Genomic DNA, 50,183 nt, shown 5'->3' on the forward strand with positions numbered 1-50,183 from the left:
GCCAGAACGCGTCCTTGCCCCTGGTCCGCGCCTGCTCGGACTGCACACCGACATTCTGGGCGAGCAGATAGGTCGCCGCCACCGCGACCGGCGACAACACCACCAGCACCACCGCGAGCGCGATCACCGCACCGCGCGTCCGCGCGCCTCACAGTCCGGTGAGCGCCCGGCGCAGCACCCCGAAAAGCTCGGTGGGGTTGCCGGATTCGACCGCCGCCTTGTCGATCAGATCGACGGCGGCGGCGGTGAACTCGTGACTCTGTTCCTGCACGTACTGCTCGGGAGTGTCGATGCCGACGGAGAACTGGGCGAGCATCCCGGTCATCGCCCGCAGGAAAGGGGCCATCAGCTCGGCGAGGCGGGCCGCCGAACCGCCGGTGCTGCGCACCATCTTGCCGCCCTGCTCGAACGCCGCGAACATCGCGTACATGCCGCCGAGGATCGAGACGTCGTACATGGCCGCCGCGCCGAGGTCGGTGCCGACGAACTCGGCCCCGCCGAACAGTTCGAGCACCTGCCGGTAGCGCTCGAACTCCGCCTGCGCACCGCTGTAGAGCACGAACGCGCCGGCCGTCCCGATCATCGCGGGAACGGCCATGATGCCGCCGTCGAGCAACGCGATGTCGTACTCCCGCGCCCAGCGACCGAGGCCGCGCGCCTGTTCCGGGGTGGTAGTGGTCAGATTCACCACGGTGCGGCCGCCGAGGCGGGCCGCCGCGGGCTCGAGGTGTTCGCGCACGGAGGCGTCGTCGAGCAGGCACAGGATCACCAGGTCGGCCGCGGTCAGTGCCTCCTCCGCGGTCGCGGCGGCCACGGCGCCCGCACCCACCAGCGCCTCGGCCTTGGCGGCGGTGCGGTTCCACACCGTCACCTGATGGCCGCCCGCGAGCAGCGCCTTGGCCAGCGCGGTGCCCATCGCGCCGAGACCGAGCACCGAAACCCGCTGTGCCGTCGCAGAGTTGGTCATGTTTCCCCTTGGTTCGAAGCTCTCGCCGCCGGTCGGCGACACACTCCTAGATTCGCCGGTAGCGCTACACTGCACAAGAACCGACAAAAAAGTCGGATACTCACCAAAAAGTAAGTAAGGCGAACATGAGGCAGCGAGAGCGTCCGTATTCCTGCGGTATCGATGCCGCGCTCGACGTGGTCGGCGGCAAGTGGAAGGCGCTGATCCTGTGGGCCCTGTCCACCGGCACCCAGCGCTTCGGCGACCTGAAACGGCTGGTGCCGGGGGTCACCGAGAAGATGCTGATCCAACAGCTGCGCGAGCTCGAGCACGACGGCATCATCCACCGCGAGGTCTATCCGCAGGTGCCACCGAAGGTGGAGTACTCACTCACCGAACTGGGCGTCTCGCTCAACGCCGCGCTGGCCACGCTCGGCCAGTGGGGCAACCAGCACATGGACCACATCTGCGCGGTCAAAGACGTTCCCGCGCCCGTCCATTGAGGGGCGCGGGAACGGGCGTCACGCCTGGATGCCCACCCAGGTATTGCCGGTGATGCGCTCGTAGGCCTCTTCGTACTTGCGGCGGGTCGCCTCGACCACGTCGGCGGGGATCTCCGGGCCGGGGTATTCCTTGTTCCAGCCGGTGGAGGTCGACCAGTCGCGCACGAACTGCTTGTCGAAGGAGCGCTGGGCGCGGCCCGGCTCCCACTCGTCGGCGGGCCAGAAGCGCGAGGAGTCGGAGGTGAGCACCTCGTCGCCGAGGGTGAGAACGTCACCGTCCCAGCCGAATTCGACCTTGGTGTCGGCGACGATCACACCCGCCTTCGCCGCGTGCTCGGCGCCGCGCGAGTAGATCTCGAGGGTGCGGTCGCGCAGCTGCTCGGCCACCTCGCGGCCTTCCTGGTTCACCACGTCGGCGAAGCTGATCGCCTCGTCGTGTCCCTCGGCCGCCTTGGTGGACGGGGTGAAGATCGGTTCGGGCAGCTTGTCGCCGTCGCGCAGGCCCGGCGGCAGCGCGATGCCGGAGACGGTGCCCGACTGCTGGTACTCCTTGAGCCCCGACCCGGTGAGGTAGCCGCGCGCGATGCACTCGACCTGCACCATCTTCAGCGGCTTGACCCGGATGCCACGGCCCGCGAACTCGGCGGGCACGTCGGTGGCCGAGACCACGTGGTTCGGGATGCCGGTGAAGTACTCGAACCACCAGTTCGACAGCTGGGTGAGCAGCGCGCCCTTCTCCGGGATCGGCGTCGGCAGCACCACGTCGTAGACCGAGACGCGGTCCGACGCGACGAGCAGCAGGGTGTCGCCGTCCTCGTAGAGGTCACGAACTTTCCCGGCGTGCACATGCTTCAACGTCGAGCCTCCGAATCCTGGGTGGGCACATTTCCTCGGTAGGCACTGTACCGGCCGGACCCGGTCTCGAATTCGACCTGGTCATCGCGACGCGAGGCCGGTCACATTCCGGTGCGGGTTCCGACGTGACGGCGCACGGCCGCGCCGGTCAGGCGCTCACGCGCTCGGCGTCGGCCACGCGGAAGGTGCGGCGGTAGGCCAGCGGCGCCACCCCGACCGCGACCTGGAAGTGCTGGCGCAGCGAGGTTCCGGTGGCGAAACCGACCCGGCTCGCGATCTGTTCGACCGACAGGTCGCTGGCCTCGAGCAGATGCCTGGCCCTGGCCACCCGCTGCTGGGTGAGCCAGCGGCCGGGGCTCATGCCCACCTCGTCACCGAATCGGCGCGCGAAGGTGCGCTGACTCATCCGCGCGTGCGCCGCCAGCTCGGCCATGGTCAGCGGCAGTTCGAGGTGTTCCAGCGCCCAGTGCCGGGTCGCGGCGGTGCTCGCGGCGGCGGGATCGGGGACGGGATGGTCGATGTACTGAGCCTGCCCACCTTCGCGCCACGGCGGCACCACACAGCGGCGCGCCACCTGGTTGGCCACGGCGCTGCCGTGATCGGCGCGCACGATGTGCAGGCACAGGTCGATCCCGGAGGCCGCGCCCGCGGAGGTCAGCACGTCGCCGTCGTCGACGAACAGCACGTCGGGGTCGAGGTGGACCCGCGGAAAGTGCCGCCGGAAGGTGTCGGCGAGTCGCCAGTGCGTGGTCGCCGGGCGCCCGTCGAGCAGTCCCGCCGCGGCGAGCACGAACGCGCCGGTGCAGATGGACACGATCCGGGTGCCGGGCCGGATCCACGCGAGCGCGGCCCGGGTCGTCTCGCCGAGCCCGGCCTTTGCCTCGGCGATGTCACTGGCGGGCAGCACCACGGTGTCGGCGGTCGCCAGCAGTTCCGGACCGTGCTCGACGGCGATCCGGAAGTCGGCGCAGGTCCGCACCGGCCCGCCGTCGACGGAGCAGGTCAGGACCTCATAGCGATCCTCGAGCATGCCGAAGATGCGCTGCGGAGTGCCCAGTTCGAACGGATATACGCCGTCGAGCGCGAGAACCACCACACGATGCATGGCACGATCCTATCGGATGATGACATTCATGCCATTTCCTTGGCGGCCGCGTCCCGGCACCGTGAACGGCATGACCGAAACCATGCGCGCCATCAGTCAGGACACCCTCGGCGGACCCGAGGTCCTGCGCGAAGTCGAACTCCCCCGCCCCGAACCCGGCCCGAGCCAGCTCCTGGTCCGGGTGCACGCGGCGGGCCTCAACCCGACCGACTGGAAGCACCGGGCCCTCCCCGGATTGTTCCTGCCCGCACCGCCTTTCGTGCTCGGCTGGGACGTGTCCGGCGTGGTCGAGGCCGTCGGATTCGGTGTCACCCTGTTCGCGCCCGGCGACGAGGTGTTCGGGATGCTGCCGTATCCGCACGGGCACGGCTCGCTGGCCGAGTACGTCACCGGGCCCGCGCGCGCGTTCGCCCACAAGCCCGCGAATGTCGACCACATCGTGGCCGGGGCGGCCCCGCTGGCCGCCCTCACCGCGTACCAGGCGTTGGTCGACACCGCCGATATCCAACCCGGACAGCGCGTGCTGATCCACGCGGCCGCCGGCGGGGTGGGGCACCTGGCGGTGCAGATCGCGAAGTCGCGGGGCGCGTACGTGATCGGCACGGCGAGCGCGCCCAAGCACGACCACTTGCGCGCGCTCGGCGCCGACGAGCTGATCGACTACCGGACGGTGGACTTCGCCGAGGCGGTGCGCGAGGTGGACGTGGTGCTCGACACCCTCGGCGCGGAGAACTGCCGCCGCTCCCTGCCGACGCTGCGTTCCGGCGGCCTGCTCGTGAGCATTCTGGCGCGCCAGGAGGCCGAGCTGATCGCCCTCGCCGCCGAGCGCGGCATCCGCTTCGCGTCGCTGCTCGTCGAGGCCGATCACGAAGGGATGCGAGCGGTGGCGGGCCTGCTCGAATCGGGCGCGCTCACCCCGACGATCGCCGGAGTGTTCCCCATAGCCGAGGCAGCCGAGGCGCACGCGCTCGGCGAGACGGATCGCACGCTCGGAAAACTGGTGGTCGCCGTGCACTGAGTAGGGCCGTCGTCATCCCGGCGGCTCGGAGCCACCGCGGTCACGGTGCCGCCGGGTCAGCGGCCACGGGTGCGCCGTGCGCGGCAGCGCCACCCTGCGATGCCGTCGCCCGGAATCGGGCGACCTGCGGGGCGCCGGAGTAGACGCTCACCGCGCCGGTGTCCGCCGCCGGCGGCACCCGGCGGAAACTCGTGAGCGGCCCGCGACGGCAGGTGGCATTGTGGACGCTGACGCGCGCGCCGGTGGAGCACCGGGGCGCCGAAGTGTGCCGTGTTCGTCGACGACGAAGGAGATCTATGTCCGCCCCGAATCTCACCCGCGACCAGGCGGTCGAACGCGCGGCCACGGTGGCCGTGCAGAACTACCGGATCGAACTCGACCTCACCGACCAGCCGCGCGGCGCCGGTTCGGAGGTGTCGGACACCTTCGGTTCCAAGACCACCGTCACCTTCACCGCCACCCCCGGCGCGAGCACGTTCATCGACCTGGTCGCATCGCGCGTCCGCTCGGCCGTGCTCAACGGCACCCCGCTGGATGTGAGCGGCTACGACGAGTCGACCGGCATCGCGCTGCCCGACCTCGCCGCCACCAACGAGCTCGTCGTCGAAGCCGATTGCGCGTACTCGCACACCGGCGAGGGCCTGCACCGCTTCGTCGACCCGGCCGACGACGAGGTGTACCTGTACTCGCAGTTCGAGACCGCCGACGCCAAGCGGATGTTCGCCTGCTTCGACCAGCCCGACCTCAAGGCCACCTTCGACGTCGTGGCGACCGCGCCCGGCGACTGGCAGGTCGTGTCCAACGGGGCCACCGCCGAGGAACACAAGGTCGGCGCCGTGGTCCGGCACACCTTCGCCACCACGCCGAAGATGAGCACCTACCTGGTCGCGATGATCGCCGGTCCGTACGCGAAATGGACCGACGTGTACCGGGATTCGCACGGCGAGATCCCGCTCGGCCTGTTCTGCCGCGCCTCGCTGGCCGAGCACATGGACGCCGAGCGGCTGTTCACCGAGACCAAGCAGGGATTCGGCTTCTACCACGACAACTTCGGCGTGCCCTACGCCTTCGGCAAGTACGACCAGCTGTTCGTGCCCGAATTCAACGCGGGCGCGATGGAGAACGCGGGCGCGGTCACCTTCCTCGAGGACTACGTGTTCCGGTCCAAGGTGACCCGCGCCTCCTATGAGCGCCGCGCCGAGACCGTGCTGCACGAGATGGCGCACATGTGGTTCGGCGACCTGGTCACCATGAAGTGGTGGGACGACCTGTGGCTCAACGAGTCGTTCGCCACCTTCGCGTCGGTGCTGTGCCAGGCCGAGGCCACCGAATACACCAGCGCCTGGACGACGTTCGCCAATGTCGAGAAGTCCTGGGCCTACCGCCAGGATCAGCTGCCCTCGACCCACCCCATCGCCGCCGACATCCCCGACCTGCACGCGGTGGAGGTGAACTTCGACGGCATCACCTACGCCAAGGGCGCCAGCGTGCTCAAGCAGCTCGTCGCCTATGTGGGGCTGCAGCCGTTCCTGGCCGGCCTGCGCGACTACTTCGCCGAACACGCTTACGGCAACGCCACTTTCGACGATCTGCTGGCCGCACTGGAGAAGGCGTCGGGTCGCGACCTCTCGGATTGGGGTGCGCAGTGGCTCAAGACCACCGGCCTCAACATCCTGCGCCCCGACTTCCTCGTCGCCCCCGACGGCACGTTCTCGAGTTTCGCCGTGGTGCAGGAGGGCGCCGCGCCGGGTGCCGGTGAGCACCGCGTGCACCGGATCGCGGTCGGCGTGTACGACGATGTCGACGGCAAGCTGGTGCGCGCCAAGCGCGTGGAGATCGACCTGGACGCGACCGGGCGCACCGAGGTGCCCGAACTGGTCGGGGTGCCGCGGGGCCAGCTGGTGCTGGTGAACGACGACGACCTCACCTACTGCTCGCTGCGTCTGGACCCCGATTCGCTCGAGGTCGCCGTCCAGCGCATCGGTGACATCGCCGACTCGCTGCCGCGCACCCTGGCCTGGTCGGCGGCCTGGGAGATGACCCGCCAGGCCGAGCTGAAGGCCCGCGATTTCGTCGCGCTGGTGCAGCGCGGCATCGGCACCGAGTCCGAGATCGGCGTGGTGCAGCGGCTGCTGATGCAGGCCGCCACCGCCATCTCGAGCTACGCCGATCCGGTGTGGGCCGAGCAGGAGGGGTGGCCCGGTTTCGCCGACCGGCTGCTGGAACTGGCCCGCGGCGCGGTGCCGGGCTCGGATCATCAGCTCGCCTTCGTCAACGCGCTCACCGGCGCCAAGCTCGAGCCACGCCACACCGGCGCGCTGGCCCAGCTGCTCGACGGCGATCCGGCCTCGGCCGGCCTGGCCGGGCTCACCGTGGACACGGATCTGCGCTGGCGCATCGTCACCGCGCTGGCGGCGGCCGGGCAGATCGATGCCGATGGCGTCGACTCTCCGACCATCGACGCCGAGCTTTCCGGTGACCCGACCGCGGCGGGCAAGCGGCAGGCGGCCGCCGCCTCGACCGCGCGCCCGATCGCCGAGGTGAAGGCGCAGGCCTGGCAGACCGTGATGGGCGACGACTCGGTCCCCAACATCACCGCCCGCGCCATCGTCGGCGGCTTCGCCCCGGTCGGTCAGGGCGAGCTGCTGGCGCCGTACGTCGACAGGTACTTCGCCGAGATCCCCGCCGTGTGGGAGCGCCGCTCGAGCGAGGTGGCCCAGACCGTGGTCGTCGGCCTGTACCCGCACTGGGCGATCAGCGAGGACGCCGTCGCCAAGGCCGACGAGTTCCTCGCCGGCGACCACCCGCCGGCCCTGTACCGCCTGGTCTCGGAGGGACGCGCCGGGATCGAACGCTCGCTGCGCGCACGGGAATTCGACGCCAAGTAGGCGCTCGCAAAACGATGGCCCCGATCTCCCCGGATCGGGGCCATCGGCCGTTTCGCCGATGTGCGGCCCAGCACTTTCGCCACGGCGACCTCGGAGGTCAGCCTCCCGCTGCTGGCGGGCCCGGTGACGCGATTGCTCGCCGAGCCGCTCATCGGCAGGGTCTTCGGGCAGATCCTCGACAAGTGCGCCGGGGACCTCGCCACGCGTTGATCCGACCGAACGGCGCCACGCGGCCATCGCGGCGCCGTTCGCTGCTGTGAGCGGATCCGCCCAGGGCAGCAAAGCGCGCGAAACACGGTGCGGGCGAGGCACCGTGGAGTCATGGCACACGACGACAAGACTCCGATGTTCAGCTGGCGGGCACGCGAGCAGCTGTTCGGCCGCCGGATCCTGGTCCTGGACGGCGCACTCGACGACGACAACGGCACCCTGCTCATCACCCAGATGCTCACCCTGGCCGCCCAGTCACCGGAGGCGGGGATCTCGCTGTGGATCCACTCCCCCGGCGGCTCGGTGCCCTCGATGCTCGCGATCCGCGACGTGATGCGGCTCGTCCCGTGCGAGGTGTCCACCCTCGCGCTCGGATTGGCGTGCAGCGCCGGGCAATTCCTGCTGTCCTCGGGCACGCCGGGCCGCCGCTACGCGATGCCGCACGCCCGCATCCTCATGCACCAGGGCTCGGCGGGGATCGGCGGCAGCGCCGTCGAGGTCGAGGTGCAGGCCGACGACCTGCGCTACACCGTCGACACCGTGCTCGGCCTGATCGCCGCCGACACCGGTCAGCCGTTCGAGCGCGTCTACGAGGACTCCCTGCACGATCGCTGGTTCACCGCGGCCCAGGCCAAGGAATACGGCTTCATCGACCACATCGTCGAGTCGTTCGACCAGGTGATCCCCAACCGCCACCGCATCGGCATCTCGGCGTGAAACCCGGTGCCGCACCCCTGATCCGGACGGAGCTCCGATGACCAGCTACACCATCCCGAACGTCGTGTCCCAGCATCGCGGCGGCGAACGCATCACCGACATCTACTCGCATCTGCTGAGCGAGCGCATCGTCTACCTGGGCACCCCCATCGACTCCGGGGTCGCCAACGCGCTCATCGCCCAGCTGCTGCACCTGGAATCGGACAGTCCCGGCCAGCCGATCAGCCTCTACATCAACTGCGAGGGCGGCGACCTGTCGGCCATGCTCGCCGTCTACGACACCATGAGCTTCATCAAGGCCCCGGTGCACACGACCTGCGTCGGGCAGGCGATCGCGGTCGGCGCGGTGCTGCTGGCCGGTGGCGCGGCGGGGCACCGATCGATGCTGCCGCACACCCGGATCGTGTTGCACCAGCCCGCGACTCGCGGCCAGGGCACCATTCCCGATCTGATCCTGCAGGCGGACGAGATCGTCCGGATGCGCGCGGCCATCGAGGCGATCCTGTCCAAGCACACCGGTCAGACGCCCGAGACGCTGCGCCGCGACACCGACCGCGACCGGGTTTTCACCGCCGAGACCGCGCTCGAATACGGTCTCGTCGACCAGGTGCTCCACGAGCGGGAGTGAGGATCAGCTCGAGCTCACTGCTTTTCGATGCGGTCGAGGTAGACGCGACGCACCGTGTCGTCGACCCGGGTGATCGCGGCGTCGTCGTGGGCGGCCTTGCGGACGACCTTCAGCAGCGACTCCGGCACCAGTCCCGCCGCGTTCGCCATGAGCCCGACGTACCCGGGGACCGCGGTCTCGGCCGCCCTGGTCTTCACGGTGCGCACCACCGCGTCGGCGATGTCCTCGGGATCGACGGCGGGCAGTATGCCGTAGTCGATGCCCGAGCTGAGTTCGGTACGCACCGCCGAGGGCAGCACCGCGCTCACGCTCACGCCGGTCTCGTCCAGCTCCAGGCGGGTCGCCGCGGTGAGCCCGACCACGGCGTACTTGCTGGCGTTGTACACGGCCAGGCCTTTGATCGGGAACTTGCCCGCCAGCGAGGCGACGTTCACGACGTGGCCGCGACCACGCTCGACCATGCCCGGCAGCGCCAGCCGCATCCCGTGGATCACGCCGTACACGTTGACATCCATGGTGAGCTGGTCGATCCGGTCCGACTGCGCGAGGAAGGCGCCGTTGGGCATCACGCCGGCGTTGTTCACCAGCACGTCGAGCGGGCGGCCGCGCCACCGCGCGGCGGCGTCGAGAAACGCCGCGTACGAGGACTTGTCGGTGACATCGAGGGCGTGCCCCATGGCCCGGTCGCCGAGGTCGGCGGCGGCCCGCACGGCCAGTGCCTCATCGAGGTCGCCGAGCGCGACGTGGGCCCCCTCGGCGACGAAGGCGCGCGCGGTGGCCAGCCCGATTCCGCGCGCGGCGCCGGTGATCGCGACCAGCGCGCCGTTCAGATCGATCCGTGGATAGCTCATGCGGTGACCGCCATCTCGTCGTCGTGGGTGATCGTGAAATCGGTGGGATCGAAGGCACTGACCCGGCGGGTCAGCTCGCCGGTCGACCACGGCCAGCTGAAACTGTTGCGGCCGTTGGCATCCAGGTAGTAGCTCTGGCAGCCGCCCGCGTTGTAGACGGTGCCTTGCAGCGCCTCCTGCACCTGCTCGACGTAGCGGGCCTGCACCTCGGGCCGCACCTCCAGGATCGCCCAGCCCTCGCGCCGGGCGCGGGCGATCGCCGAAACCAGGAAGTCGACCTGGGCCTCGAGAATCGCGAAGGCCGAGGAGTGCCCGGTGCCGAGGCTGGGACCGAGCACGGTGAACGCGTTCGGGAAACCGGTGGTGACGGTGCCGAGGTAGGCCTCGGGCGAGCCCTGCCAGTGTTCGGCCATGGTCCGGCCGTCGGCGCCGCGCACGATATCGGCCAGCGGCGTGTCCAGGATGTGGAACCCGGTGCCGAGGATGACGGCGTCGACCTCGGCGCCGGTCCCGTCGGCGCCGATCACCGTGCTGCCGCGGAATTCGGCGACGGCGGTGGCGTGCACGTCGACGTTGTCCTTCGTCAGCGACTGGAGATAGCTGTTGGAGAACAGGATCCGCTTGCAGCCGAGCAGATAGTCGGGGGTCAGTTTGGCGCGCAACGCCGGATCACGCACCACCGCGCGCAGATACGCCGAGCCGACGGTCTGTACGGTCTGCATCAGCGGGCGCGGGTTGCGGAAGGCCACGCCGAGGCCCTCCATCAGGGCGTACTCCACCGAGCGCAAGGCCTTGTGCGCGAACGGCAGCCGCCGCATCACCCGCTTCTCGATGCGGGGCACCGGGTGGTCGAGCTTCGGCAGCACCCACTGCGCGGTGCGCTGGAACAGATGCAGCGCGGCGACCTCGGGCTGGATGGCAGGCACGAACTGCACCGCCGACGCGCCGGTCCCGACCACGGCGACCCGCTTGCCCCGCAGGTCGTAGTCGTGGTTCCAGCGCGCCGAATGGAACACCTCGCCGGGGAATTCGGCCAGGCCGGGGATGTCGGGGAAGCGCGGCTCGTTCCACGGGCCCGCCGCGGAGACGACGAAACGGGCCGTCAGCTCACCGTCGCTGGTGTCGAGGTGCCAGCGACGGGCGGCGTCGTCCCAGCGCGCGCCAAGCACCTCGACGCCGAACCGGGTGCGGTCGGCGAGCCCGTGCTCGCGGGCCACGCCGTCGACGTAGGCCAGGATCTCGGGCTGGGTCGCGAACAGCCGCGACCACTCGCTGTTGGGCGCGAACGAGAACGAGTACAGCCCCGACGGCACATCGCAGGCGCAGCCGGGATAGGTGTTGGCGCGCCAGGTGCCGCCGAAGGTCTCGGCCTTCTCCACGATCACGACGTCCTCGACGCCTGCCTCGGCGAGCTTGATCGCGGCGCAGATGCCCGAGATCCCCGCCCCGATCACGACCACTTCGTGGTGGCTGCTCATGCGTTCTCTCCTTCGCGAACGGACGCGCGGATCGCCTCGGCGACCCGGGCGGGGACGGCCCGGCGAGCCGCGGCCAAGCTGGCGGGGCGCCGGGTGGAGTCCATGAAATTGGGGCCCATCGCCGCGAGTTCGGCGGGGCCGGGTTCGATCCGGATCACGCGCGTGCCGGCCGCACGCAGCGCGGCCACCTCGGCGTCCAGACCCCTGGTCATCTGGGCACGCAGCAGCCGCTCGATGCGGCTCAGCCCGGTGGCGGGGGCGCCGCCCGCCGAGGTCATCGGGGCGACGACCACTACTTCGTCCAGTTCGAGCGGCACCAGCAGATCGGCGGACACCGACGAGACGGCGCCGCCGTCGACGAATTCGCGACCGTCGATCGGGACCGGCGGGAACCAGCCGGGAATCGCCCACGACGCCGCGATCGCCGACCCGAGGTCGACGTGCGGCGCCCGCGCCGAACCGAACGCGACCCGCTCGCCGGACCGCGCGTCGGCGGCCACCAGCCAGGTGGCCGGATGCTCGACCCAGCCACCACGCGGTGTCAGCGCGCGGCCGAAGGCACGCAGCCAGTTCGCGTCGCCGCGGCCCCTGGGCAGCACACCCGACAGCGCGGTGTAGACCGAGCCGCGCCGCACCCCGGCGCCGACCAGCCCGAGCCCGGGCAGACCGAGCCGCGGCACGGGCGGGATCGCACCGGGGTCGACCGACAGGTGCGCGGTGAGGACGGGATCGGCGGCCGGCGCGCCGTCGAGCGCGGCGAGCAGATCGCCGGGTGTGCGGCCCGCGCCGAGCGCGGCCACGATCTCGGCGCCCGCGGACGTCCCGATCAGCACCTCGGCCGAGCGGGCATCCCAGTGCAGCGCCTGCTCGACCGCGTCCAGGGCCACCGCCGTCCAGGCGAAGCCGAGGAGGCCACCGCATCCGATGGCGAGGCCACGTCGTGTAGTCATGATTCGGATACTAACGGTATTCGAATTCCAGCGGTACCCCGAATTTGCTAGACTTCCGCAGTGGCCCGGATGACACGTAAGGAGTCGCACGCACTCACCCGCGAGCGTTTGGTCGAGACCGCCAAGCGGCTCTTCCTCGCCGATGGCTACAACGTCACCTCGCTCGAGAAGGTGGCCACCGAGGCGGGCTTCTCCAAGGGCGCCGTCTACTCGAACTTCGCCACCAAACACGAGCTCGGCCTGGCCGTGATAGATGTCGTGCACGGCGAGCGGGCGGAATCGCTGGCCCAGGCGATCATGGCGAAGGACACGATGCCCGCGCGGATCGACGGTTTCGCCCGGTGGGCCGACGAGAACATCGGCGACGTGGGCTGGACCGCGCTCGAGGTCGAGTTCGCGACGAGCACCCGGCACCTGCCCGAGGTGCGCGCCGAACTGGCGACACGACGGCGGACCCTCACCGCCATGCTCGGTTCGCTGATCCAGCTGCAGGCCGACGAGATGGGCTTCGAGCTCCCGATTCCCGCCGAAGAAGCCGCGCTGCAACTGCTTTCACTCGGCATCGGTCTCGGTGTGCAGCGCGCGATCGACCCGGAGATGCCGGTGAGCGCGCTGGTCGACCTGCTGCGCGGACTCGTCGACGCGGTCCGCACCGGCTGAGCCGCGAGCGCTCAGGCGGCGAGCAGGACCGCGTTCGGGGCGGTGAAGTTCTGGACCTGAGCGGGCCGCACCTGCGGGCTCAGGCGCCGATCGCCGCCGAGGACCACAGCGCGGGCGGCGACCGGTCGCATCGACTCCGCGACCTGCGCGACCAACTCGCTCAGCGAGGTGCCGAGGGCACCGGCCAGGGCCGCGATCATCTCGCTCGACGGTTCCTTGCGGCCGCGCTCGACTTCGGACAGATACTGCGGGGAGATCCCCGCCCGCCCGGCGGTGTCGACCAGGGTCGAGCGCCGCTCCAGACGCAGGGCGCGCAGCCGCTCGCCGAGCGCCTCCCGCCAGAGTGGTTCGGGGCGCGACCGCCCGTCGCCGCGTCCGCCCGGAATCACCCGCAACCCGTTGTGCTCGCCCATACTGCGAGGGTAGGGACTCGCGTGCCGACACACCCGGTTCTTCTGCTGTCGGCGTAATCGCCTCAGCGGGCGATACCGAACCGGCTGTCGACCCAGCCGAGGGTGTCGGCGAAGGAGGCGGCGATGATCTCGCTGTGGTCGGTACCGTCGTATTTGCGGTAGTCCACCGTCTGGCCGCGCATCTGCTGTTCGGCGACCATCGCGTCGGTCGACTTCAGCGGCACCGTCACATCGTCGCGGCCCTGCAGGACCAGCACCGGCGCGGAGAACCGCACGCCGCTCGGGTCGTTGTCGTCGAGTACCCGCAGCAGGCCGGACAGGTCACCGTCCTTGGTGAACACCTCGCGCGTCGACAGCCCGCCCCACCTGCTCTGATCACGCAGCCCCGCGACGCATTCGGTGTCCGCGCTCGGCAGCAGCGCGACCGCGCGATCGGTGAGGAAACGGCGCGGATCGATGTCGGTGACGGTCTGCGCGCCGCGCACAAGCAGCGGCACGAACAGCGCGATGTCACCGGCGCCGAGCTTGCCGAGCGGGTTGGACACCGTCCACTTCGCCATCCGCACCTGTTCGGCGATGTGCGAGACCGGGGCCAGCGCGACCGCGCCGAGCAGCGGCGAATCCGGCGCCCAGGCTGTCGCCGCTCCGGCGGCGAACAGCGCCGCGTGGCCGCCCTGCGAGTGCCCCATCGCCACCCAGCGCGCACCGACGGACCTGTCGACTTCCCGTGCGGCCGTGGCCAGGTCGGCCATGGCCCGTTGCTCGGTCTCGCCGATCAGGTAGCCGTGGTTCCCCGGGGTGCCCAGACCCTGGTAGTCGGTCCTGGCCACCGCGTAGCCCTTGGCGACCCAGCGCGCCTGCTCGTCGATGCTCGGCGAGGACCCACTGGAGCGCGAGGGCGCGCACACGTCGGCGACCCCGCTGGTGCCCGGCGCCCAGGTGATCAGCGGCCAGCCACCGGCGGGCGGTGTGCCCTCCGGCACCGCGAGCGTCCCCGAGACCGCGACGGGCTTGCCCTGCGCGTCGACCGAGCGGTACAGCGTCAGGTGATTGCGCGCGCCGGGGATGGCCCGCGCGCCGGCCAGCGGCTGGCTGCGGATCACCGAACCATGCTGTCCCGGAATCGATTCCGCGGGCGGATCGTAGAAATCGGCCTGTGGCGTGCCGACCGCGACGCCGGCCGCGTCGGCCAGATCCTCGGCGCAGGCCGAACTGCTGAGCGCCAGGCACGCCACCGCGGCCGCCGTGATCACCCGGGCGATTCCTGTCCGCATGTTCCCCCCGTTACGCCGATAGACCGCCGATCAGGGTACTCGATGCCGTGACGGCCGGGCGTCGCGCGGACACCCGGCCGTCCCCGGTCAGCGCAGCACCCGGCCGAGGAATTCGCGGATGAGCGCGGCGATCTCCGGTCCGTGCGTCTCCAGGGCGAAGTGACCCGCGTCGAGCAGGTGCAGTTCCGCGTCGGGCAGATCACGCAGGTACGCGCGAGCACCGTCGGCGCCGAAGATCTCGTCGTGCTCGCCCCAGGTGATCAGCGTCGGCGGGCGGTGCTCGGCGAAGTACTTCTGGAACGCGGGATAGCCGTCGAGGTTGTTCTTGTAGTCGGCGAACAGCTGGAGCTGGATCTCCTTGTTGCCCGGACGGTCCAGGTACGCCTGATCCAGCGTCCAGGTGTCGGGGCTGATCAGCGCGCGCCGCTCGGCCGGAACACCGTGCGTGTACTGCCATGTCGTCGCGTCGAGGGTGAGCAGTTCGCGCACCGCAGGCTCGTGTGTGGCCCGATCGTTCGCGTGCGCGAACAGCACCTCCCAGAACGGGGTGAAGCCCTCCATATAGGCATTGCCGCTCTGGGTGACCAGAGCGGTGACCCGCTCGGGGTGGGCCGAGGCGATGCGCAGTCCGATGGGGGCGCCGTAGTCCTGGATGTAGAGCGCGAACCGGTCGACGCCGAGGTGGTCGAGCAGGGCGAGGGTGAGCTCGGTGAGATTGTCGAAGGTGTAGTCGAATTCGTCGACCGACGGCATCGCCGACTGGCCGAAGCCGAGGTGGTCGGGTGCGATCACGTGGTAATCGGCGGCGAGCTCGGGGATCAGCGCGCGGAACATGGCCGAGCTGGTCGGGAACCCGTGCAGCAGCACGATCGTCGGCGCGTTCGGGTCGCCTGCCTCCCGGTAGAACAGGGACTGCCCCTGGATCCGGACGGTGTTGTGGCGGACCTGGTTCATGATGGATCTCTCTTTCCGGTTGGGTGGTGCGTCAGACGGTGACCGGTTCGCGGTCGCGAACCGGGGAGACGAGGGCGGCGGCGATCACGGTGAACAGCAGCGCGAGCGCGAAGTAGCCGCGGTAGCCATCGGTGAGGGCGTGGACCAGGGTGGCCACGCCGAGTCCGGCGGCGGCGGAGAGCTGGTGGATCACCCAGGCCGGCGCCAGGGTGCGGCCCATGCGCGCGGGGTCCAGACCTCGCGACAGGATCGCCATGGTGAGCGGGATGACGGGGAACGAGGCGATGCCGAACAGCACGGCGACGAGCACCAACACCTCGGGTCCCGGCACGAACACCGCGGGCGCCAGCGCGACCAACCGCACCGCGTAGAGCACCCGCAGCAGGGACTCCGGCCGGTGGCTGCGCAGCAGGCGCACCATGGCCGCGGAGGTCAGACCGGCCGACAGCGCGGCCAGCGCGACGAGCCTGCCCGCGCCCGCCACCGACCACCCCTGTTCGACAGCGTGTTTCGGCAACATCAGCACCACGACGTAGAGGGTCGCGGCGTGGAAGCCGAACGACACCAGCACCTTCCACCGATCCGCCAGCGACTCCCCTACCCCCGCAGGGGAATTCGCTCGCTGATCGGTGGGCAGCAGCCGCCACAGCACCGCCGTCGCGGTCAGCCCGATCGCGCCGAGCAGGGCGAAGGTGCCGCGCACCCCGATCGGCTCGAACAGCGCTGTCGCCGCCCAGGGTGTGATCAGCTGCCCCAGGTTGATACCGATCGCGGCCCTCGCCATGGCAGGCCCGGCCTGCGCGCCGTGCGCCCGGCCGAGCAGGGTGGTGACGGTCAGTGTCGACGAGGCGGCGAAGCCGAGTCCGCCGAGCACCATGTAGGCGGCGACGAACTGCCAGGTCTGGGTGACCGTGGCCAGCGCCAGATAGCTGCCCGAGATCAGCGAGAGCCCGCCCACCAGCACGAGTTTGGGCCCGAACAGGTCGAGCAGCCTGCCGATGCCGTGCTGGGCGAGGCCCGTCACGGCGGTGCCGAGCGCGGCGGCCACCGCCAGCGCGGTCGTCGAGACACCGTAGGCCGCGGCGGTGGGCGCGAAGAACACGCCCATGGTGAAGTTCAAGCCGAAGGAGACGGTCATCGCCGCCAAGCCGGCCCAGGCAAGATGCTCGCGTCGCATCCCGTCACATCCTAACTATCTAAATAACTTTCAATGGTTAAAGGTGGGCATGTCTCGGCCACAGTTGAACCGAGTCAGCGGTCAGGGCCGGGCGATGTCCGTTCGCAGCCGCGCGTTCTCGGCTTCCAGCTCCGCGATCCGCGCACGCAGCACGTCAAGCGCTGCCGCGACGGCGGCCCGTGGATACAACGCGGGAATGTGCTGGCGGCAGTTCCAGTCGAAGGCCTCGACCTCGATCACCACCGCCCGCTCGACCTGCGCGCGATATCCGTCGACCGCCAGCGACGCGACCAGTTCCGGATCGTCGGCGGCCTCCACCACGCGCGCCCGCCCGAAGATCTTCATCCGCGCCTGGGCCGCATAGTCCATGAGGAACAGCGAGACACGGTTGTCGTGATCGAGATTGCCGCGGCTGATGTACTGCTTGTTGCCACGAAAGTCGGCGAAGGCGAGGGTACGCGGGTCGAGCACCCGCAGGAAACCCGGTGCGCCACCGCGATGCTGGATGTAGGGCCACCCGGTCTCGCCGACCGTCGCGAGGTAGAAGCTGTCCCGCGCGCCGACGAACGCCGCCTCGTCGGGCCCGAGCCGATCAGCCTCGGCGGGAACCTGAGCCATCCGCTCATAGCTGCGCAGACTGCCGTGCGCGCGCTGATGTTCGCGCACCAGCGGCGTGAACGCGACCTGCGCGTAGCGCCCGGTCATGCCGCACCGCCGGCGACGGGGAACGTCCTCATGTAACTGTTCATACCAGCTTTAAAGGTTAGAAGCGAGCGGATGATTCCCGATTTCCGAAATTCGTGCCGGGAAAGACGAACGGCGCGTTAACCTTAGAGGTGAACGCGCCGTTCGGCGAGAGAACGAACTTAGCGGCCGATCGAGGCCGCCATGACGCGGACGGCCGAGATCAAGCCGTCGATCAGGTTGCCCTGCCGGAACGAGGCCAGCGCGGCGGTGACGCCCAGCTGGCAGATCCGGTCGTTGGCGCGCTCGGCGACATTCGCGCCCGACCGCACCTCGATCGCGCCCTGGTTCGGAGAGACGGCGATGAGCACCGAGTCGGCGGCCTCCGGCGTGTTCGGCAGCAGCGCGTCGGCGCCGGTCGCCGGGTCGGCCCCGAGATCGCCGAGGTAGATGTTGAAGCGAACCTTGGTCGCACGGGTCGCGTCGGTGAGCGCGTTGTCGAGGGCGACGCGCTCCCGATCGGTGAAGGGCACCTCGTCGAAGACGGCGCCCGGCTCGTGCACACCCGAGACGCGTCCGCTGCTGGTCAGCGCGAATCCGTGCGGCAGGTCGGCCTCGACCACCGCGGGCCACTTAGAACTTGCCACTTGCCCGGCCTCCGATCAGCTCCGCGTTGGCGGCTTCGAGAGCCGCATGACTGCCATGCGACTCGGCGGTGTGGTGACCCGCGGAGGTCACCTCATCGGTAGCGCTCCACAGCACCGGCCGGTGGGTCCACTTCTGCCCGAGCGCGAAGTGGGCCGGCTTATCACCGGGAAATGGCTTACCGAGATAGGACAAACCCGCGATCGCGAAGTAGATCGCGGCCGGGATGCCGACGAAGATCAGCACTGTCTCGAGAATGCTCACGGTCCAACGGTAGACGATGCTGTGTAGTAGTTCATCCTCCGGTCACATCGAAGGCCCGCGTGTCCGCCCCGGTTCAGACCAGCCAGGCCGCCGCGTTCGCGGGCAACCGGTCGTCGGAGACGGGCGCGCTGGCCAGCAGCACCTCCCCCGGCGGCAACTGGATCGGCCCGTCGGAGGCATTGAGCACGCACACCAGCCCGCCCGGCCTGCGGAAGGCCAGGCACCCGTCGGGGCTGCCGTACCACTCGATTCGCGCACCGGCGAATTCCGGCCGGGTCCCCCGCAGGTCGATCGCCAGCCGGTACAGCGACAGCGTCGAATGCAGGGTCTCGAGCTGGGCTTCCACCGTGCGGTCGGCCCACTCGGCGGGGATCGGCAGCCACGAGCTCGCGCCGTCGGTGAACCCGAACGGCGCCTGCGTGCCCTCCCACGGCAGCGGCACCCGGCACCCGTCACGGCCGCGTTCGGTGTGCCCCGAGCGCTCCCACACCGGGTCGCGCAGGGCGTCCTCGGGCAGGTCGTCGACATTGGGCAGGCCGAGCTCGGCACCGTTGTAGAGGAAGACCGCGCCGGGCAGGGCCAGCTCGACCATCATCATCGCCCGCGCCCGCTCCATTCCCGTTCGGCCGCCGCCGTAGCGGGTGACCTCCCGTTCGATGTCGTGGTTCGACAGCGTCCAGGTCGGTGGCGCGCCGACGCCGCTGACGGCCTCGAGCGAATGTGTGATCGCCGCGCGGACACCGTCGGCGGTGAAGGGCGTCTCGGCCAGGCGGAAGTTGAACGCCAGGTGCAGCTCGTCGGGGCGCACGTATTCGCCGAAGCGGACGTTGTCGTCGACCCACACCTCACCGATCGACACCGCGTGCGGGTAGTCGTCGAGGACGGTGCGGATGCGGCGGTGGATGGCGTGCACGCCGGGATTGTTGAAGCGCGGATCGTCGTCGTCGTGCACCAGCATCTTGGTCTCGACCTTCGCCATGTCCGGCAGGCCCTCGGGCTTGGCCATGCCGTGCGCGACGTCGATCCGGAAGCCGTCGACGCCACGATCCAGCCAGAAGCGCAGCGTCTTCTCGAAATCGGCGGCGACCTCGGGATTGTCCCAGTTCAGGTCGGGCTGCTCGGGCGCGAAGATGTGCAGGTACCACTGGCCGGGCTCGCCGTCGGGCTCGGTCACCCTGGTCCAGGCCGGGCCGCCGAAGATGCTCGGCCAGTTGTTGGGCGGCTCGGCGCCGTCGGCGCCCTTGCCGTCGCGGAAGATGTAGCGCTGCCGCTCGGGGCTGCCCGGCGCGGCCTCCAGCGCCGCGGTGAACCACGGGTGCTCGACGCTGGTGTGGTTGGGCACCAGATCCATCGTCACCTTGATCTCGCGGTCGTGCGCCTCGGCGATCAGTTCGTCCAGCGCGGCCAGGCCACCGAACAGCGGGTCGATGTCACGCGGATCGGAGACGTCGTAGCCGCCGTCGGCCTGTGGCGAGCGCATCACCGGACAGATCCACAGCGCGTCGACGCCGAGTAACTCCAGGTATCCCATCTTCTCGCGTACCCCACCCAGATCGCCGATTCCGTCACCGTCGGAATCCGCGAACGAGCGTGGATAGACCTGATAGAACACGGCGGTTGTCCACCACGGAGCGGTGCTTGCTTCCCCCGGCACCGGCGAGGCAGGTGTCTGTGTCACACCCGCAATATTGCCAAAGATTGCCCGGGATATTCCTCCGGCGCGGGACTTTCTCGGAATCCGGCAAATTGTCAGCGTTTCGCCACACCGGACCGAAACGTCGCGGTAACTCCGATGACGGCCACGGCAGGGCCCCCACCTGCGGGTCAGCAGCGAACGCGGGGCACCCGCCCCCTCAGTCGGGTGTGTTCAGCAGGGAGGCCGCGAACGTGCGGTGCACTGCTGCGGATCAGCCGGGCGTGTTCTGGAGGGAGGCCGCGGCCATCTGGAAGTAGTCGAGCAGGGCCTTGCGGTGTTCGTCGTCGAGGACCGATGGTTCGATCTCGCCGATCGCGATCGTCATGCACCGCAACCACGCGTCACGCTCGAGCGGCCCGATGGCGAACGGGTGGTGGCGCATGCGCAGCCGAGGGTGCCCGCGCTCGTCGGAGTAGGTGCGTGGACCACCCCAGTACTGTTCGAGGAACATCCGCATCCGGCGCTCGGCCGGGCCGAGGTCTTCCTCCGGATACAGTGGACGCAGGATCTCGTCGGCCGCCACCTCGCGGTAGAACACCGAGACGAGACGACGGAACGTCTCGGCTCCGCCCACCGCTTCGTAGAACGAGGTCGCTGTCTGCTCACCGGAAGTCACAGGCTCCATTGTGCCTCGATGACGAGCGGGGTCGCCCTTCAGCCACAGTTCACCCGATAGTTTGAAAAATAGCCGTGCAATGCGGGACGAACCATGGTCAACTGGGGGGCAGTATCGGCCCCAGATACCACATGATCCTGCCAATCATGAAATTGAGGTCAAGATGAAGCAGCGACCCAGCGCCCGGTCACACGAGGCGCGAGCGCATCGACAACTCCAGCCCGCCGACGTCCACAATCGTGGCTCGGGGGCCATTCCGCTGCACATCGTGTCCGACCATCAGCCGCATCACCCCGCGCCTCTGCACCTCGCCGGAGACCGCGACGCCGCCGCTTGGCGCAAACGCCGGGTTCTCCTCCTCAACGCCACCTACGAACCGCTCACCGCGCTGTCCGCGCGCCGCGCAGTCGTCCTGCTGATCTGCGCCAAGGCCGACGCGGTTCACGACAATCCCGAAGGCCCGGTCCTGCATTCCGCGGGCGCCGAAGTGGCCATTCCCTCCGTCATCCGGCTGCGCACCTACGTCCGCGTGCCCTATCGCGCCCGGGTACCGATGACCCGCGCCGCGCTGATGCACCGCGATCGCTACCGCTGCGGCTACTGCGGCGGCAAAGCCGAGACCATCGACCACGTCATCCCCCGCAGTCGCGGCGGCGAGCACTCGTGGGAGAACTGCGTCGCCAGCTGCGCGCCGTGCAACCATCGCAAGGCCGACAAGATGCTCACCGAGCTGGGCTGGACCCTGCGCCATCCGCTGGTGTCGCCGAAGGGCCCGCACTGGCGGCTGCTGTCGACCTCGGCCGATCTGGATCCGGTCTGGTTGCAGTATCTCGGCGAGGGAGCCGCCTGAGTCAGGGGCTCTCGATCACCATCGAGGCCCAGGTCCCCGGTTCGAGCGCTTCGAAGATGTGCGGCAGATCGCCGAGGTAGCGCACGTAGTCGCCGGGGCCCACCTCGATGGGCTCGTCGGCGGGTCCCACCAGCGCGCGCCCCGCCGCGAGCACGACGTGTTCGACGACGCCGATCTGGTGCGGGTCCGAGCGGCGGGTGTGGCCCGGTTCGGCGGCGACCCGGTAGACGTCGCAGCGGGTGTGTGATTGACCCGCTGCGAGCAACGTCACGCGGTAGTCCGCGTCGGGGGACGGCACCGGCGCGCCCTCGTCGGCGCGGATCACCTGAACATTGGGCCGCGGCGGATCGAGCAGCCGCGAGAACGGCATCTCGAGCGCGACGCACAGGGCCCACAGGGTTTCCAGGCTGGGGTTCCCCGTGCCCGATTCCAGTTGGGACAGTGTCGATTTCGCGACTCCGGCCCGGTTCGCGACCTCGGTCAGCGACAAGCCTGCGCGGGCGCGCTCACGCCGCAACGACGCCGCGATCACCGCTTGGGGTGGTCCGGCGACCGGGTCCTGCCGGTCCATCTACGCCTCCTGGGGAGCTGGCGATGTCGGGTTGACTTTACCCAGCACAGCCGTTCACCATGTAAAACATGCGTTCGATGTACCGAACACTCGACCGGGGCACGCTGGCTGCCGTGGCCGCGGCCTGCCTGGCCGTCGGCCTCTTCGGCGTGTCCTATGGCGCCTCCACGATCGCCGCCGGATTTCCCGTCTGGATGCCGATCGTGATGGCGGTGACGGTGCTCGCGGGCGGCTCGGAGCTGTTGTTCTTCGGCATCGTCGCGGCTGGTGGGAGTCCGCTGGCGGCGGTGGTCGCCGGACTGCTGCTCAACGCCAGGCATCTGCCGTACGGCCTGTCGGCGCCGGAGGTGTTCGGCCGGGGCTGGCGCCGTGTGCTCGGCGTCCACGTTCTCAACGACGAATCGGTCGCCTTCGCGGCGGCGCCCGGCGATCAGGAACGCAAACGTGCCGCGTACTGGGCGTGCGGAATCGGTGTCGCCCTGTGCTGGCCGCTCGGGGCGACCCTCGGCGCGGCCCTCGGTTCGCTCGTTCCCGACACCTCGGCGCTCGGCCTGGACGCGGTGTTCCCGGTGATCCTGCTCGCCCTGATCCTGCCCGCCCTGCGCGATCGCGCCACCCTGCGCCCGGTCCTGGTCGGCGCCGCGCTCGCCGTGGTGGTCGCGCCGGTCGTCCCCGCAGGCCTGCCCGTGCTGATTGCGCTACTCGCCCTGGTGTTCGCGCTGCGCGCACCGGAGGCGCCCGCGGACGCCGACACGGTGGTGACGAGTTGACGGCCACTTCGCCGACCGGCGGCCGGCGAGCCGGACACCTGCCGCGCGCGTCCCGCGGCGAGCCACTGACCGGGCGCCCGGCGATCATCCGCTCACCGAGTCGACAGGACACTCCGCGCGCCCGCATCCGTCGACGACGGCTACGGCTGTCTCCGACCGGCGATGTCGTCGCGCACGGGGCTGCGGCGATCGGCGGGATGTCGTGAACGCGCCGTATCTGCTGCCCGCGATGCTCGCTCTGGCCGTGGGCACCTATGCCCTGCGCTGGACCGGCCCCGCGCTGCGGCATCGACTCCGGCTGTCGGCCAGGACCATCCATCTACTCGACACGGGCGCGCTGATCTTGCTGGCCGCGCTGGTGGCGACCGCTACTCTGCCCACCGGTTCCGGCGAACTCGGCGTCGCCCTGCCCGTGGGCGTTGGCGTGGGCGGCGTGCTGGCCTGGCGGCGCGTGCCGCTGCTCGTCACGGTGATCGCTGCCGCCGCGACCACGGCCGCGCTCCGACTCGCCGGGGTGCACTGACCCGAGCGTCGGAGACGACGCACTGGGCGAACACCGGCTCGCCTACCGCAACGATGCGGACCGGAGACACGCCGCGGACGGCCTGGACCGTCCGGTCACGGCGACCGGACAGTCCTGGGCCGCCCGCACCGGCGCGACGAGTGCGCGGCTCAGAGAAGGGCGCTCAGCGAGACCGGTAGGTCAGGCAGCGCGCGGAATGTTCGGCCGAGCCCGCGCCGACGCGGATCTCGGTGGCCGCGCACTCGAGGTCCCGGTTGTGCACACAGTCGGCACGCTGGCAGGCGCCGACCATGCTGGTGACGGTGTCGAGCCCGCCTTTCACCGACAGGGGAACGAACGTCTCGCAATCGGCGCTGCCGTTGTGCCCGGCGACGTTGATCGCGAAGGCGTGGCAGCCGTCGTGGTTGTAGGAACAGTCGCCGACCGTGCACTCCGTGACGTGCGGCATTTCGATCGAAGTCATATCCAGCCCTCTCACCGTAGAGATGGTCACGCTGTGTCGGATATCACTCTAGGCTCCCGCGATCGCGAATCAAGGCAGGTCAGGCTAGCCTTACTGGCCCCTTCTGCCGTGCGGATACCGCCGTCCGCTGGGGGCTTCAGCTGGGCGACAACGGGATTCCACCGCCGAGCCGGCGCGCGACCGAGCCGTAGCGAGCATCCAGCCGCAACCACGTGCGTGTCGCGCGCACCCGCACGAGCTCCGAGGGCTGGATGCGGCGCGACTCGGTCTTCTCCCCCGCGTGCGGAATGAAGTCCATCGCGGTGAGCGCGAAGACCACGCGCATCGGCACGTCGACCGTGAGATCGTCCGCGCCGGTGACCGTGAGCACCGACTGATCGAGCAGAGACGCGGGCGGGCCGTGGGCGCCGCCGTGTTCACGCGCCAGATCAGCGCCGCGCTCGGCCAATTCGACCAGGGCGCGGGCGGGTACATCGTCGACGTGGGTGAAACCCTCGGTGGGTGGCAGGGCACCGCGCCAGGCTGAGTCCATCGAGTAGCCGAGATCGATCGGATGGCCGGTACGTAGGCCGGCCAGCACCGAGTCGGCGCCGACGGTGACATCGTCGACGCCGAGTTCGGCGGTCACCGTCCGCACCGCGAGCGTCTCGAAACCCGTTGCCACCCATGCCGAGACCAGGCTCGAGCCGCGCCGCCGCAAGCGCACCACGGCGGCGGGGTCGAGCCGGATCGCCCGGGTGAGGAAGGTGGCGAGGTTCTCGCGTTCGGCCGGATCGGGGGCGTGCAGCACCCGCTGTTCGGAGCTCACGTCGTCAGATCCGCCACAGGGCCAGGTAGTCGCGTTCTTCGTCGGTGAGCCTGCGCAGCCGCTGGGTCTCGATGTCGAACGCGGCCAGCTGCGTGGTCGCCGTCACCGCGGGCGGCGAATCCGGTGCCGTGCCATTGGCCCGCACCTCGTAGCCGATGGTGAAATCGACCGCCCGCAGCTGCTTGATCCACATCGTGATGTCGAGCGGAGTGTCCTCGTGCCGGAGCTGACCGCGATACTTGACGTGCAGGTCGACCAGCACACAACCCTGCCGACCCATCGACGCCGTCGGCTTGTCCCCGTCGAACAACCACGGGATCCTCGCCTCTTCGAGCAGGGTCACCATCCGCGCGTGGTTGACGTGCTGATACACGTCCATGTCCGACCAGCGGATCTCGACCTTGGCATGAAAAGGCGAACTCGTCACCGTGGTACCTCCGATTGGGCGCCCACCCCGCTCACCATGCTCCGCACCTGTCGCGCGGCGACCGACAGTGTGGCGAGGTCGTGGGTCCCGGACTCGAACAGTTCCGACAGTGCCGCGCGCGCACGGCCCAGCCGGGACTGGTTTTTCGACTCCCAGTATGCAATTTTCTCGTCGGCCGTCTCCTCCGGGTCACCCGCGGACAGCACGTCCAGGGTGAGCGAGCGCAGCGAGCCGTACATGTCGTCGCGCAGCGCGAGCCGGGCCAGCGCGTGCCAGCGGTCGCCGCGTTCGAGATGGCTCACCGCCTCGAGCAGCCAGTCGATCTTCAGGTGCTCGTTGAGCGCGTAGTACAGCGCGCCCACCTCGGCGCCGTCGCGGTCGGCGATGTCGGCGATGTCGACCACGTCGAGCAGCGGGTAGAGGCCGAGCAGACCGAATACCTCCGTGGCCAGATCGGTCGGCGCGCCGCGCGCGATCAGTTCGGCCGCGCCCTGGGTGAGCGAGGTGACATGGTGCCCGCGCAGCCAGCCCGGCACCTGGGGCGCCAGCTCCTGCACCCGGCTGTGGTACCGGTTGATCTCCGCGCCGACGGCGATCGGCTGCGGGCGGTTGCTCAGCAACCAGCGCGAAGCGCGGTCCAGCGTGCGCTTGGATTCCAGTTCCAGCAGATCGCACACCCCGGCGGGGGCGTCGGCCGTGCGGATACGCGCCCACACGTCGTGCAGTTCGAAGATCTCGGTGGCCGCGGCGAAGGCGCGCACGGTGTCGGAGGTACTGGCCCCGACCTCCTCGTTGAGCCGGTGCGCGTAGGTGATGCCGCCGTAGTCGACGACCTCGTTGACCAGCATCGTGGTCACGATCTCCCGGCGCAGCCGGTGTTTCTTGATCTCGGCGGCGAAGCGCTCCCGCAGCGGTGTCGGGAAGTACTGGGGCAGCCGTCGGGCGAAGTACACGCTGTCGGGCAGATCGGTGTCGAGCAGATCGGCCTTGAGCCCGAGCTTCACGTGCGCGAGCAGATTGGCCAGTTCGGGTGAGGTGAGGCCACGCCCGTCCTCGGCGCGCCGCTTCAGTTCGGCATCGGTCGGCAGCGCCTCGAGCTCGCGGTCGAGGCCTCGGCGCTGCTCGAGATCGTCGATCACGCGGGCGTGCACGCTCACCATCTGCGGCGCGTCGGTGCGGGCGATACCGATCAGCACGTTCTGATCGACGTTGTCCTGCAACACCATCCGCGCGACCTCGTCGGTCATCGAGGCCAGCAGCGGATTGCGGTCGGCGGGCGCCAGCGCGCCGGCGCTCACCACACCGTCGAGCAGCACCTTGATGTTCACCTCGTGGTCGGAGCAGTCGACGCCCGCCGAGTTGTCCAGCGCGTCGGTGTTCATCTTGCCGCCCGACCGGCAGAACTCGATGCGGCCCAGCGCGGTGGCGCCGAGGTTGCCGCCCTCACCGATCACCTTGACCCGCAACTGGTTTCCGTCGACGCGCACCGCGTCGTTGGACTTGTCGCCGACCTCGGCATTGGATTCGGTGCTCGCCTTCACATACGTGCCGATACCGCCGTTCCACAGCAGCTGCACCGGGGCGAGCAGGATCGCGCGCACCAGTTCCGGCGGCGAGAGCGCCTGTACCGAGTCGGGCAGGCCGAGCGCGGCCCTGGCCTGTGCGGAGATCGGTACCGACTTCACGGTTCGCTCGAAAACGCCGCCGCCCGCGCTGATCAGGCTGCGGTCGTAGTCGGCCCACGAGGAACGCGGCAGCGCGAACAGCCGGGCACGCTCGGCGTAGGAGGTGGCGGCGTCGGGGTTCGGGTCGAGGAAGATGTGCCGGTGGTCGAACGCGGCGACCAGGCGGATGTGCTCGGAGAGCAGCATGCCGTTGCCGAACACGTCACCGCTCATGTCGCCGACACCCACGACGGTGAAGTCCTGGCTCTGGGTGTCGATGCCCATCTCGCGGAAGTGGCGCTTGACCGCTTCCCACGCGCCCCTGGCGGTGATGCCCATCGCCTTGTGGTCGTAACCGGCCGAGCCGCCGGAGGCGAACGCGTCGCCGAGCCAGAAGCCGTAGCGGGTGGCCACGTCGTTGGCGATGTCGGAGAAGCTGGCGGTGCCCTTGTCGGCGGCGACCACGAGGTAGGTGTCGTCACCGTCGCGGCGCACCACCCTGGCGGGCGGCAGCACGGCGCCCGTGGCCAGGTCGACGTTGTCGGTGACGTCGAGCAACCCGGAGATGAAGGTGCGGTAGCAGGCGATGCCCTCGGCCACACTCGCCTGCCGGTCGACGGCGGGATCACCGGTGGCGGCCGACGGACGCTTCACCACGAAGCCGCCCTTCGCGCCGACCGGAACGATCACGGCGTTCTTCACCGCCTGCGCCTTCACCAGGCCCAGGATCTCGGTACGGAAATCCTCGAGCCGATCCGACCAGCGCAGGCCGCCACGGGCGACCGAGCCGAACCGCAGGTGCACGCCCTCCACCCGCGGGGAGTAGACGAAGATCTCGAATTGCGGTCGCGGCTTGGGCAATTCGGCGATCTCGCGCGGCTCCACCTTGAACGAGAGGTAGTCGCGCGAGCGCTCCTCGGCGTCGAGGACGTAGTAGTTGGTGCGCAGCGTCGCCTTGATCAGGCCGAGGATGGCGCGCAGGATGCGGTCGGCGTCCATGCTGACCACGTCGTCGATGCCGGCACGCACCATCGACTCGATCGCGTCGGCGGTCTCGGCGGAGACCGTATCCGGATCGAAACGCGCGGCGAACAGGTCGACGAACGCGCGCGAGACCTCCGGATGCGCCAGCAGGACGCGGGCGATGTTCACCTGGCTGTACGGGAAACCCGCCTGCTGCAGGTATTTCGCGTAGGCGCGCAGGATCGAGACCGAGCGCCACGGCAGCCCGGCCCGCAGCACCAGCTCGTTGAGCCCGTCGGCCTCGGCGCGGTCGTACCAGACCGCCTCGAACGCGTCGGTGAACCGGGAATGGAGTTCGTCCTCGTGGCTGGCCTGTTCGAGCAGCTCGGCGTCGAGGTCGCCGCCCAGGGCGTTGCGCAGCAGCTCGGGCCTGGCTTGCAGGCCGAAATCGTAGATCCAGCGCTCGGGGCCGCCGTCGAGTTCCAGCTGGTAGGGCCGCTCGTCGACGACCTCGACACCGAGGCTCTGCAGCACCGGCAGCACCTGACTCAGCGAGACACCGGAACCCCCGATGTAGAGGCTGAACCGCCACGAGCCCGGCGCGGCCTCCGGCCTGCGGTACAGGTGCTGGCCGATACCGCCCTCGGTGAGCCGTTCGAGCCTGCCGATATCGGCCAACGCGCGGGCCGGGCCGAAGTCTTCCTTGTAGCTTTCCGGGAAGGCCTCCGAATACCGTTTCACCACAGCCGGATCCACCACGGCGGAACTCGCGATCTGCTCGCCGATGCGGTCGTCCCAGGTGTGGCTGGCGGCATTCAGCAGCGCCTGCAGGCGCAGCCGGTTGTCCTCGGAGGTGTCGGGCGCCGCGCCCTCCCCCGGCAGCATCACCGTGAAATACACACTGGCGAGCTCGCTTTCGCTCACCCGCGCCGAGTAGTCGATGTCGACGCCGCCGAGCTCGCTGACCAGGATCTCCTGCATGTGCAGGCGCACCGCGGTGGTGTAGCGATCGCGCGGCAGGTACACCATGCAGGCGACGAAGCGGCCGTAGGTGTCGCTGCGCAGGAACAGCCGCACCTGCCTGCGCAGGCCGACGCCGAGGACCGCCACGGCGGTGCGGCGCATCGTCTCGGTGTCGGCGGAGAAGAGTTCGGTGCGCGGGAACGACTCGATCACCTCGAGCATCGCCTGCCCGGAGAAGGAGTCCTTGTCGAACCCGGCGGCCTCGATCGCGTGGCGCACCCTGGTGTTGATGACCGGGATGTCGAGCACGTTCTCGTGCACGGCGCTGACGGTGAAGGTGCCGATGAACAGGTGCACACCCGCCACGGCACCGGCATCGTCGAGATCGGCGACACCGACGAAGTACGGATACACCGAACGGTGCACGGTCGCGCGCACCAGCCCCTGGGTGAGCATCAGCAGCGGCCGGTCGCCACCGTTGATCGGCACCTGGAAGTCGGTGCCGATGTCGGCGCGCAGCACGCCGAGGCTCGCGCCGGGCACCTGGGTCGACACGGTATGGCCGTGGTCGGTCTCGCGCCGGTAGCGGGCGTACCCGAGCACTGTGAAGTTGCCACCGCCCAGCCAGCGCAGCAGCTGGGCGCACTCGGCCAGGTCGGTGGCGGGGAACGGGGCCGAGCCGGAGCCGGCGGCGCGGTCGAGCTGGTCGGCCAGCGAACTCTGCACCGCGGTCATCGCCTCGGTGTCGTCGATCACCTGGCGAACGTCGGCGATCACCTCCGGCAGGGTGCGCTCGATGTCGTCGAGCTGGGCCCGGCTCGTCGACGGATGCAGTTGCAGATGCATCCACGACTCGGGTTCGCCCGGTGCGGCGTTGCCGTCGACCTCGTGCGGCGCGGCGCTCACCAGCACGCCGTCGGCGTCGCGGGTGACCTCGAAGATCGGGTGGATCACCTCGGAGACGTTCACCTGCATGCGGCCCAGGGCCGCCGTGATCGACTCGACCAGCAGCCGCATGTCGTCGGTGACCACCTGGACCGCGGCGCCCATCCCCGATCCGTCGTCGGGATGGTAGACCCGCACCAGCGCGGTGTGCGCCGGGCGGCGAGCGGCCAATTCCATGTGGCGGCGGAAGATCTGGTTGATGCCGGTGACGGGGAAGTCCGCGTCACCGGCGTCCACGTGTCGGAAGTACGCCCCTTCGAGTGTCGCGAGATCACCGCGCAAGCTTTGCGGCATTCCCGCGGCCCACGCCGCGCTCGACATTTCCGACGAGACCGTCATCGTTTTCGCCCACTCCCATGGATTCGGTTCGCTTCGATTCCGCAACTCTGGTGACGCATTTTCGAGACTAGCCGGGGGTAGATGGACACGCGGAGGGATTTCCGCCTTGCCGCGCCGGTAACTTCACCGGCGTTCCGCGCACGACGAGAACGGCCCGGCGGGGCCGATCGTTGATCGATCAACTCCGCCGGGCCGTGGCGCTTTTCGCGAGGTCAGTCGCGGGTCAGCTTGCGGTGGGTCACCCGATGCGGGCGAGCCGCCTCCGCGCCGAGGCGGTCGATCTTGTTCGCCTCGTAGGCCTCGAAGTTGCCCTCGAACCAGAACCACTTGGCCTCGTTGTCGCTGTCGCCCTCCCACGCGAGGATGTGGGTGCAGGTGCGGTCGAGGAACCAGCGGTCGTGGGAGATCACGACGGCGCAGCCGGGGAACTGCTCGAGCGCGTTCTCCAGCGAGCTCAGGGTCTCGACGTCGAGGTCGTTGGTCGGCTCGTCGAGCAGGATCAGGTTGCCGCCCTGCTTGAGGGTGAGCGCCAGGTTCAGCCGGTTGCGCTCACCACCGGAGAGCACGCCCGCCGGCTTCTGCTGGTCCGGGCCCTTGAAGCCGAACGCGCTGACGTAGGCGCGCGAGGGCATCTCCTGGTTGCCGACCTCGATGAAGTCGAGCCCGTCGGAGACGACCTGCCAGACGTTCTTGTTCGGATCGATGCCCGCGCGGTTCTGGTCGACGTAGCTGAGCTTGACGGTCTCGCCGACCTTCACCTCGCCGCTGTCGGGTGCTTCCAGTCCGACGATGGTCTTGAACAGCGTGGTCTTACCGACACCGTTGGGGCCGATGACGCCGACGATGCCGTTGCGCGGCAGCGTGAACGACAGATCCTTGATCAGCTGACGGTCGCCGAAGCCCTTGTCCAGGTTCGACACGTTGACCACGATGTCGCCCAGGCGCGGACCCGCGGGGATCTGGATCTCCTCGAAGTCCAACTTGCGGTGCTTCTCGGCCTCCGCGGCCATCTCCTCGTAGCGACCGAGGCGGGCCTTGTTCTTGGCCTGGCGGGCCTTGGCGCCCGAGCGCACCCAGGCCAGCTCCTCCTTGAGGCGCTTCTGCAGCTTCTGGTCCTTCTTGCCCTGGACCTCGAGTCGCTGGGCCTTCTTCTCCAGGTAGGTGGAGTAGTTGCCCTCGTACGGGTAGGCGCGACCGCGGTCGAGCTCGAGAATCCACTCGGCGACGTTGTCGAGGAAGTACCGGTCGTGGGTGACGGCCAGCACGGCGCCCGGGTAGGAGGCCAGGTGCTGTTCGAGCCACAGCACGCTCTCGGCGTCGAGGTGGTTGGTCGGCTCGTCGAGCAGCAGCAGGTCGGGCTTGCTCAGCAGCAGCTTGCACAGCGCGACGCGGCGACGCTCACCACCGGACAGGTTGGTGACCGGCTCGTCCGGCGGCGGGCAGCGCAGCGCGTCCATGGCCTGCTCCAGCTGGGAGTCGACGTCCCAGGCGTCGGCGTGGTCGAGGAACTCCTGCAGCTTGCCCATCTCGTCCATGAGCTCGTCGGAGTACTCGGTGGCCATGAGTTCGGCGATCTCGTTGAAGCGGTCCAGCTTCACCTTGACCTCGCCGAGGCCCTCCTCCACGTTGCCGCGGACGGTCTTCTCCTCGTTCAGCGGCGGCTCCTGCTGCAGGATGCCGACGGTGGCGCCGGGCGCGAGGAAGGCCTCGCCGTTGTTCGGCCGGTCCAGTCCCGCCATGATCTTCAGCACGCTGGATTTACCGGCGCCGTTCGGGCCGACAACACCGATCTTGGCGCCGGGCAGGAAGTTCAGCGTCACGTCGTCGAGGATGACCTTGTCGCCGTGCGCCTTGCGAACCTTGATCATCTGATAAATGAACTCAGCCATATGAGAAAGCCTATCGGTGCGGGGTAACTGGGTGCGATGCGGAGCGGGCCGGTGCCGCGGACCGACCCTCAGGCGTCGACCTGCGCGGGCGTGCCCGGGTTCGGCACCGCAACCGGCGATCGCGCCGGGAGGGAATCCGCCGCGGTCGTAGAGGCTACGGCAGTGGCTTCGGTCGGCGCATATCCGGCCGGGTCCTCGGCGCTCGGTGCTGCAGCGCCACGGCGGTCGGAAATATTCCGCACCACGTGCGGCGCCGGCCGCACCGCGTCGGAGCGCCGCACCACCGACGCGGTGCAGCGGGCCAGATCGGGCCCGACGGCCGCCGCGCGCATCTCCAGGTCGCGCCGTTCGGTGCCGTCCTTGCCCCGGTACTCGTGCGAGCGCAGCTGCCCGTAGGCGATCACCGGATCGCCACGGTGCAGCGACCGGTCGACGCCGGTCACCAGACGGCGCCAGCAGGAGACCGTGAGATACAGCGTCCCGTTGTCGATCCACTCACCCGCGTTCGCGTCGAACCGGCGGGAATTGCTCGCCATCCGGAAGGTCAGCACCTGCTCGCCGTTGGCGAGATCGCGCCGGACCGGATGGGTGACCACTGTGCCGATCACCGTCGCGTTTGCCTCGTACATCGAACCCGCCCCCGCTCGCTCGTCGTTGTTCTGACCGTCCAAGAATGGCCCGGCAACGCGCCGGACGGGCGGCCGTGACCGCGACTGGGGACAACTCAGCGGGTTGTGGATATCACTCGTGTCAGACGACGGGGAGTTCGGTGTTCGCCCCACATAGCACGACGACCGGCCGGACGCCCTGATCCGGGCGGTAGACGCCGCTCTGCACGGCGGCCAGGGCGGCAGCGCCCTCGAGCTCGACGACCACGCGGAATTCCCGCCACAGGTATTCGCGGGCGGCGGCCACCGCGTCGTCGGCGACCGCGAGCACCGGCATCCGATGCCTGCGGGCGATGTCGAGCGCGATGTCACCGACCCGGGTCTCGCACTGTGGCTCACTCACTCCCGAACCCTCGTGCACGTCGACGGGCTTGCCCGCAGCCAGCGCGGCCGACAACGCGGGCAGGTGTTCTGATTCGACGCCGACGATCTGCCTGCGCCTGCCGAGCGCGGCGCCGAGCCCGGCGATCAGGCCACCGCCGCCGACGGCGGCCAGCACCGGCGGCCTCCCGCGCACCTGTTCTTCCAGTTCCAGGCCGATCACGCCGGCTCCGGCCACGACGTCGGGCATGTCGTAGGCGTGCAGGTGGGCGGCACCACGCTCGGCCGCCAAGGTGACCGCCCGCACCTGGGCCTGCGCGTAATTCGTGCCGTGCCACAGAACCTCGGCACCGTGCGCCCACATCGCCGCGACCTTGGTGTGCGGCGCCGATTCCGGCACCACCACCGTGCAGGTCTTGCCCAGCTGAGCCGCGGCCAGGGCGACCGCGATGCCCGCGTTCCCGGCCGAGGCCACCACGACATGTTCGGCGCCGTCGCCCGCGGCCAGCAGCGCGTTGAGGGCGCCGCGCACCTTGAAGGTGCCGCCGTGCTGCAGGAACTCGAGCTTCAGCGTGACCGGCACCGGGCCGTCGGGTCCGTCCACGCTGGTGTGGAAGACCGGGGTCTTGCGGACCCGGCCGGTCAGTCTGCGTCGCGCCGCCCGTACCTCGGTCCGCAGCACGCGCTGTGGTCTGCCGTCGGGTGAGGATTCGAGCTCCGGCTCACCGCATCGGCTCACCGGCGCACCTCGCCGTCACGCCGCGCGAGTTCGGCGTACATCGCGTTGTAGGCGGTCAGCTCGGCGTCGTTGTCGCGATCGGCGGCCCGATCGGTGCGCTTGGCCAGGCGCTGATCACTGCGCGACCACTGGATCAGCAGGGCCAGCATCACCACGACCAGCGGCACCTCGCCACTGGCCCAGGCGAAGCTGCCGCCATTGCGCTGATCGGCCAGCAGGTCGATGTTCCAACCCAGGTCGAGAGTGCGGTAGAACCAGCCGCCGAGCACGGTGTTCATGCTCATCAGGGCGATGCCGAAGAAGGCGTGGAACGGCAGGGTGCCGAACACCATCGCGAGCTTGGTCAGCGGCGCCACCTCGCGCGGCTTCGGGTCGATGCCGATCACCACCCAGTAGAACAGGTAGCCGCTGATCAGGAAGTGCGCGTTCATCATCAGGTGCGCGGCGTGCGAGTCGACGGTGGCGTCGAAGATCCCGCCCAGGTACAGCGCGTAGAACCCGGCGACGAAGATCACCGAGGCGACCACCGGCTGGGTCAGGAACCGCGAGACCGGGTTGTGCACCGCGGCCAGGATCCACTCACGCGGACCGGGCACCCCGTCGCGTCCAGCGGGCGGCAACGCGCGCAGCGCGAGGGTCACCGCGCCGCCGAGGGCGAGCAGGATCGGCGCCAGCATCGACAGCGCCATGTGCGCGCCCATGTGCACGCTGAACATGGCGGGCGCGTACCGCCCCACCCCGGAGGACGTGGCGAGCAGCAGCACCAGGCAACCGCTGCACCAGGCGATGGTGCGCCCGACCGGCCAGGCGTCGCCGCGCTTGCGCAGCCGCCACACGCCGAGCAGGTAGAGCGCGGCCAGGACGAGCGCGAGGGTGCCGAAGATCAGATCGAAGCGCCAGTCGAACAGCAGCCTGCCCACCGACGGCGGCCCGGCGAGGGTGTAGCCGAGCTCCACTTCGACGGGCGTCGGAATGGCGACGGGCGGGGGCGGCGGGGTGCGGCCGAGGCCGACGGCAAGGCCGATGGTCGCCGCGAAGATCAGCATCTCGACCCCGGCGAACCGGATCAACGCCGTGCGGTCGCGCGGGTCGGCCGCGAGGGCGGGCAGGGCCGCCCTGCGCTGCAGGTAGCCGAGCACGCCGAGCACCGCCAGCGCGGCCGCCTTGGCCAGCACCAGCTTGCCGTAGGTGGTGCTGAACAGGTCCGAGGCGGGCACCCGGACCCAGGCGTTGACCACGCCGCTGAGCCCGATCACCACGAAGGAGATGGTCGCCGCGAGCGAGAAGCGCCGCGCGGCGATGTCGACACCGGGACCGCCGCGCAGCGCGTAGGCCAGCACCGCGATGAGACCGCCGACCCAGACCGCGGCCGAAACCATGTGCAGAATCAGCGAATTGGTCGCCACGTCGTGGGAACCGCCGGAGGACGAATGGCCCGTCAATGCCAGCGGCATCATGGTGATCAGCGAGCCCGCCAGCAACAGCGGCGTCCAGCTCCAACGCAGCGCCAACCGGCACAGCACCACCAGGATCAGCGCGAACACGGTGGTGGTTCGCCAGGCGCCCGCCACCTCGACCTGCGCGATGACCGGCCACAGCACCTCGGGCCGCCAGATGTCCCCGACCGGCTGACCGGTCGTGTCCGAGACCGTCAGCGGTACCAGCAGCGCCGCGCTGACCGCCCAGATCAATGCCGCGTGCCCGGCCCTGCGCACCGCGCGATACCCGCCGGCCTCGAGCAGCCCGCTGTCGCGCGGCGGCAGCAGGAACGCGGCGAACAGCAGCGAGCCGACCGTCACCGCGGCGGCCAGATCGGCCACCGCGCGCAACGCGGGCAATCCATATGTTGTGATCGGCCCGGGATCGGGTATACCCAGCAGACTCAGAGCTTGCGCCGCCGACAACCCGACCACGATCGCCGCCACGAAGGCGGCCATCGCACCCGCGACAACACTCAGCACCCCGAAGGACGCGGCGTTCCCTGCCGGCGCCGCCCGACCCGGATCCGCCGGTGGCGCGCCGTCCTCGGCGGTGCCAGCGGAGGGGTCTTGCGATAACGACATGCCAACGAGGGTAGTTCGGCCTGCTCGGAGCCGCCCCGATGGGGCATCTCTCCCCACCCCACCCGCGACCTGGTCGGTCGCTATACTTTTCGCGCTGGACACCGGGGCCGAGTTCGGCCAAGGTGGATGCGGACTGCCTCCGTAGCTCAGTTGGATAGAGCAAGGGCCTTCTAATCCCTAGGTCGCAGGTTCGATTCCTGCCGGGGGCGCGATACGGCCCTGACCAGCAGCAATGCTCGGTCAGGGCCGTCGCCGGCGCGGAGCACGATGCTCCACCGGATAGGAACTCTCGAAGTGGACCGGGTCGGCGGCGAGGCGAGGGCGCGGGCCGGCTGCCGTAGGCTTCCCCGATGGATGTGCAGATGCGACACCTGCGGTATTTCGTCGTCGTGGCTGAGGAATCGAATTTCGCCCCGGCGGCGCAGGGCATCCATATCGCACAGCAGGCGCGCAGCGCCCAGGTCGAACAGCTCGAACGGGAGCTGGGTGTCACGTTGCTGGAACGGAGTACCCGGGCGGTGTCCCTCACACCGGCCGGGGTGGAGTATCTGGAGGATGCCCGAGCGATACTGGCGCATGTGGAGCGTGCGAGTACCGATGTGACGAAGGTGCTCGGCGCATGAGGACTCCCCTGCTGCATCAAGCCTTCCCCGAATTGCGTTCCACTCTGCCGCATCTGGCTCTCGGCACCGCGCCGACACCCGTCCGACCACTGCCCGGCCTCACCGACGGCGAGGCATCGGTGTGGCTCAAGGACGACGGCGAATTCGGTGACGGCGGATGGGGCGGCAACAAGGTACGCAAACTCGAATGGCTGCTCGCCGATGCGAAACGCCGTGAACGTCGGACGATTCTGACCGTGGGCGGTCTCGGCACCAACTGGGGGCTGGCTACGGCGCTGTACGGGCGTGAACTCGGACTCTCGACCGTACTGGCGCTGGTCGACCAACCCGTGGACGAGCATGTACGAGCACAGCTGCGGCGACTGCGGCGCTCCGGCGCACGTCTGCACTTCACCCGGACCAAGGCCCGGACCATCGCGGCCGCACCGCTGCTACTCGGCCGATACTCGCGGGGAGGAAGACCGCCCTATCTGCTCCCGGCCGGAGGTTCGTCGCCGGTCGGCACGCTCGGCTACGTCGAGGCGGCCTTCGAGATCGGCGCGCAGGTGCGGGCCGGGGAACTACCCGAGCCCTCGCACATCGTGGTCGCGATGGGCTCGGGCGGGACTGCCGCTGGACTGCTGCTGGGCTTCGAACTCCTCGGCCTGACAACGCGGGTCGTCGGTGTCGTCGTCAATGACACGCTGCGATTGGACGCCGTCACCATCACCCGGCTCGCCGCTCGAACCCGCAAGCTGCTCGCTCGCCGGGGAGCGATATTGCCCGCGCCCCAACAGAATCCGGGCCGGCTGCGGATCGTGAACGACTGGCTCGGGCGGTCGTACGGGCACACGACTCCCGAGGGCGAGCGGGCGCTGAGACTGGCCGAGACGAACGAGAACCTGGATCTGGAACCGGTCTACACCGCGAAAGCGCTGGCGGCACTGCTCGCGATGAACCACCGCGGCGAGTTCGGCCCCGGCCCCGTCCTCTACCTCAACACCAACGGACCGCGATGACCACACCGATCACCGAACTGTCGGCGGCGCCGGCCCGTGGCAGTCGCATCCCGGCGCCCCGATGTCAGCGGCAGGCGCCGAGCCACCACCAGCCGCCGGACAGTGGGAATCGCGGGCAGATCGGATCACCGAAACCGTCGTAGGGACCGGAGCCGGGCGGGCCGGTGAAGTGGCCGTATCCCGCCGCACCGTCCGGGATTCCGACGTAGTCGGGAACGAACAGAACGGGCCGCTCCCCGGTGCCTATGTCGGCCACCTTGCAATTCGCCGACACCCAGCACAGATGTCCCGGTAGCGATCTCCCGTAATAGCCGTCGGCCGTGCCCGGTGCCTCCATGTCCGCCACCGTCGCGAAGAGCGGGCGCTCGAGCTGAAACCGGAGCCACACGCCGACTTCGGGACGGACAACGAACAGCACCGGCGCACCGATCCCGATCACCGCGAGCACGACCGTGGTCACCAGCGTGCACCTGGTGGCGTGGCGGCTCGCGTGCCGCACCGCGAGCCCTGACCCGGCGACCACCCCGATGAAGGCCAGTGCCAGAAGCGGCAACGCCGCCAGCCACAGGTAGGTCAGGATCAGCCCGCGATGTAGCGCCGTCACCACGGAGAACACCGCCGCGGCGGCGGCCACCAGGAGCGGGATCGCCGAACGCCTTTTCGCCACCACCGCAACCTAATCCACGGTGATGGGAAGTTCGCGCGGAGAATGTGGAGAACGTGTGCGCATGCCCGTCCACGGCAGGACCTGCCTCGACCGGCCCTGCTCGCCGGACCGGGCATCAGGTGGCCGGGGCCGGTGACGATCCAGCAGGTCGGCAGGTCACCACCAGCCCAGGATCGGTTGCAGTGCCCGGCCGAGCGGACCGGACAGCGATCGGGAGTAGCTCGCGGTGAGGTGGTGTTCGTCGTGGTAGATCAGGATGTTGCCCTCGGCCACCGAGCAGAGGGTCGGTTCGCAGACCGCGTCGCTCAGGTCGATCGGGAAGACGCTGGGGAACGCCGAACTCGGGGCGAGGGCCGGGTTGACCGGGGCGAACGCGTCCTCGCGGCGCATGCCGCAGCTGACGCGGTCGCCGCCGGCCGCCAGGCAGTCGGTGGCCTTGTAGCGCACGGTTCCGCGGCGTAGCCATGGCGTATCGCGGATCGCGACCACGTTGAGTCCGCGATCCGACAGGGCCGACCACACGGCGAGGTAGTCGTCGGGGGTCTCGTCGCCGCCCTCCTCGCGGGGCCGGGTGCCGGTGGTGAACACCCAGTCGGGCCGGTCTACGCCGAGGCGGTCGATCACCTCGGCCGACCAGTCCCGGCAGTCCGGGTTCGGCTCGCCCTTGTACAGCGCGTCGGCGGCCATCGTGAGCGGACAGCCCATCTTCAGATACACCTGAACACGGAACGCGTGCTCGTCGGCGAGGACCTGCAGTGCCGGGAGCCAGTGCTCGGCGTGGGAACTGCCGACGAGTGCGAGGGTGCGGTCGGCGTCGGGGTCACCGTAGACGCAGGTGACGACCTCGCGGGTGTCCCAGTCCGCGATGCAGCCGTCCCGGGTGGGCGGCGGCACGTCGGCGGCGGCCTCGAACACCGTGGGCCGCAACGGTTCCGCCGACGTGGGCGCTCCCGAAGCCAGAGCCTCGGCGCCGGGATACCGCTCCGGGTTCTGCGCCTCGGCCGCCGCCGCCGGACTCACGCGCAACGCGCTCTGCCAACCGACGGTGGTCGCCGTCGTCGCCGCGAGCAGCACCCCGACGACGACCCAAAGGGCACGGGTTTCCCCGCCCCGTCGCAACGGGAGTTCGATCCACCGGTGGGTCAGCCAGGCCAGCACCAGCGAGACGCCGATCACCGCGCTGCCTTCGGCCGGATTCGCTTGCGGGCTACCGCTTTCGGCGAGGAAGAAGATCAGGATCGGCCAGTGCCAGAGGTAGAGGGGATAGGCCAGGTCGCCCAGCCTGCGCATGACGGGATGCGCCAGGAACCGGTTCGGCCACGGCCGGTCGCCGGGCGGCAGGTGGGCGGCCGACAGGATCACCGCCGCGGTGGCCGCGACCGGCAGCAGCGCGGCGGGCCCGGGAAATCGATTGGCGCCGTCGAGGATCAGCCACCCGCAGAGGACCACGCCCGCGAGCCCGGCCGCGGCCAGCACGCCGCGGAGCCGGCGCGCGGGCACGACATACGGTGCGACGACGGCGAGTCCGGCCCCGGCCAGCATTTCCCAGCCGCGGGCCAGCGTGTCGTAGTAGTTCCAGCCCTGGTGCGTGGCGGTGCCGGAGGCCGCGTAGCCGAACGAGGCGAGGCCGGCCGCGACCACGACCACACCGAGCACGAGGCGGGTGCGGCCGGGCTTGGCGCCCAGCCCGGCCATCACCGCGACGGCGAGCAGGACCGCGACGTAGAACTGGGCCTGCACCGACATCGACCACAGGTGCTGGAGCGGGCTGACCGACGGGTCGGCGGCGAGATAGTCCGACCACGTCAGGGCCAGCTGCCAATTCTGGACATAGAACATCGACGCCAGAACCTGTGCGGCCGTGGACGACCACTGCGTATACGGCTGCCACGCGATGGTGGCCGCGACGACCGCCGCGAGCACCACCGCCATCGCCGGTACCAGCCGCCGGGTGGTACGCCGCACCACTGTCCATGCCCACGGCGAGTCCGTGCGCTCGGCCCGGCGCAGGACCAGGCCGGTGAAGAAGAAGCCCGAGAGCACCAGGAAGACATCCACGCCGCCCGAGACCCGGCCGAACCACACGTGGAAGACGACGACCAGCGCGATCGCCAGCCCGCGCAGGCCGTCCAGGTCGTCGCGGTACGCCGCGCGGGTCGCGGGCCGATCCTCGGCACGGGTGCGGGCCGACCCGACATTCGTGCCGGTCATCGCCGACGGCTCCGCCTCGGCGAGATCGGTTCGGGCAGCGGCGAATCCGGGTTTCGGCGACGGGGAGGTGACCAGGACATGGCTAGTCTCCTACCACGCCCCGAACCGCCGGGTCCATTTGTGACCGCCCGACCGGTGCGGACCGATCGGGCGGCCGTGGAAATCAGAAGACGAAGCCGCGCAAGGCGAGAAAGCGCAGCCCACCCACCGCGGCCATGATGGCGAGCACGGCGCCCGCCTGCGCGACGTCGGTGAGACCGGGCGCCCAGAAATTCAGGCAGGCCAGCGCGGCCGTGGTGACGAGTACACCGAGCAATGCCAGCCCGCCGCCCTCCCACTGCGCGGTGAACCAGCCGACCCGGCCCGCCGCGCGGAAGGTGAGGCGCCGGTGCAGTTCGTTCGCGAGCACCGTGCTGACGATCGATCCGGCGCCATTGGCCACCAGCGTGCCTGCCCCGTTCATCGCCAGGAACAGCACGACATAGGCGATATTGCTGAGACCGCCGACCAGCGCGAAACGGACCAGCTGCGCGATGACATGACCACCGTTCAGATACCGCGCCGCGCGCGCGAACCGGCCGTCGGCGGCGGCGATGCGCGGCAACCACAACTCGGTCAGGTCGACACCGGGGAGGACGCCCGGGCGGGTCAGTTGCAGCGTGGTCATGGTGTTTCCGATCGAACGAGAGGTCGCCGTCGCCGGTTCGACAACACGACTGACTATACGTAGATGTATACGTACACGCAAGATCGCACCGCATCCGTCGGGACATCGGTGGTCGCCGATTTCGGCGGACAGGTTCCGCGTGCCGGACCATGCCCCCCCCGAAACAGGGCACGCGAAACCGGCACGCCGCTGTTTGGCGCAGGTGCCGCCGGGCATTGCGCCAGCGAGAACCGTTCGACGCAGGCGGCGAGCCACCCTCCGGGCGCCGCGCACCGCGCCGACCGCGTGGCGTTTTCGGTACGACCCCGCCCGAAAGGAGTTCCACACCGTGAACCCGTCACCCCTCGCGCGTCGGCTGGGCACCGTCCCGAGCACCGGCGGCTCATCGGGACTCGGCGCTGTCACCATGGGCGAGGGAATCGCCGGGGAGCGCGCCGACCTCGCCGGCGCAGCGGCGTCCGCGGGCGAGGTCGGGATGACGCCATGACCATGACGATTCTGGTTTGGCACGCGCACGGCCCCTGGATGACCTCGTTCGTCCAGGGACCACACCGCTACCTGATCCCCCACGACCCGCGCTGGGGCACCTGGGCACTGGGCCGATGCGGTCGACCGTGGCCGGATCGTGCCGAGGAGATCGCGCCCGAGGCCCTGGCCGGTGAACACGTCGACGTCGTGGTCGTCCAGCGGCCGCGCGAACTCGAGCTGGCGCGACGCTGGCTGGGTCGCACGCCCGGGGTGGATGTTCCGCTGATCTACGTCGAGCACAACACGCCCGCCGGGCATGCCGCGACCACCCGGCATCCGATGGCCGATCGCGACGACCTCACCCTGGTGCACGTCACCGAGTTCAACCGGCTGATGTGGGACAACGGGCGCGCCAGGGTCCGGGTCCTGCCACACGGCGTCCTCGACCCGGGCGACCGCTACACCGGCGAGCTCGAACGGGCGGCGACGATCGTCAACGAACCGGTGCGCCGCTGGCGGGTCACCGGCACCGATCTGCTGGCCGGACTGTCGGAGGTGGCGCCGATCGACGTGTACGGCATGGAGACCGAGCACGTCCACACCGCCGTCGGCCGTCCGCGGGAACGGGTGTGCGGCCACGGCGACCTCCGCCAGGACAGGCTGCACGCCGAGGTGGCCCGCCGTCGGGTGTTCGTGCACACGCCGCGCTGGACCTCGCTCGGCCTGTCCGTGCTCGAGGCCATGCATCTCGGGATGCCGGTCGTGGCGGTCGGCACCACCGAGGCGGCCGCGGCGATCCCGCCCGACGCCGGGGTGGTGTCCACCGATGTGGCGGTACTGGCCGAAGCGGTCGCGCGATATCTGCGCGAGCCGGACCTGGCCCGGCTCACCGGCAAGGCCGCACGGCAGTGGGCGCAGGCCGATTTCGGTATCGAGCGGTTCGTCGGGCGGTGGAACGACCTGCTCGCCGAGACCGTCGCCGACGGCCGACGATGACACACGTCCTGGTGGCCGCACACCCTGGCCTCGGTCTGTGACGACGCCATCGCCGTGGACGCCGAGTCGGCCGCGACGGTGCAGCAGACGCACCTCGGTGCACGCCGTGTGCACCGCCCTCGATCCCGCATTGGAGGCACTGTGACTTCGCATCCCGGACCGATAGTCGTGCTCGGCGACGTCTTCCTCGACATCGACGTAGACGGTCACTGCGCGCGCTACAGCCAGGACGACGCCCCCATCGTCGACGTCACCGCCACCCGATACCGGCCAGGCGCCGCGGGCCTGGCTGCCCGCCTCGCCGCGGGCGATGCCGACGAGGTGGTACTGATCGGCGGATTCGCCGACGATCACGCCGGGCACCAGTTGCGCGCGCTGCTCGAGCCGTACGTCCACGTCATCGGTGTGCCGCTGCACGGGTCGACGATCTGCAAGCAGCGGGTGTGTGCCGACGGTCTGTGCGCCGACGGTGCGGCCGGCGAGCGGGTGGTCATCGCCCGGTGCGATTCGGGCGACGGGAAAGTGGCGCCGGGGCCGGTTCCCACCGAGGTCGACACGGCCCTGGCCAGGGCCTCCGGCGTCCTGGTGTCCGACTACGGCCGCGGCATGACGTCCCATCCCCAGATCCGCGGCGTGCTGCGCACGCTCGCGCATCGCATCCCCGTCGTGTGGGATCCGCATCCGCTGGGTTCGCTGCCGATTCCCGACACCGCGATCGTCACCCCGAACCGGGGCGAGGCGCTGCGGCTGCTCGATGCGGGCTCGACGATCCGCGACACCGCCACCCTGGCCCGGCTGTGGTCCGCCCACGCGGTCGCGGTGACCCTCGGCGCCGAGGGCGCCTACCTGTGCGGCGAGGAGTTCCCCGCCGGGCTGCGTGTGCAGGTGCCGCCGGAGCGGCGTGCCCACGCCGGCGCCGACAACTGCGGCGCCGGTGACCGATTCGCCGCGGCGGTCACCGTCGTGCTGGCCGAGGGCGAGTCGGCGGAGCCCGCGGTCCGGCACGCGGTGAACGCGGCCGCGGACTTCGTGTGCCACGGCGGTGCCTTCTCGGTCGCCGAACCCGAACCGGCCGCGGTCGCGGCCATGGCGGCCACCGCGGACGTGGTCGGCTGGCGATGACCACACCCTCGCGCGCCTGGCTGGTCAGCGGCGACCGGTATTCGGCGTTTACCCAGCTCGGCAGCGGGAAAGCGCACGTCGTCCACGCGAGCGGCCCACCGGCCGGCTCGCCTCCGTGAAAGGAGAGTGCTGTGTCCACACGTGTAGGCGGAACGGGGACCGCGCGTTCGCCGATCCAGCTCGCCGCGCTGGCGGTCGGCGCGGTCTTCCTGCTGGTGGGAATCCTCGGCTTCGTCCCCGGAGTCACCACCGAGTACGACAGCCTCGAATGGGCGGGCCACGAGTCCCACGCGAAACTGTTCGGCATCTTCACGGTGTCGGCGCTGCACAACATCGTGCACCTGCTGTTCGGCGTATTCGGGCTGATCGCGGCCGCGAGCGCGGTGGCGGCGCGGTCGTTCTTGCTCGGCGGCGGCGTGGTCTACCTGGTCCTGTGGCTGTACGGACTGCTCGTCGACCCGCACAGCGACGCCAATTTCGTGCCGCTCGACGACGCGGACAACTGGCTGCACCTCGGTCTGGGCCTCGGCATGATCGCGCTCGGTGTCCTCCTCGGCCGCCGGACGACGACCGCGGTGGGGCGGCGCCCGTGATCGACAAGCAGACCTTCACCGATCTTCCGAACACCCTGGTGCGCACCGCGTTCGAGACCGGCGCGCGGATACGGCACGCCAGGGTCTTCCACCCGCGCGGGATCCGGCTGGCCGGGCGCTTCCACGCCACGGGCGACTTCGAGCCGTGGTTCGGCGGCGGCGAGCGCGCTGTCATCGCCCGGCTGTCGAAAGGGTTCGGTGCCCCGGCCGGGGTGCCCGACGTTCTCGGTCTGGCCTTCCGCGTGCTCGATCACGACGACCACCCGTGGGATTTCGCACTGGCCACCACCGGGCGCGGCACCCTGGGCCGGTTCGTCGTCACCCCGGCCCGCGGCTGGTCCGGCGCCCGCTTCGGTTCGCTCATGCCCTACCGCTTCGGCGGCAGGTCCCCGGTGTGGATCTTCGCCGAGCCGCTCGACGGCGACGACCTGCCCTCGATCGCGTCGCTGCGGGCACTGGACGACCATCTCGACGACGGCCTGCTGCGGTTCGCCCTCACCGCCGACGGCCTCGGCCACCCGGCGACCACCATGGGCGAACTGGACCTGCGCCGCGCCGAGCCGGGCGAGCACCGCACCGACTTCTTCGACCCGGTCCTCAACCGCCCCGCCGGTGTCGATCTGGTCCCGCGGCTGGTCAACCGCCTCCGCGAAGCCGCCTACACCGGAAGCCGACGCGGTCGCGAGGACGAGCCGGCCGACGGCTCCGGCCGCAGCTGAGCGGAGCCGCCGTGACCTGCGGCGATACCGGGCCTCGGCGGGCCGATGTCCGATTCCGGCAGTGCGCTGCCGGAGTGCCCGCGGGGGCCGGGTAACCTTCCCCCTCATGTGGACAATTCTCGCCATCTCCGTGGTCAGCTCCGTGATCATCGCGATCCTTTTCGCGACCGGCTTCCCGGAGCACTGAGCGACATCTCGTAGCTGACGCTTTGCTGTTGACCCGCATCGAGCGGGTCGGGTGAGAAGATCACTGGGTGCCGACAGGTAGCCAACTCAGTGCGCGGTCCGACGACGGCCGCTCGTTCGTCGTCTCGGACGCCACCGGCAGTGCGCTCGTCGCCGGGTCGCTGGCGGTGATAGTCGCCGACGGGCGACGGCAACTGGTACTGGTCGAGGATCGGTCCGAGACGACGCCGGTCCGATTGCGCGGCAGACTGATCGGCGAGGTGGCCGAGGACGGCATCGACACCCGCGCCGGGTACCCCTTCACCGACGGCGCGGTCGAACTCGTCGACGCGGCGACGGTACAGACGCTGCACGACACCACCGGCGCGGTGCTCGAGGTCGGCGTGAACCTCACCCCGCCCGGTGGACCGGCCCGGCTGCTTCCCCAGCGCTTCAATCGGCACACCTTGTGGTGCGGTCAGAGCGGTTCGGGCAAGACGTACGCGCTCGGCGTCGTCCTCGAGCAGCTGATCGCGCACACCGCGTTGCCCGTGGTGATCCTCGATCCGAATTCCGATTTCGTCCGCCTCGGCGAGCTCGACCCCGCCGCGACCGGACCGACGGCCGCGGCACTGGCCCGGCGCGACATCCAGGTCTTGCGTCCACACGCCGAGAATCCACTGCGGGCCCGCTTCACCGATCTGCCGCTGGCGTCCAAAGCCGCTGTCCTGCAGGTCGACCCCATCGCGGACCGCGAGGAGTTCAACGAACTGATCCACCTGGCCGACGAGCTTGCCGTCGCCGAACTCGATCAGGCTCTGCCGAACCTGCGCGCGGCGGAATCGGCCGCGCAGCGCCGCCTCGCCCTGCGGATCGAGAACCTCGGCCTGCTCGACTGGGAGGTCTGGGCGCGCGGCGACAGCGCGGTCACCGACGTGATCGCCCGGCGTCCCGACGCGACGGTGCTCGACCTCGGCGGATTCTCCACGGCCGCACAGCAGCTGGTGGTGGCGCTGGCCCTGCTGGACGAGCTGTGGGCGCGGCGCGAGGAACGCCGGCCGGTACTGCTCGTGATCGACGAGGCGCACAATCTGGCCTCGCCGCGGCTGGAGTCGCCGATCGCGGTCGCGGTGCGCGAGCGGCTGATCCAGATCGCCGCGGAGGGGCGCAAATTCGGGCTCTGGCTGCTGCTGTCGACCCAGCGGCCGTCGAAGGTGCATCCCGGCATCATCTCCCAGTGCGACAACCTGGCCCTGATGAAGATGACCTCGCCGGTCGACCTCGCCGAACTCGGCACCTACTTCGGATACGCGCCGACGGCGCTACTCGACCGTTCCCCCTGGTTCCGCCAGGGGGAAGCACTGTTCGCCGGCGGCTTCGTCCCGGCGCCCGCCCTGGTGAAGGTGAACCGGCGCATCACCCCGGAAGGCGGCGCCGACGTGCGAGTGCCGTTGCGCTAGCCGGTCGCGATGGTGCCGTTTTCGTCCGTATTCGCCGGTGACGGCCTAGAGTTGACTGATTGTGCGGGGCGATGTCGAGGGGAACGGACGAGTCGCCCTCGCGGTGTTCCGTCGGCGCAGGCCGAGCACGGTCGGCGTCTACTGGAAGCTGGCCCGCGCCGGATTCAAACGGCAGGCGCAGTACAAGCTGGCGATGTTCGCCGGGCTGTTCACCAACTGCGTCTTCGGGTTCGTGCGCGCCGCCGTCCTGGTCGCCGCGGTCCGGGCGGCGGGTGATTTCGGCGGCTACACCGAGGACACCATCAGCGCCTACGTGTGGCTGTCGCAGGCGCTACTGGGCGCGACCCAGTTCATGGGTCCACCGCTGGACCTGGTCGACCGGATCAAATCCGGCGACGTCGCCATCGATTTCCTGCGGCCGGTCGACATCCAGCTGAGCTATCTCGCCACCGACATGGGGCGCGCGGCCTGCACTTTCCTGCCGCGCGGCGTGCCGAGCATCATCATCGGCGCGGCCACCGTCGGGCTGTCGATGCCGACGACACCGGTCGCCTACCTGCTCGGGCTGGCCAGCGTGCTGCTCGCGGTGGCGCTGTCGTTCCTGTGTCTGTTCGCGGTGGCGCTGATCGGGTTCTGGGTGGTGGAGATCCGCGGGATCCGGGTGCTGTACCAGATCGTCGGCACCTTCCTCGCCGGGCTCTTCGTCCCGGTGCACATGTTTCCCGACTGGTTGCGCGTCGTCGCGATGACGACGCCGTTTCCGTCCATCCTGCAGGCGCCGATCGATACGCTGTCCGGGCGGGCCGCCGGGACGCAGGCGTTGACCACCGTTGCGGTGCAGTGCTTCTGGGTCCTGGTGATCGGACTGCTCGGCAGGGTGTTGCTGCGGGCGGGACAACGCAGGTTGGAGGTACAGGGTGGCTGAACCGGATTCCGCGCGCATCGTGTCCGGGACCTGGTTCACCCCCTATCTCGCAGTATTGCGTTCGCGTGTGAAAGCACAGCAGGTGTATCGGCTCTCGTTCGCCAGCGAGGTCTTCAGCGCCTTCCTGATCGGCCTGGTCGAGTTCGCCGAGGTGTGGGTGATCTTCCACAACGTCGGTGTACTCGGCGGGCTCGACACCGACGCGGCTCTGCTGCTGTTCGGCCTGTCCAACACCTCGTTCGCGCTGGCCCAGGTGCTGGTCGGGCACCTGGACTCGCTGCCGACGATGATCCGGATGGGCACGCTCGACGCCTATCACCTTCGCCCGCAACCACTGCTGCTGCAGTTGATCACCAGCGACATCTCGTTGCGCAGGCTCGCACGCGCCGCCGTCGCGGTGATCGTGCTCTCCCTCGGGCTGTGGCGCAACGATATCGACTGGGGCATCGCCCCGGTTACCTTGATCGTGATCACCCTGCTGAGTGGAATCGCGCTGTTCTGTGGCCTTTTCGTATGCGCGGCGGGACTACAGTTCTTTCTGATCGACGGCGCCGAGCTCACCAACAGCTTCACCTACGGCGGATCCTTCGCCGCGATGCAGCCCGCGTCGGTGTTCCCCACACCGTTGAAGCTGTTGTTCGGGTTCGCGATTCCGGTCGCGTTCACCGCCTACGTGCCGACGATCGCGTTGCTCGGCCTCCCGGGGCCGTCGCTGTTGCCCGCGTGGTCGGCCTGGTTGACCCCGGTCGCGGCGGTATGGGTATGGATATTGGCGTTCGCGGCGTGGCGGATAGGGACGAGGCACTATCAGGGAGGAGGGGGATAGCGATGCGCGAGCACGGGACCGAACCGATCATCGACATCGACGACCTCACCCGGCAGTTCACGGTCTACCGCAAGAACGGCAGCCGCTGGCGCCGACATCGCGACACCATCACCGCCGTCGACCGGATGAGCTTCCGGATCGAACGCGGTTCCGCCGTCGGCTATATCGGCGCCAACGGCGCGGGTAAGTCGACCACGATCAAGATGCTCACCGGCATCCTGGTGCCGACCACGGGCACCGTCCGCACCTGCGGGCTGGAACCGGTGCGCCAGCGCAGGGAACTGGCCGCGCGCATCGGCGTGGTATTCGGGCAACGCTCCCAGCTGTGGTGGGATCTGCCGCTGCACGAGTCGTTCTCGATCCTCGCCGCGATCCACCGGCTCGATCCCGATATCGCCGACAAACGGACCCATGAGCTGGTCGAACAACTCGAGATGGCCGATTCGCTCGACACCCCCGTGCGTCAGCTCTCGCTCGGGCAGCGCATGCGCGCGGAAGTGGCCGCGGCGCTGTTGCATTCACCGGAACTGGTCATCCTCGACGAGCCCACGATCGGCCTCGACGTGATCTCCAAGCAGCGGCTGCGCGAGTTCCTGCGGGCCGAACGGATCGAACGCGGGACGACACTGCTGCTCACCACGCACGACATGGGCGATATCGAACGGCTCTGCGAGCGGGTGCTGGTCGTCGACCACGGCAGGCTGGTGTACGACGGTTCACTGACCGGGCTCGGCGCCACCGTCGGCGCGCGGCGGGTGCTCGTGGTCGACCTGGCCGCGCCTGCGCCCGATCTCGACGACCTGCCGTGCGGGGCGCAACTGCTCTCCAGCGAGGCGGGCGGGATGCGCCAGCGGCTGGCCTTCGACGCCGAGCACACCACCGCGGCGGCTCTCCTGGCCGCGGTGTCGGACCGGGCGAAGGTGCGCGACCTGTCGATCGAGGAACCGGGCATCGAGGACGTAGTGCGCCGCATCTACGAGTCGACGCGGTGAGCGGATTCAGCTCGGCGCGTGCGGATTTCCCGAATACAGGCTCACTTCACCGTTCTCCCCGAGGAAGGCGTTGACCAGCATGATCCGCTGTTCGCGCAGGTCGGTGGCCTCGGGCGCGCTGGTGGTGATCGAGATCTGCGGGATGGCGGCCCAGTTCACCACATAGCGCTCCGGCGGTCCCGCGTCGTCGGACAGGCGCGCGATCCGGAACACCGAGATGGCGCGCCGCTCCATCAGATCGCCGACGACATCGGCGATTCGCTGCGGGTCTTCCAACGCGAACAGGAACCCGAAGGTCAGTTCGGGTGAGGACACATAGGCGGGCACATTTATCGAGGCTAGTCCATGCGCGGGGGTTCGCGGTGGGGTCCGTGGATCCGATTGCCGGAAATGCGCCGCCGGGTTACACCGGAGACGTCCGCCGGTGACTCCGCCGTAACGGTCGATAACGATTTCCACTGGCCCGGCGTTTTGTACACCATACTATTGCGCGACCGCGCCGAATCGCGCTTTCCTGAGAGGGTCCCGATTTCCCGGGTCGTCTTCCTCGCCGCAGCGTCGCGGATATTCGTCGACGCCCGGGTGGGGCTGCGTCGGCGCCGGGGAGTACACGTCCCGAGTCCTCTCCGGCTCCGCGTATCCGCCAGCTCGATATTTTCCCAAGGGCGTGCACCATGCCGATCGATCCCGGCCTCCGTGTGGATACCGCGCAAATTCCGCCGCCGTCGGCGTTGTTACGGGCCTTTCTGGAACGCGGCACGCCCGATGTCCGTCGGCACCCCGTGCTCGACGCGGCGGGCGGACTCGCCCGCCGCCACGAACGCCGCCGCGCCGCGGTCGAGACGGCCCGCGTGCCGGGTATGCCGAGCAGCCGGGTGGCGGCCTGCGGCAAGGTGATCGACGACATCGACCGCGAGCGCGCCGGCCTGATCGCCCGGATCGACGAGTGGGTCGCGGCCAATGTCGCCCACCGCGCGGGCGCGTCGCTGCATACCGAGACACTCGGCGCGGTGATCGATCGGATGGCCGCGAAATGGATCGCCCCCCCCCCGGGGGGGGGGGGGGGGGCCGGGGGGATTTACCCCCCCCGGGCACCGGGGGGGCCCCCCCCAAAGGCCAGGGGGCCGGTTAACATTCCCCCTCATGTGTAAAATTCTCGCAATCTCCGTGGTCAGCTCCTTTATAATCGCTATCTTTTCCGCGACCGGCTTCCCGGAGCACTGAGCGACATCTCGTAGCTGACGCTTTGCTGT

General features: G+C 69.8%; 50 protein-coding genes and 1 tRNA gene. 23 read left to right on the forward strand and 28 right to left on the reverse strand.

Features of this window, described 5'->3' with window-relative positions:
• Positions 1-148 precede the first annotated feature (148 nt).
• The gene (locus tag QH270_RS27745) at positions 149-1,042 is read right to left on the reverse strand and encodes an NAD(P)-dependent oxidoreductase (protein WP_348537691.1); all 894 of its coding nucleotides are present in this window, start codon (positions 1,040-1,042) and stop codon (positions 149-151) included.
• 50 nt (positions 1,043-1,092) lie between these two features.
• On the opposite strand from QH270_RS27745, the gene QH270_RS27750 reads away from it, so the two are divergent.
• Positions 1,093-1,449: a winged helix-turn-helix transcriptional regulator gene (locus QH270_RS27750; protein WP_280220268.1), complete on the forward strand. Its 357-nt coding sequence runs from the start codon at positions 1,093-1,095 to the stop codon at positions 1,447-1,449.
• An 18-nt stretch (positions 1,450-1,467) separates the two neighbouring features.
• Here QH270_RS27750 and QH270_RS27755 read toward each other — a convergent pair whose 3' ends face one another.
• Together QH270_RS27755 and QH270_RS27760 are read right to left on the reverse strand one after the other, a co-directional pair.
• Complete coding sequence (locus tag QH270_RS27755; protein ID WP_280347000.1) at positions 1,468-2,304, reverse strand: phosphoribosylaminoimidazolesuccinocarboxamide synthase; 837 nt, start codon at positions 2,302-2,304, stop codon at positions 1,468-1,470.
• A gap of 148 nt (positions 2,305-2,452) precedes the next feature.
• Entirely contained in the window at positions 2,453-3,409 is a 957-nt protein-coding gene (locus tag QH270_RS27760; protein ID WP_280347001.1) for a GlxA family transcriptional regulator, read from the reverse strand.
• Positions 3,410-3,479: 70 nt separating this feature from the next.
• Between QH270_RS27760 and QH270_RS27765 the strand changes: the two genes are divergently transcribed.
• The 5 genes from QH270_RS27765 to QH270_RS27785 all read left to right on the forward strand — a co-directional run bounded on the left by QH270_RS27765 (position 3,480) and on the right by QH270_RS27785 (position 8,870).
• Positions 3,480-4,427 (forward strand): NADP-dependent oxidoreductase, encoded by a 948-nt coding sequence (locus tag QH270_RS27765; protein ID WP_280347002.1) that lies wholly within the window; start codon positions 3,480-3,482, stop codon positions 4,425-4,427.
• A gap of 296 nt (positions 4,428-4,723) precedes the next feature.
• Positions 4,724-7,315, forward strand: coding sequence for an aminopeptidase N (gene pepN, locus QH270_RS27770; RefSeq protein WP_280347003.1), 2,592 nt, complete (start codon positions 4,724-4,726; stop codon positions 7,313-7,315).
• Positions 7,316-7,375: 60 nt separating this feature from the next.
• Positions 7,376-7,525, forward strand: a complete 150-nt coding sequence (locus QH270_RS27775) for a hypothetical protein (protein WP_280347004.1) — start codon at positions 7,376-7,378, stop codon at positions 7,523-7,525.
• 111 nt (positions 7,526-7,636) lie between these two features.
• The gene (locus QH270_RS27780; RefSeq protein WP_280347005.1) at positions 7,637-8,242 is read left to right on the forward strand and encodes a ClpP family protease; all 606 of its coding nucleotides are present in this window, start codon (positions 7,637-7,639) and stop codon (positions 8,240-8,242) included.
• Between the two features lie 37 nt (positions 8,243-8,279).
• Entirely contained in the window at positions 8,280-8,870 is a 591-nt protein-coding gene (locus QH270_RS27785; RefSeq protein WP_110039472.1) for a ClpP family protease, read from the forward strand.
• A gap of 14 nt (positions 8,871-8,884) precedes the next feature.
• On the opposite strand, the gene QH270_RS27790 is transcribed toward QH270_RS27785, so the two are convergent.
• Genes QH270_RS27790 through QH270_RS27800 form a run of 3 tightly spaced genes read right to left on the reverse strand, consistent with a single transcriptional unit; the run spans position 8,885 to position 12,149 of the window.
• The gene (locus QH270_RS27790) at positions 8,885-9,721 is read right to left on the reverse strand and encodes an SDR family oxidoreductase (protein ID WP_280347006.1); all 837 of its coding nucleotides are present in this window, start codon (positions 9,719-9,721) and stop codon (positions 8,885-8,887) included.
• Positions 9,718-11,199 carry a flavin-containing monooxygenase gene (locus tag QH270_RS27795; RefSeq protein ID WP_280347007.1) on the reverse strand — a complete coding sequence of 494 codons (1,482 nt, stop codon included), beginning with the start codon at positions 11,197-11,199 and terminating at the stop codon, positions 9,718-9,720. Before QH270_RS27795 ends, QH270_RS27790 begins: the two co-directional genes overlap by 4 nt.
• Positions 11,196-12,149: a patatin-like phospholipase family protein gene (locus QH270_RS27800; protein WP_280347008.1), complete on the reverse strand. Its 954-nt coding sequence runs from the start codon at positions 12,147-12,149 to the stop codon at positions 11,196-11,198. The genes QH270_RS27795 and QH270_RS27800 overlap by 4 nt, the downstream gene beginning before the upstream one ends.
• A gap of 69 nt (positions 12,150-12,218) precedes the next feature.
• Between QH270_RS27800 and QH270_RS27805 the strand changes: the two genes are divergently transcribed.
• Positions 12,219-12,809 (forward strand): TetR/AcrR family transcriptional regulator, encoded by a 591-nt coding sequence (locus tag QH270_RS27805; protein WP_280347040.1) that lies wholly within the window; start codon positions 12,219-12,221, stop codon positions 12,807-12,809.
• Between the two features lie 11 nt (positions 12,810-12,820).
• Here the strand turns inward: QH270_RS27805 and QH270_RS27810 are convergent, their stop codons facing one another.
• The 9 genes from QH270_RS27810 to QH270_RS27850 form a co-directional block, all read right to left on the reverse strand.
• Positions 12,821-13,222 (reverse strand): helix-turn-helix domain-containing protein, encoded by a 402-nt coding sequence (locus tag QH270_RS27810; RefSeq protein WP_280347009.1) that lies wholly within the window; start codon positions 13,220-13,222, stop codon positions 12,821-12,823.
• Between the two features lie 62 nt (positions 13,223-13,284).
• Positions 13,285-14,496 (reverse strand): alpha/beta hydrolase family protein, encoded by a 1,212-nt coding sequence (locus QH270_RS27815; protein WP_280347010.1) that lies wholly within the window; start codon positions 14,494-14,496, stop codon positions 13,285-13,287.
• Between the two features lie 87 nt (positions 14,497-14,583).
• Positions 14,584-15,450 carry an alpha/beta fold hydrolase gene (locus QH270_RS27820; protein WP_280347011.1) on the reverse strand — a complete coding sequence of 289 codons (867 nt, stop codon included), beginning with the start codon at positions 15,448-15,450 and terminating at the stop codon, positions 14,584-14,586.
• A 31-nt stretch (positions 15,451-15,481) separates the two neighbouring features.
• Complete coding sequence (locus tag QH270_RS27825) at positions 15,482-16,627, reverse strand: MFS transporter (protein WP_280347012.1); 1,146 nt, start codon at positions 16,625-16,627, stop codon at positions 15,482-15,484.
• 81 nt (positions 16,628-16,708) lie between these two features.
• A complete protein-coding gene (locus QH270_RS27830; RefSeq protein WP_280347013.1) occupies positions 16,709-17,332 on the reverse strand; it encodes a pyridoxamine 5'-phosphate oxidase family protein in 624 nt (207 codons plus the stop codon).
• Positions 17,333-17,493: 161 nt separating this feature from the next.
• Positions 17,494-17,958, reverse strand: a complete 465-nt coding sequence (locus tag QH270_RS27835; protein WP_280347014.1) for a DUF5130 domain-containing protein — start codon at positions 17,956-17,958, stop codon at positions 17,494-17,496.
• Positions 17,945-18,220, reverse strand: coding sequence for an aa3-type cytochrome oxidase subunit CtaJ (gene ctaJ, locus QH270_RS27840; protein ID WP_280347015.1), 276 nt, complete (start codon positions 18,218-18,220; stop codon positions 17,945-17,947). The genes QH270_RS27835 and ctaJ overlap by 14 nt, the downstream gene beginning before the upstream one ends.
• Positions 18,221-18,293: 73 nt before the next feature.
• On the reverse strand, positions 18,294-19,898 hold the full coding sequence (locus QH270_RS27845; RefSeq protein WP_280347016.1) for a glycoside hydrolase family 13 protein: 1,605 nt from the start codon (positions 19,896-19,898) through the stop codon (positions 18,294-18,296).
• Between the two features lie 229 nt (positions 19,899-20,127).
• A complete protein-coding gene (locus QH270_RS27850; protein WP_232997298.1) occupies positions 20,128-20,541 on the reverse strand; it encodes a globin in 414 nt (137 codons plus the stop codon).
• Between the two features lie 154 nt (positions 20,542-20,695).
• On the opposite strand from QH270_RS27850, the gene QH270_RS27855 reads away from it, so the two are divergent.
• The gene (locus tag QH270_RS27855; protein WP_280347017.1) at positions 20,696-21,382 is read left to right on the forward strand and encodes an HNH endonuclease; all 687 of its coding nucleotides are present in this window, start codon (positions 20,696-20,698) and stop codon (positions 21,380-21,382) included.
• Position 21,383: 1 nt separating this feature from the next.
• Here QH270_RS27855 and QH270_RS27860 read toward each other — a convergent pair whose 3' ends face one another.
• Positions 21,384-21,953: a helix-turn-helix domain-containing protein gene (locus tag QH270_RS27860; protein ID WP_110039458.1), complete on the reverse strand. Its 570-nt coding sequence runs from the start codon at positions 21,951-21,953 to the stop codon at positions 21,384-21,386.
• A gap of 68 nt (positions 21,954-22,021) precedes the next feature.
• Here QH270_RS27860 and QH270_RS27865 point away from each other — a divergent pair, with 68 nt between their 5' ends.
• Positions 22,022-22,723 carry an AzlC family ABC transporter permease gene (locus tag QH270_RS27865; protein WP_280347018.1) on the forward strand — a complete coding sequence of 234 codons (702 nt, stop codon included), beginning with the start codon at positions 22,022-22,024 and terminating at the stop codon, positions 22,721-22,723.
• Positions 22,724-22,925: 202 nt separating this feature from the next.
• The gene (locus QH270_RS27870) at positions 22,926-23,246 is read left to right on the forward strand and encodes an AzlD domain-containing protein (protein WP_280347019.1); all 321 of its coding nucleotides are present in this window, start codon (positions 22,926-22,928) and stop codon (positions 23,244-23,246) included.
• Positions 23,247-23,409: 163 nt separating this feature from the next.
• Here QH270_RS27870 and QH270_RS27875 read toward each other — a convergent pair whose 3' ends face one another.
• The 8 genes from QH270_RS27875 to QH270_RS27910 form a co-directional block, all read right to left on the reverse strand.
• Positions 23,410-23,709 carry a DUF1540 domain-containing protein gene (locus QH270_RS27875; RefSeq protein WP_110039456.1) on the reverse strand — a complete coding sequence of 100 codons (300 nt, stop codon included), beginning with the start codon at positions 23,707-23,709 and terminating at the stop codon, positions 23,410-23,412.
• 136 nt (positions 23,710-23,845) lie between these two features.
• Complete coding sequence (locus tag QH270_RS27880; protein WP_280347020.1) at positions 23,846-24,517, reverse strand: hypothetical protein; 672 nt, start codon at positions 24,515-24,517, stop codon at positions 23,846-23,848.
• Between the two features lie 4 nt (positions 24,518-24,521).
• Positions 24,522-24,944, reverse strand: coding sequence for an acyl-CoA thioesterase (locus QH270_RS27885; protein WP_348537692.1), 423 nt, complete (start codon positions 24,942-24,944; stop codon positions 24,522-24,524).
• Entirely contained in the window at positions 24,941-29,818 is a 4,878-nt protein-coding gene (locus tag QH270_RS27890) for an NAD-glutamate dehydrogenase (RefSeq protein ID WP_280347021.1), read from the reverse strand. The genes QH270_RS27885 and QH270_RS27890 overlap by 4 nt, the downstream gene beginning before the upstream one ends.
• A gap of 212 nt (positions 29,819-30,030) precedes the next feature.
• The gene (gene ettA, locus QH270_RS27895) at positions 30,031-31,707 is read right to left on the reverse strand and encodes an energy-dependent translational throttle protein EttA (RefSeq protein WP_280347022.1); all 1,677 of its coding nucleotides are present in this window, start codon (positions 31,705-31,707) and stop codon (positions 30,031-30,033) included.
• Positions 31,708-31,775: 68 nt separating this feature from the next.
• Entirely contained in the window at positions 31,776-32,336 is a 561-nt protein-coding gene (locus tag QH270_RS27900; protein ID WP_280347023.1) for a single-stranded DNA-binding protein, read from the reverse strand.
• A gap of 121 nt (positions 32,337-32,457) precedes the next feature.
• The gene (locus tag QH270_RS27905) at positions 32,458-33,435 is read right to left on the reverse strand and encodes a serine/threonine dehydratase (protein WP_280347024.1); all 978 of its coding nucleotides are present in this window, start codon (positions 33,433-33,435) and stop codon (positions 32,458-32,460) included.
• Positions 33,432-35,498, reverse strand: a complete 2,067-nt coding sequence (locus QH270_RS27910; RefSeq protein WP_280347025.1) for a cytochrome c oxidase assembly protein — start codon at positions 35,496-35,498, stop codon at positions 33,432-33,434. The genes QH270_RS27905 and QH270_RS27910 overlap by 4 nt, the downstream gene beginning before the upstream one ends.
• Before the next feature lie 135 nt (positions 35,499-35,633).
• On the opposite strand from QH270_RS27910, the gene QH270_RS27915 reads away from it, so the two are divergent.
• The 3 genes from QH270_RS27915 (at position 35,634) to QH270_RS27925 (ending at position 37,119) form a co-directional block, all read left to right on the forward strand.
• A tRNA-Arg gene (locus QH270_RS27915) sits at positions 35,634-35,707 on the forward strand.
• A gap of 141 nt (positions 35,708-35,848) precedes the next feature.
• Positions 35,849-36,121, forward strand: a complete 273-nt coding sequence (locus tag QH270_RS27920) for a LysR family transcriptional regulator (protein WP_280347026.1) — start codon at positions 35,849-35,851, stop codon at positions 36,119-36,121.
• Positions 36,118-37,119: a 1-aminocyclopropane-1-carboxylate deaminase/D-cysteine desulfhydrase gene (locus QH270_RS27925; protein ID WP_280347027.1), complete on the forward strand. Its 1,002-nt coding sequence runs from the start codon at positions 36,118-36,120 to the stop codon at positions 37,117-37,119. Before QH270_RS27920 ends, QH270_RS27925 begins: the two co-directional genes overlap by 4 nt.
• Positions 37,120-37,183: 64 nt before the next feature.
• Here QH270_RS27925 and QH270_RS27930 read toward each other — a convergent pair whose 3' ends face one another.
• The 3 genes from QH270_RS27930 to QH270_RS27940 form a co-directional block, all read right to left on the reverse strand.
• A complete protein-coding gene (locus QH270_RS27930; RefSeq protein ID WP_280347028.1) occupies positions 37,184-37,786 on the reverse strand; it encodes a hypothetical protein in 603 nt (200 codons plus the stop codon).
• A gap of 156 nt (positions 37,787-37,942) precedes the next feature.
• Entirely contained in the window at positions 37,943-39,997 is a 2,055-nt protein-coding gene (locus tag QH270_RS27935) for an acyltransferase family protein (RefSeq protein ID WP_280347029.1), read from the reverse strand.
• Between the two features lie 163 nt (positions 39,998-40,160).
• Positions 40,161-40,664 (reverse strand): GtrA family protein, encoded by a 504-nt coding sequence (locus tag QH270_RS27940; RefSeq protein WP_280347030.1) that lies wholly within the window; start codon positions 40,662-40,664, stop codon positions 40,161-40,163.
• Between the two features lie 328 nt (positions 40,665-40,992).
• On the opposite strand from QH270_RS27940, the gene QH270_RS27945 reads away from it, so the two are divergent.
• From QH270_RS27945 to QH270_RS27985, 9 genes are all read left to right on the forward strand, one after another.
• A complete protein-coding gene (locus QH270_RS27945) occupies positions 40,993-41,151 on the forward strand; it encodes a hypothetical protein (RefSeq protein ID WP_280347031.1) in 159 nt (52 codons plus the stop codon).
• Between the two features lie 2 nt (positions 41,152-41,153).
• Positions 41,154-42,128 carry a glycosyltransferase gene (locus QH270_RS27950; protein WP_280347032.1) on the forward strand — a complete coding sequence of 325 codons (975 nt, stop codon included), beginning with the start codon at positions 41,154-41,156 and terminating at the stop codon, positions 42,126-42,128.
• Between the two features lie 141 nt (positions 42,129-42,269).
• Positions 42,270-43,250, forward strand: coding sequence for a PfkB family carbohydrate kinase (locus QH270_RS27955; protein WP_280347033.1), 981 nt, complete (start codon positions 42,270-42,272; stop codon positions 43,248-43,250).
• Between the two features lie 131 nt (positions 43,251-43,381).
• Positions 43,382-43,843 (forward strand): DUF4383 domain-containing protein, encoded by a 462-nt coding sequence (locus QH270_RS27960; protein ID WP_280347034.1) that lies wholly within the window; start codon positions 43,382-43,384, stop codon positions 43,841-43,843.
• A complete protein-coding gene (locus tag QH270_RS27965) occupies positions 43,840-44,562 on the forward strand; it encodes a phosphodiesterase (protein WP_280347035.1) in 723 nt (240 codons plus the stop codon). The genes QH270_RS27960 and QH270_RS27965 overlap by 4 nt, the downstream gene beginning before the upstream one ends.
• Before the next feature lie 254 nt (positions 44,563-44,816).
• Positions 44,817-46,187, forward strand: a complete 1,371-nt coding sequence (locus tag QH270_RS27970; protein ID WP_348537693.1) for an ATP-binding protein — start codon at positions 44,817-44,819, stop codon at positions 46,185-46,187.
• 61 nt (positions 46,188-46,248) lie between these two features.
• Positions 46,249-47,112: an ABC transporter permease gene (locus QH270_RS27975; RefSeq protein WP_280347036.1), complete on the forward strand. Its 864-nt coding sequence runs from the start codon at positions 46,249-46,251 to the stop codon at positions 47,110-47,112.
• The gene (locus QH270_RS27980; RefSeq protein ID WP_280347037.1) at positions 47,105-47,938 is read left to right on the forward strand and encodes an ABC transporter permease; all 834 of its coding nucleotides are present in this window, start codon (positions 47,105-47,107) and stop codon (positions 47,936-47,938) included. Before QH270_RS27975 ends, QH270_RS27980 begins: the two co-directional genes overlap by 8 nt.
• A 2-nt stretch (positions 47,939-47,940) precedes the next feature.
• Entirely contained in the window at positions 47,941-48,930 is a 990-nt protein-coding gene (locus QH270_RS27985) for an ABC transporter ATP-binding protein (RefSeq protein WP_280347038.1), read from the forward strand.
• 6 nt (positions 48,931-48,936) lie between these two features.
• Here the strand turns inward: QH270_RS27985 and QH270_RS27990 are convergent, their stop codons facing one another.
• Complete coding sequence (locus QH270_RS27990) at positions 48,937-49,257, reverse strand: hypothetical protein (RefSeq protein WP_110039425.1); 321 nt, start codon at positions 49,255-49,257, stop codon at positions 48,937-48,939.
• Between the two features lie 347 nt (positions 49,258-49,604).
• Between QH270_RS27990 and QH270_RS27995 the strand changes: the two genes are divergently transcribed.
• The gene (locus tag QH270_RS27995) at positions 49,605-50,081 is read left to right on the forward strand and encodes a DUF4254 domain-containing protein (RefSeq protein ID WP_280347039.1); all 477 of its coding nucleotides are present in this window, start codon (positions 49,605-49,607) and stop codon (positions 50,079-50,081) included.
• Positions 50,082-50,183 lie beyond the last annotated feature (102 nt).

Origin of the sequence: Nocardia neocaledoniensis (genome assembly GCF_029868625.1) — a bacterium.
Lineage (GTDB): Bacteria > Actinomycetota > Actinomycetes > Mycobacteriales > Mycobacteriaceae > Nocardia > Nocardia neocaledoniensis_A.

What these genes read in the sequence shown, in the direction of transcription:
- QH270_RS27855 (WP_280347017.1), top strand. Translation starts at nt 20,696, where the DNA reads ATGAAGCAGCGACCCAGCGCCCGGTCACACGAGGCGCGAGCGCATCGA.
- QH270_RS27760 (WP_280347001.1), bottom strand. Translation starts at nt 3,409, where the DNA reads ATGCATCGTGTGGTGGTTCTCGCGCTCGACGGCGTATATCCGTTCGAA.
- QH270_RS27750 (WP_280220268.1), top strand. Translation starts at nt 1,093, where the DNA reads ATGAGGCAGCGAGAGCGTCCGTATTCCTGCGGTATCGATGCCGCGCTC.
- QH270_RS27820 (WP_280347011.1), bottom strand. Translation starts at nt 15,450, where the DNA reads ATGAACCAGGTCCGCCACAACACCGTCCGGATCCAGGGGCAGTCCCTG.
- QH270_RS27910 (WP_280347025.1), bottom strand. Translation starts at nt 35,498, where the DNA reads ATGTCGTTATCGCAAGACCCCTCCGCTGGCACCGCCGAGGACGGCGCG.
- QH270_RS27890 (WP_280347021.1), bottom strand. Translation starts at nt 29,818, where the DNA reads ATGACGGTCTCGTCGGAAATGTCGAGCGCGGCGTGGGCCGCGGGAATG.
- QH270_RS27940 (WP_280347030.1), bottom strand. Translation starts at nt 40,664, where the DNA reads ATGACCACGCTGCAACTGACCCGCCCGGGCGTCCTCCCCGGTGTCGAC.
- QH270_RS27780 (WP_280347005.1), top strand. Translation starts at nt 7,637, where the DNA reads ATGGCACACGACGACAAGACTCCGATGTTCAGCTGGCGGGCACGCGAG.
- QH270_RS27815 (WP_280347010.1), bottom strand. Translation starts at nt 14,496, where the DNA reads ATGCGGACAGGAATCGCCCGGGTGATCACGGCGGCCGCGGTGGCGTGC.
- QH270_RS27785 (WP_110039472.1), top strand. Translation starts at nt 8,280, where the DNA reads ATGACCAGCTACACCATCCCGAACGTCGTGTCCCAGCATCGCGGCGGC.
- QH270_RS27900 (WP_280347023.1), bottom strand. Translation starts at nt 32,336, where the DNA reads ATGTACGAGGCAAACGCGACGGTGATCGGCACAGTGGTCACCCATCCG.
- QH270_RS27795 (WP_280347007.1), bottom strand. Translation starts at nt 11,199, where the DNA reads ATGAGCAGCCACCACGAAGTGGTCGTGATCGGGGCGGGGATCTCGGGC.
- QH270_RS27825 (WP_280347012.1), bottom strand. Translation starts at nt 16,627, where the DNA reads ATGCGACGCGAGCATCTTGCCTGGGCCGGCTTGGCGGCGATGACCGTC.
- QH270_RS27850 (WP_232997298.1), bottom strand. Translation starts at nt 20,541, where the DNA reads ATGGAGCCTGTGACTTCCGGTGAGCAGACAGCGACCTCGTTCTACGAA.
- QH270_RS27860 (WP_110039458.1), bottom strand. Translation starts at nt 21,953, where the DNA reads ATGGACCGGCAGGACCCGGTCGCCGGACCACCCCAAGCGGTGATCGCG.
- QH270_RS27830 (WP_280347013.1), bottom strand. Translation starts at nt 17,332, where the DNA reads ATGACCGGGCGCTACGCGCAGGTCGCGTTCACGCCGCTGGTGCGCGAA.
- pepN (WP_280347003.1), top strand. Translation starts at nt 4,724, where the DNA reads ATGTCCGCCCCGAATCTCACCCGCGACCAGGCGGTCGAACGCGCGGCC.
- QH270_RS27995 (WP_280347039.1), top strand. Translation starts at nt 49,605, where the DNA reads ATGCCGATCGATCCCGGCCTCCGTGTGGATACCGCGCAAATTCCGCCG.
- QH270_RS27765 (WP_280347002.1), top strand. Translation starts at nt 3,480, where the DNA reads ATGACCGAAACCATGCGCGCCATCAGTCAGGACACCCTCGGCGGACCC.
- QH270_RS27810 (WP_280347009.1), bottom strand. Translation starts at nt 13,222, where the DNA reads ATGGGCGAGCACAACGGGTTGCGGGTGATTCCGGGCGGACGCGGCGAC.
- QH270_RS27805 (WP_280347040.1), top strand. Translation starts at nt 12,219, where the DNA reads ATGACACGTAAGGAGTCGCACGCACTCACCCGCGAGCGTTTGGTCGAG.
- QH270_RS27985 (WP_280347038.1), top strand. Translation starts at nt 47,941, where the DNA reads ATGCGCGAGCACGGGACCGAACCGATCATCGACATCGACGACCTCACC.
- QH270_RS27925 (WP_280347027.1), top strand. Translation starts at nt 36,118, where the DNA reads ATGAGGACTCCCCTGCTGCATCAAGCCTTCCCCGAATTGCGTTCCACT.
- QH270_RS27790 (WP_280347006.1), bottom strand. Translation starts at nt 9,721, where the DNA reads ATGAGCTATCCACGGATCGATCTGAACGGCGCGCTGGTCGCGATCACC.
- QH270_RS27875 (WP_110039456.1), bottom strand. Translation starts at nt 23,709, where the DNA reads ATGACTTCGATCGAAATGCCGCACGTCACGGAGTGCACGGTCGGCGAC.
- ettA (WP_280347022.1), bottom strand. Translation starts at nt 31,707, where the DNA reads ATGGCTGAGTTCATTTATCAGATGATCAAGGTTCGCAAGGCGCACGGC.
- QH270_RS27950 (WP_280347032.1), top strand. Translation starts at nt 41,154, where the DNA reads ATGACGATTCTGGTTTGGCACGCGCACGGCCCCTGGATGACCTCGTTC.
- QH270_RS27920 (WP_280347026.1), top strand. Translation starts at nt 35,849, where the DNA reads ATGGATGTGCAGATGCGACACCTGCGGTATTTCGTCGTCGTGGCTGAG.
- QH270_RS27935 (WP_280347029.1), bottom strand. Translation starts at nt 39,997, where the DNA reads ATGACCGGCACGAATGTCGGGTCGGCCCGCACCCGTGCCGAGGATCGG.
- QH270_RS27800 (WP_280347008.1), bottom strand. Translation starts at nt 12,149, where the DNA reads ATGACTACACGACGTGGCCTCGCCATCGGATGCGGTGGCCTCCTCGGC.
- QH270_RS27865 (WP_280347018.1), top strand. Translation starts at nt 22,022, where the DNA reads ATGCGTTCGATGTACCGAACACTCGACCGGGGCACGCTGGCTGCCGTG.